Origin of the sequence: Pseudomonas sp. 21 (genome assembly GCF_000955805.1) — a bacterium.
GTDB lineage: Bacteria > Pseudomonadota > Gammaproteobacteria > Pseudomonadales > Pseudomonadaceae > Pseudomonas.
In genome coordinates this window covers 936,382-992,114 of sequence record NZ_JYOA01000001.1, presented here as the reverse complement: position 1 = coordinate 992,114, position 55,733 = coordinate 936,382, and the positions used below count along the sequence as shown (strand labels likewise).

At 66.9% G+C, this 55,733-nt stretch carries 53 protein-coding genes (1 of these 53 running past the window's edge); 30 read left to right on the top strand and 23 right to left on the bottom strand.

What is annotated here, in order from left to right; genetic code table 11:
• From fabB to UB43_RS04385, 5 genes are all read right to left on the bottom strand, one after another.
• A protein-coding gene (fabB, locus tag UB43_RS04405; protein WP_045208787.1) for a beta-ketoacyl-ACP synthase I crosses the window boundary here: on the bottom strand, positions 1-1,057 show its 5' portion. 161 nt of this gene lie to the left of the window's left edge; 1,057 of the gene's 1,218 nt are visible here — the first part of the coding sequence; the start codon lies at positions 1,055-1,057; its stop codon lies off the left edge, out of view.
• A gap of 10 nt (positions 1,058-1,067) precedes the next feature.
• On the bottom strand, positions 1,068-1,583 hold the full coding sequence (fabA, locus tag UB43_RS04400; RefSeq protein ID WP_017517389.1) for a 3-hydroxyacyl-[acyl-carrier-protein] dehydratase FabA: 516 nt from the start codon (positions 1,581-1,583) through the stop codon (positions 1,068-1,070).
• 231 nt (positions 1,584-1,814) lie between these two features.
• Positions 1,815-3,731 carry an ATP-binding protein gene (locus UB43_RS04395; RefSeq protein ID WP_045208784.1) on the bottom strand — a complete coding sequence of 639 codons (1,917 nt, stop codon included), beginning with the start codon at positions 3,729-3,731 and terminating at the stop codon, positions 1,815-1,817.
• On the bottom strand, positions 3,728-4,648 hold the full coding sequence (locus UB43_RS04390; RefSeq protein ID WP_045208781.1) for an ABC transporter substrate-binding protein: 921 nt from the start codon (positions 4,646-4,648) through the stop codon (positions 3,728-3,730). The genes UB43_RS04395 and UB43_RS04390 overlap by 4 nt, the downstream gene beginning before the upstream one ends.
• A 1-nt stretch (position 4,649) precedes the next feature.
• Positions 4,650-6,758, bottom strand: coding sequence for a TonB-dependent siderophore receptor (locus UB43_RS04385; protein ID WP_045208779.1), 2,109 nt, complete (start codon positions 6,756-6,758; stop codon positions 4,650-4,652).
• 182 nt (positions 6,759-6,940) lie between these two features.
• On the opposite strand from UB43_RS04385, the gene UB43_RS04380 reads away from it, so the two are divergent.
• The 11 genes from UB43_RS04380 (at position 6,941) to UB43_RS04330 (ending at position 16,959) form a co-directional block, all read left to right on the top strand.
• On the top strand, positions 6,941-7,963 hold the full coding sequence (locus tag UB43_RS04380; RefSeq protein ID WP_045208776.1) for an NAD(P)H-dependent glycerol-3-phosphate dehydrogenase: 1,023 nt from the start codon (positions 6,941-6,943) through the stop codon (positions 7,961-7,963).
• Positions 7,964-7,975: 12 nt separating this feature from the next.
• On the top strand, positions 7,976-8,317 hold the full coding sequence (locus UB43_RS04375) for a DUF4389 domain-containing protein (RefSeq protein WP_045208774.1): 342 nt from the start codon (positions 7,976-7,978) through the stop codon (positions 8,315-8,317).
• Positions 8,314-8,778: a phosphohistidine phosphatase SixA gene (gene sixA / locus UB43_RS04370; protein WP_045208772.1), complete on the top strand. Its 465-nt coding sequence runs from the start codon at positions 8,314-8,316 to the stop codon at positions 8,776-8,778. Before UB43_RS04375 ends, sixA begins: the two co-directional genes overlap by 4 nt.
• A 259-nt stretch (positions 8,779-9,037) precedes the next feature.
• A complete protein-coding gene (locus UB43_RS04365) occupies positions 9,038-10,705 on the top strand; it encodes an AMP-binding protein (protein WP_045208770.1) in 1,668 nt (555 codons plus the stop codon).
• 16 nt (positions 10,706-10,721) lie between these two features.
• The gene (locus tag UB43_RS04360; protein ID WP_045208768.1) at positions 10,722-11,147 is read left to right on the top strand and encodes a hotdog fold thioesterase; all 426 of its coding nucleotides are present in this window, start codon (positions 10,722-10,724) and stop codon (positions 11,145-11,147) included.
• Between the two features lie 321 nt (positions 11,148-11,468).
• Positions 11,469-12,272: an AraC family transcriptional regulator gene (locus tag UB43_RS04355; RefSeq protein WP_045208766.1), complete on the top strand. Its 804-nt coding sequence runs from the start codon at positions 11,469-11,471 to the stop codon at positions 12,270-12,272.
• A 44-nt stretch (positions 12,273-12,316) separates the two neighbouring features.
• Complete coding sequence (locus UB43_RS04350; protein WP_045208763.1) at positions 12,317-12,964, top strand: LysE family translocator; 648 nt, start codon at positions 12,317-12,319, stop codon at positions 12,962-12,964.
• A gap of 238 nt (positions 12,965-13,202) precedes the next feature.
• Positions 13,203-14,003: an alpha/beta fold hydrolase gene (locus UB43_RS04345; RefSeq protein WP_045208760.1), complete on the top strand. Its 801-nt coding sequence runs from the start codon at positions 13,203-13,205 to the stop codon at positions 14,001-14,003.
• Between the two features lie 9 nt (positions 14,004-14,012).
• Complete coding sequence (locus tag UB43_RS04340) at positions 14,013-14,873, top strand: alpha/beta fold hydrolase (RefSeq protein WP_045208758.1); 861 nt, start codon at positions 14,013-14,015, stop codon at positions 14,871-14,873.
• Positions 14,874-14,956: 83 nt separating this feature from the next.
• Entirely contained in the window at positions 14,957-15,841 is an 885-nt protein-coding gene (locus UB43_RS04335; protein WP_256204882.1) for a DUF4892 domain-containing protein, read from the top strand.
• Between the two features lie 62 nt (positions 15,842-15,903).
• A complete protein-coding gene (locus tag UB43_RS04330; protein ID WP_045208755.1) occupies positions 15,904-16,959 on the top strand; it encodes an AI-2E family transporter in 1,056 nt (351 codons plus the stop codon).
• Positions 16,960-17,150: 191 nt separating this feature from the next.
• Here the strand turns inward: UB43_RS04330 and UB43_RS04325 are convergent, their stop codons facing one another.
• The 5 genes from UB43_RS04325 to UB43_RS04305 all read right to left on the bottom strand — a co-directional run bounded on the left by UB43_RS04325 (position 17,151) and on the right by UB43_RS04305 (position 22,008).
• Positions 17,151-18,428, bottom strand: a complete 1,278-nt coding sequence (locus tag UB43_RS04325) for an MFS transporter (protein ID WP_045208752.1) — start codon at positions 18,426-18,428, stop codon at positions 17,151-17,153.
• Positions 18,429-18,471: 43 nt separating this feature from the next.
• A complete protein-coding gene (locus UB43_RS04320) occupies positions 18,472-19,119 on the bottom strand; it encodes a FadR/GntR family transcriptional regulator (protein WP_045208749.1) in 648 nt (215 codons plus the stop codon).
• Positions 19,120-19,247: 128 nt separating this feature from the next.
• Positions 19,248-20,033: a XopAW family type III secretion system calcium-binding effector gene (gene xopAW, locus UB43_RS04315; RefSeq protein ID WP_045208747.1), complete on the bottom strand. Its 786-nt coding sequence runs from the start codon at positions 20,031-20,033 to the stop codon at positions 19,248-19,250.
• A 108-nt stretch (positions 20,034-20,141) separates the two neighbouring features.
• Positions 20,142-21,272 carry a HAMP domain-containing sensor histidine kinase gene (locus tag UB43_RS04310; protein WP_045208745.1) on the bottom strand — a complete coding sequence of 377 codons (1,131 nt, stop codon included), beginning with the start codon at positions 21,270-21,272 and terminating at the stop codon, positions 20,142-20,144.
• A complete protein-coding gene (locus UB43_RS04305; RefSeq protein WP_045208743.1) occupies positions 21,253-22,008 on the bottom strand; it encodes a response regulator in 756 nt (251 codons plus the stop codon). Before UB43_RS04305 ends, UB43_RS04310 begins: the two co-directional genes overlap by 20 nt.
• A gap of 321 nt (positions 22,009-22,329) precedes the next feature.
• Here UB43_RS04305 and kdpF point away from each other — a divergent pair, with 321 nt between their 5' ends.
• The 6 genes from kdpF (at position 22,330) to UB43_RS04275 (ending at position 30,517) form a co-directional block, all read left to right on the top strand.
• The gene (kdpF, locus tag UB43_RS04300) at positions 22,330-22,419 is read left to right on the top strand and encodes a K(+)-transporting ATPase subunit F (protein ID WP_009618573.1); all 90 of its coding nucleotides are present in this window, start codon (positions 22,330-22,332) and stop codon (positions 22,417-22,419) included.
• 8 nt (positions 22,420-22,427) lie between these two features.
• Complete coding sequence (kdpA, locus tag UB43_RS04295) at positions 22,428-24,122, top strand: potassium-transporting ATPase subunit KdpA (protein ID WP_045208735.1); 1,695 nt, start codon at positions 22,428-22,430, stop codon at positions 24,120-24,122.
• A gap of 10 nt (positions 24,123-24,132) precedes the next feature.
• Complete coding sequence (kdpB, locus tag UB43_RS04290) at positions 24,133-26,193, top strand: potassium-transporting ATPase subunit KdpB (RefSeq protein ID WP_045208734.1); 2,061 nt, start codon at positions 24,133-24,135, stop codon at positions 26,191-26,193.
• Positions 26,194-26,409: 216 nt separating this feature from the next.
• Positions 26,410-26,958: a potassium-transporting ATPase subunit KdpC gene (kdpC, locus tag UB43_RS04285; RefSeq protein ID WP_045208733.1), complete on the top strand. Its 549-nt coding sequence runs from the start codon at positions 26,410-26,412 to the stop codon at positions 26,956-26,958.
• A gap of 165 nt (positions 26,959-27,123) precedes the next feature.
• Positions 27,124-29,781, top strand: a complete 2,658-nt coding sequence (locus UB43_RS04280; RefSeq protein ID WP_045208732.1) for a sensor histidine kinase KdpD — start codon at positions 27,124-27,126, stop codon at positions 29,779-29,781.
• A 43-nt stretch (positions 29,782-29,824) separates the two neighbouring features.
• Positions 29,825-30,517 (top strand): response regulator, encoded by a 693-nt coding sequence (locus tag UB43_RS04275; RefSeq protein ID WP_045208940.1) that lies wholly within the window; start codon positions 29,825-29,827, stop codon positions 30,515-30,517.
• Positions 30,518-30,957: 440 nt separating this feature from the next.
• On the opposite strand, the gene UB43_RS04270 is transcribed toward UB43_RS04275, so the two are convergent.
• Positions 30,958-31,995 (bottom strand): patatin-like phospholipase family protein, encoded by a 1,038-nt coding sequence (locus UB43_RS04270; RefSeq protein WP_045208730.1) that lies wholly within the window; start codon positions 31,993-31,995, stop codon positions 30,958-30,960.
• Between the two features lie 108 nt (positions 31,996-32,103).
• On the opposite strand from UB43_RS04270, the gene selD reads away from it, so the two are divergent.
• Together selD and mnmH are read left to right on the top strand one after the other, a co-directional pair.
• Positions 32,104-33,138, top strand: a complete 1,035-nt coding sequence (gene selD, locus UB43_RS04265; protein WP_045208728.1) for a selenide, water dikinase SelD — start codon at positions 32,104-32,106, stop codon at positions 33,136-33,138.
• Complete coding sequence (mnmH, locus tag UB43_RS04260; RefSeq protein WP_045208726.1) at positions 33,138-34,238, top strand: tRNA 2-selenouridine(34) synthase MnmH; 1,101 nt, start codon at positions 33,138-33,140, stop codon at positions 34,236-34,238. Before selD ends, mnmH begins: the two co-directional genes overlap by 1 nt.
• A gap of 166 nt (positions 34,239-34,404) precedes the next feature.
• On the opposite strand, the gene UB43_RS04255 is transcribed toward mnmH, so the two are convergent.
• Positions 34,405-34,752 (bottom strand): GFA family protein, encoded by a 348-nt coding sequence (locus tag UB43_RS04255; RefSeq protein ID WP_045208724.1) that lies wholly within the window; start codon positions 34,750-34,752, stop codon positions 34,405-34,407.
• A 151-nt stretch (positions 34,753-34,903) separates the two neighbouring features.
• Here UB43_RS04255 and UB43_RS04250 point away from each other — a divergent pair, with 151 nt between their 5' ends.
• Together UB43_RS04250 and UB43_RS04245 are read left to right on the top strand one after the other, a co-directional pair.
• Positions 34,904-35,182, top strand: coding sequence for a hypothetical protein (locus tag UB43_RS04250; RefSeq protein ID WP_024767322.1), 279 nt, complete (start codon positions 34,904-34,906; stop codon positions 35,180-35,182).
• Positions 35,183-35,259: 77 nt separating this feature from the next.
• The gene (locus UB43_RS04245) at positions 35,260-35,868 is read left to right on the top strand and encodes a flavin reductase family protein (protein WP_045208713.1); all 609 of its coding nucleotides are present in this window, start codon (positions 35,260-35,262) and stop codon (positions 35,866-35,868) included.
• A 24-nt stretch (positions 35,869-35,892) separates the two neighbouring features.
• On the opposite strand, the gene UB43_RS04240 is transcribed toward UB43_RS04245, so the two are convergent.
• Positions 35,893-36,267 carry a hypothetical protein gene (locus UB43_RS04240; protein WP_045208712.1) on the bottom strand — a complete coding sequence of 125 codons (375 nt, stop codon included), beginning with the start codon at positions 36,265-36,267 and terminating at the stop codon, positions 35,893-35,895.
• 273 nt (positions 36,268-36,540) lie between these two features.
• On the opposite strand from UB43_RS04240, the gene UB43_RS04235 reads away from it, so the two are divergent.
• Positions 36,541-38,496, top strand: a complete 1,956-nt coding sequence (locus UB43_RS04235; RefSeq protein WP_045208709.1) for a methyl-accepting chemotaxis protein — start codon at positions 36,541-36,543, stop codon at positions 38,494-38,496.
• Here the strand turns inward: UB43_RS04235 and UB43_RS04230 are convergent.
• Positions 38,464-40,212, bottom strand: coding sequence for a SulP family inorganic anion transporter (locus UB43_RS04230; RefSeq protein ID WP_045208707.1), 1,749 nt, complete (start codon positions 40,210-40,212; stop codon positions 38,464-38,466). The genes UB43_RS04235 and UB43_RS04230 overlap by 33 nt on opposite strands.
• A 508-nt stretch (positions 40,213-40,720) precedes the next feature.
• Complete coding sequence (locus tag UB43_RS04225; RefSeq protein ID WP_045208704.1) at positions 40,721-41,725, bottom strand: NADP-dependent oxidoreductase; 1,005 nt, start codon at positions 41,723-41,725, stop codon at positions 40,721-40,723.
• 227 nt (positions 41,726-41,952) lie between these two features.
• Between UB43_RS04225 and UB43_RS04220 the strand changes: the two genes are divergently transcribed.
• Both UB43_RS04220 and UB43_RS04215 read left to right on the top strand, forming a co-directional pair.
• Entirely contained in the window at positions 41,953-42,714 is a 762-nt protein-coding gene (locus UB43_RS04220; protein WP_045208701.1) for an SDR family oxidoreductase, read from the top strand.
• A gap of 287 nt (positions 42,715-43,001) precedes the next feature.
• Positions 43,002-43,892 carry a bile acid:sodium symporter family protein gene (locus tag UB43_RS04215; protein ID WP_045208697.1) on the top strand — a complete coding sequence of 297 codons (891 nt, stop codon included), beginning with the start codon at positions 43,002-43,004 and terminating at the stop codon, positions 43,890-43,892.
• A gap of 148 nt (positions 43,893-44,040) precedes the next feature.
• On the opposite strand, the gene UB43_RS04210 is transcribed toward UB43_RS04215, so the two are convergent.
• Genes UB43_RS04210 through UB43_RS04200 form a run of 3 tightly spaced genes read right to left on the bottom strand, consistent with a single transcriptional unit; the run spans position 44,041 to position 47,068 of the window.
• Positions 44,041-45,204 (bottom strand): AAA family ATPase, encoded by a 1,164-nt coding sequence (locus tag UB43_RS04210; RefSeq protein WP_045208695.1) that lies wholly within the window; start codon positions 45,202-45,204, stop codon positions 44,041-44,043.
• 48 nt (positions 45,205-45,252) lie between these two features.
• Entirely contained in the window at positions 45,253-46,452 is a 1,200-nt protein-coding gene (locus tag UB43_RS04205; RefSeq protein WP_045208693.1) for a benzoate/H(+) symporter BenE family transporter, read from the bottom strand.
• A gap of 13 nt (positions 46,453-46,465) precedes the next feature.
• Positions 46,466-47,068 (bottom strand): LysE family translocator, encoded by a 603-nt coding sequence (locus tag UB43_RS04200; protein WP_045208690.1) that lies wholly within the window; start codon positions 47,066-47,068, stop codon positions 46,466-46,468.
• 344 nt (positions 47,069-47,412) lie between these two features.
• On the opposite strand from UB43_RS04200, the gene UB43_RS04195 reads away from it, so the two are divergent.
• Complete coding sequence (locus UB43_RS04195; RefSeq protein WP_045208688.1) at positions 47,413-48,054, top strand: hypothetical protein; 642 nt, start codon at positions 47,413-47,415, stop codon at positions 48,052-48,054.
• Here the strand turns inward: UB43_RS04195 and UB43_RS04190 are convergent.
• Positions 48,051-48,494, bottom strand: a complete 444-nt coding sequence (locus UB43_RS04190; RefSeq protein WP_045208686.1) for a MarR family transcriptional regulator — start codon at positions 48,492-48,494, stop codon at positions 48,051-48,053. The genes UB43_RS04195 and UB43_RS04190 overlap by 4 nt on opposite strands.
• Positions 48,495-48,575: 81 nt before the next feature.
• Between UB43_RS04190 and UB43_RS04185 the strand changes: the two genes are divergently transcribed.
• The 4 genes from UB43_RS04185 (at position 48,576) to UB43_RS04170 (ending at position 52,136) form a co-directional block, all read left to right on the top strand.
• The gene (locus UB43_RS04185) at positions 48,576-49,733 is read left to right on the top strand and encodes a PLP-dependent aminotransferase family protein (protein WP_045208684.1); all 1,158 of its coding nucleotides are present in this window, start codon (positions 48,576-48,578) and stop codon (positions 49,731-49,733) included.
• Between the two features lie 10 nt (positions 49,734-49,743).
• A complete protein-coding gene (locus tag UB43_RS04180; protein ID WP_045208681.1) occupies positions 49,744-50,346 on the top strand; it encodes a glutathione S-transferase family protein in 603 nt (200 codons plus the stop codon).
• 382 nt (positions 50,347-50,728) lie between these two features.
• The gene (locus UB43_RS04175; RefSeq protein WP_045208678.1) at positions 50,729-51,190 is read left to right on the top strand and encodes a bacteriohemerythrin; all 462 of its coding nucleotides are present in this window, start codon (positions 50,729-50,731) and stop codon (positions 51,188-51,190) included.
• A gap of 97 nt (positions 51,191-51,287) precedes the next feature.
• Entirely contained in the window at positions 51,288-52,136 is an 849-nt protein-coding gene (locus UB43_RS04170; protein WP_082085766.1) for a cache domain-containing protein, read from the top strand.
• 63 nt (positions 52,137-52,199) lie between these two features.
• On the opposite strand, the gene folE is transcribed toward UB43_RS04170, so the two are convergent.
• The 4 genes from folE to UB43_RS04150 form a co-directional block, all read right to left on the bottom strand.
• Positions 52,200-52,745: a GTP cyclohydrolase I FolE gene (gene folE / locus UB43_RS04165; RefSeq protein ID WP_045208675.1), complete on the bottom strand. Its 546-nt coding sequence runs from the start codon at positions 52,743-52,745 to the stop codon at positions 52,200-52,202.
• Positions 52,746-52,888: 143 nt separating this feature from the next.
• Entirely contained in the window at positions 52,889-53,446 is a 558-nt protein-coding gene (locus UB43_RS04160) for a Smr/MutS family protein (RefSeq protein WP_045208672.1), read from the bottom strand.
• Between the two features lie 70 nt (positions 53,447-53,516).
• The gene (locus UB43_RS04155) at positions 53,517-53,837 is read right to left on the bottom strand and encodes a hypothetical protein (RefSeq protein ID WP_045208670.1); all 321 of its coding nucleotides are present in this window, start codon (positions 53,835-53,837) and stop codon (positions 53,517-53,519) included.
• A 173-nt stretch (positions 53,838-54,010) separates the two neighbouring features.
• Positions 54,011-54,607 (bottom strand): cysteine hydrolase family protein, encoded by a 597-nt coding sequence (locus UB43_RS04150; protein WP_045208668.1) that lies wholly within the window; start codon positions 54,605-54,607, stop codon positions 54,011-54,013.
• Between the two features lie 180 nt (positions 54,608-54,787).
• Here UB43_RS04150 and prmB point away from each other — a divergent pair, with 180 nt between their 5' ends.
• Positions 54,788-55,702 carry a 50S ribosomal protein L3 N(5)-glutamine methyltransferase gene (gene prmB / locus UB43_RS04145; RefSeq protein ID WP_045208665.1) on the top strand — a complete coding sequence of 305 codons (915 nt, stop codon included), beginning with the start codon at positions 54,788-54,790 and terminating at the stop codon, positions 55,700-55,702.
• Positions 55,703-55,733: the final 31 nt, after the last annotated feature.

Genomic DNA, 55,733 nt, shown 5'->3' with positions numbered 1-55,733 from the left:
TGAAGTTGCCTTCCATCATCAGAAGGCAGTAGATAGCCTCGTGCACGCCGGCAGCGCCCAGGGAGTGGCCGGACAGGCTCTTGGTGGAGCTGATGGCCGGGGCCTTGTCGCCGAACACTGCACGTACGCCACGGATTTCAGCGACGTCGCCGACCGGGGTGGAGGTGCCGTGGGTGTTCAGGTAGTCGATCGGGGTGTCGACGGTCGACAGGGCCTGCTGCATGCAGCGGATGGCGCCTTCGCCGCTCGGGGCGACCATGTCGTAGCCATCGGACGTTGCACCGTAGCCGACGATCTCGGCATAGATCTTGGCGCCACGCTTGAGGGCGTGTTCCAGCTCTTCGACCACGACCATGCCGCCGCCGCCGGCGATGACGAAGCCGTCACGCTTGGCGTCATAGGCGCGGGAAGCTTTTTCCGGGGTGTCGTTGTACTGGGTGGAGAGGGCGCCCATGGCGTCGAACAGGCAGCTCTGGCTCCAGTGTTCTTCCTCGCCGCCGCCAGCGAAGACGACGTCTTGCTTGCCCAGCTGGATCTGTTCCATGGCCTGGCCGATGCAATGCGCGCTGGTGGCGCAGGCCGAGGAGATGGAGTAGTTCACGCCCTTGATCTGGAAGGGAGTGGCCAGGCACGCGGATACGGTGCTGCCCATGGTGCGGGTCACGCGGTATGGGCCGATGCGCTTGACGCCCTTCTCGCGCAGGGTGTCGATGGCTTCCATCTGGTTCAGGGTGGAGGCACCGCCGGAGCCGGCGATCAGGCCGGTGCGCGGGTTGGAGATCTGCTCGGGGGTGAGGCCGGAGTCCTTGATCGCCTGTTCCATTGCCAGGTAGGCATAAGCGGCGGCGTCACCCATGAAGCGGAAGACCTTGCGGTCGATCAGCTCTTCCAGGTTCAGGTTGACCGAACCGGACACGTGGCTGCGCAGGCCCATCTCGGCGTAGCTGGGGTTGTGGCGGATGCCAGCACGGCCTGCGCGAAGGTTGGCGGAGACGGTGTCTTTGTCATTGCCCAGGCAGGAAACGATGCCCAGACCGGTGATCACGACGCGACGCATGCGGATACCCTTAGAAGCTGTCAGTGGAAGTGAACAGGCCGACGCGGAGGCCTTCGGCGCTGTAGATTTCGCGGCCATCGACGCTGACGGTGCCGTCGGCGATGGCCAGGATCAGCGAACGATTGATCGTACGCTTGATGTGAATGTTGTAGGTGACTTTCTTGGCGGTCGGCAGGACCTGGCCGAAGAACTTCACTTCGCCCGAACCCAGGGCGCGGCCGCGGCCGGGGTTGCCCTGCCAGCCGAGGTGGAAGCCTACCAGCTGCCACATGGCATCGAGGCCCAGGCAGCCCGGCATGACCGGGTCGCCTTCGAAGTGGCAGGCGAAGAACCACAGGTCCGGGTTGATATCCAGCTCGGCGACCAGTTCGCCCTTGCCGTACTTGCCGCCGACATCACTGATGTGGGTGATGCGGTCGATCATCAGCATGTTCGGGGCGGGCAGTTGCGCATTACCCGGGCCGAAGAGCTCGCCGCGGCTGCAGCGCAGCAGGTCTTCTCGGGTGAAGGCGTTTTGTTTGGTCATGCGAGCTCCTCAAAAATCCTGGATAGCAGGCGTTGTTTGGCTTGTGCCTGCGGTGCCGCGTACCGTCGTTCTTGTCACGGTGTCATGCGGCAGCCTAGTCATAGACTATTGCCTTTAAGTGAAAGTCACAGCAATCGGCGAACGCTTGTTCACTTTTCGCCGACGCCAGGTTTCCCTGTCGGGACGCAGGCCCCGGGCCGGTCCGCAGTTTGCGGGTAAGCGCTCCATCGATCAACGACCTGGAGCAACCCAGCGCTGCAGAATCCGCTGCAGCTCCGCGCGTTTGAACGGCTTGGCGAGGTAGTCGTTCATTCCTGCTTCAAGGCAGGCCTCGCGGTCGCCCTGCAGTGCGTTGGCGGTCAGGGCGATGATCGGTACCTGTTCGCCGCCCGGTTTCGCACGAATCTGCCGGGTGGCTTCGTAGCCGTTGAGCACCGGCAGGCGGCAATCCATCAGGATCGCCGCGAACTCGCCGCGCTCCGAGGTGCGCACTGCCTGGGCGCCGTCACCCACCAGCGTGACGCGATAACCCAGGCTGCGCAACATAGCTTCTATGACCGTTTGATTCACCGGGTTGTCCTCCACCAGCAGTACGGACTGACCAGTGGCAAGCGCGTCGCCGCCGTTGGTCCCGTCGTCTGCGGCACTCTGACGCTCCCGGAAGGGCAGGGGTATCTCCAGGGTGAAGGTCGAACCGCAGCCTTCCTCGCTGACCGCGCCCAGGGTGCCGCCCATCCGTTCAGCCAGGGTGCGCGCGATGGACAGCCCCAGCCCGGTGCCGCCGTAGCGCCGCGAGGTAGAGGAGTCGGCCTGCTGGAAGGCCTCGAACATGTGTTCCAGGCGCTCGCGGGAGATACCGATGCCGCTGTCCTGTACCGAGCAGCTGAGCCACAGCACCTCTGCATCCAGTGCCTGCCAGGTGGCTTCCAGGCGCACGCCGCCTTCTTCGGTGAACTTCAGGGCATTGCCCAGCAGGTTGACGAGGATCTGCCGGATGCGCGTCGGGTCGCCCTGCACCTCGAGATTGTCGAGGCCGTCCTGCACATTCATTTCCAGTGCCAGGCCGCGCTGCTGGGCGCTGTGCTGGAAGACCTGGATGGAGCTCTGGATCAGCTCCAGCAGGTTGAACGGGATGCGCTCCAGTTCCAGCGCGCCGCGCTCGACGCGGGAGAAGTCGAGGATGTCGTTGATCACCTTGAGCAGGTGTTCGGTGGATTCGGTGGCCAGCGCGCTGTATTCGGCCTGCTCCTGGTTCAGTTCGGTGGTTTCCAGCAGCTGCAGCATGCCCAGCACGCCGTTCATCGGAGTGCGCAGCTCGTGGCTCATCATCGCCAGGAAGTCGGACTTGGCGCGGTTGGCCTCTTCGGCTTCCTCCCGCGCTGCCACCAGCTGGGCGATGCTGCGTTCCTGCTCCAGGCTGGCCTGCTGCAGGCCGCGGGCGAGGTTGTTGATGTGGCGGGCGAGGTCGCCGACTTCGCCGTCATCCGGCACTGGCAGGGTGGTGTGGTAGTCGCCGGTCTGGATCGCCTGCACGGCACGGCCCATGGTGCGGATCGGCGCGGCCAGGCGGCGGGCGAGGCGGCGGGCCAGCAGGTAGGTGAGGATCAGGGCGAACAGCGCGAGCAGGCTGGCCTTGAGGAGGATCTCCTGCTGCCGTTCGCTGAACGCATCACTGGCCATCCCGACTACCACGCGGCCGAGGTAATCGCCGCTGGGCGGTGCAGCCGTCGGCAGCATGTCGTTGGAGCTGGCCAGGTCGCTGCCATTCAAGGCGATGTTCTCGCGCTGGATCGAGGCGTGGAAGATTTCCACCTTGCTGGTCGCCTGCGCGGGATCGGCGGCGTGCTCGACATAGACGAGGATGTTGTCGCCGCGATCGCGCACTTCGATGAAGCGCACGTGGGCGGTGCTCAAGGTCGCCCGCAGCAGGCTCTGCAGCACCGGCAGGTTGCCGGAGATCACCCCGTATTCCGCTGCCGGGGCGAGCTGGTTGGCGATCAGCTGGCCGGTGTGGTTGGACTCCTGGCGCAGGTCCTGCAGGCGCGAATACGTGAAGTAGCCGGTCAGCAGCACGGTGAGCAGCAGCGCCGGGCCGAGACTGATGGCCAGCATGCGCGTCTGGATGTTCCAGCTCTTGCGGGAACTCATGGTTTTTCTCCTTCGGCCAGGCGCTGCGCGAGTTCTGCGTCGCCTTGCAGGTCGATGCCGAGCGAGCGCGCCACCTGGCGGTTGCTCTGCACCTTGAAGCGTTCGGGGTAGAGGCCACGGGGCCATTGCTCCGCTGGCTCGTCGAGCAGCTTGTCGAGGGTCTCCAGCCAGTCGCTCTGGTCGCTGTAAGTGCTGGCCAGGCTGCCGGCCTTGACGAAGGCGGCGGTGGGGCCGATCAGCGCCCGGTTCTGCGCGTAGGCGCTGAGGAGGATGCCCTTGATGGTCTGCGCGTTATAAAGCTGTTTGTCGTCCAGCCCGAGCAGCAGGTCACTGCGACCGAGCAGTTCTCGCAGCGGGCGGCTGTCTTCGGCGCGGGTCTGCAGCTCGCTGACCAGTTCGACGCCGAGCTGTTTGGCGCCGTGCTGAAGCTCTTCCAGGAGGAACTCGCTGCTGGGGCCGACCAGTACGCCGATGCGTTGCGGGCGCGGGCTGAGTTGCAGGGCCAGTTGCAGCTGGCGGGTCGGTGGTGGGTCGCTCCACAGCAGGCTGAGGTGCGACGGTTCGCGTTCGCCCAGCACCTGCCGGGCCTCGACGCGACTGACCAGCAGGGTCAGTGCCGGCGGTGCGTCCTGGCTGGCCAGGCGCCAGTTCAGCGCGCCGCTGCCGAGCAGCAGCAGGCGGGTTTCGCCATCAAGCTCGGCAGCGGGCGAGAGGTTATCCGGGGTTTCCAGACGCACCTGGTCATGTGGGCGGCGATGCGCCAAGGCCTCGGCGAAATCTTGCAGTGCTGGGCTCTGTTCGGTGCTGACCAGCAGGATGTCGCGGGCCTGGGCCGGCAGCGCGAACAGGCAGGCCAGCCAGAGGAGCAGGGCGGTGAGGAGGGTTCCGGGGCTCGTCCTTGAGCGGCGGGCAGGCATGCTAGAACTCCACCTCGGCGCTGAAGTAGAGCAGGTGGCGGCTGTCGTAGCGGTTTTCCGGCCAGGTCAGCGGCTCGTCGTCCAGCCGCTGCTGCAGAACGCCGGCCAGTTCCAGCGCAGCGCGACCGAGGGGAATGCGCTTGGCCACGCGCAGGTCGACGCGTTCGAAGCGGTGTTCGTTCAGCGCATCGTCGCCATAGTAGAAGACCGAGCTTGACCAGCCGCGTCCCCAGTCACGCATCCAGCCGGCCGAGCCGCTGTTGCGCGCGGTAAGGCGTTGGTCGTAGCGGCTGCTGGCGTCGTAGTCGACATAGGCGTAGGTCAGGCGCACGCGGTCCTGCCGCGTCAGGCGCCAGTCGAGCTGGGACTCGGCGCCGCTGAAGCGGATCTCGTTGTCGTTGGTCGGTTCGAAGTCGGAGACCTTCAAGGGATCGCTGATCAGCCCGTGGATTTCGTCGTAGTAGGCTTTGATGTCGACAGCGAGCCCGAGTTCGTCGAACTGGCCGTTGTAGCCGATTTCCCGCGAGCGCATGCGCTCCTGGTCGAGGTCACCGGGGCCGTGGGCGCGGGCAAAGTAGTAGGCGGTGGACTGACCGTAGACCGGCGCCGAGAGATTGCGCACCCGGTAGCTCCAGTTCACGTCGTTTTCGTACATGTCTGGCGAGCGTACCGCCTCGGAGTACACCGCGCGCAGGCTGTGGCGCGGGGTGATCAGGTAGTTGAGGGCGATGCGCGGGCTGACCGAGCTGCCGGCGAGCTGGTCGTCCTCCACCATCGCGCCGCCCTGCAGCAGCCAGTGCGGCGTCAGGTGCCACTCCAGTTGGCCGAACAGGCGCCAGATGTCGTTGTTCACCGTGCCGTCGAAGTAGGTTTCCGAGGTGGCCTGGTCGTGGCGGTAGCTCATGCCGCTGACCAGGCGTACGCCGTCGGTGAGACTCAAGGTGTCCTGGACTTCGAGGTCGTAGCGGGTTTCGCGGATGTTCTGGTTCACCTGCCCGCAGACGGGCAGGTAGGCGCCGGCCGCCAATTGCTGGACCACCTGCCTTGCCAGCGCCTGCTCCTGCGCAGTGCCACGGGGAATGCGCGGCAGCGTGTCGGCGAAGCTCTGCACGTACTTCGGGTCCAGATCCCAAAGCTGCGCGAGCTGCGGGCTGAAAGCGATCTGCGCCTCGCACGCGCCGAAGTCCTGCAGGCGCTCCCAGTGTTCGGCATAGCCCTGCACATAGAGGCTGTGCTCCGGGTTGATGTCGAAGGTCCAGCGCATGGAGCCGGCGTAGTCGCGGGCGGTCAGGTCGGAGTTGTCGTCGCCGGCGGCGATGTTGCCGAAGATCGGCTCGTAGTCGTAAGGGCGCTGGTTGCTGCCTTCCTTCGCCGCGAGCTGCCAGTCCAGGCTGTTGCGCAGGTCGAGATTGTGGCTGGCGACCAGGTTGAAGCGGCTCAGGCGGCGGCCGTCGCGGTAGGCACGGTCGAACTGGTCGTGGTCGAAGCCGTCGTCTTCCTGGCCGGAGAGTGACAGCCGGTAGTCGCCGGAGCGGTCATGGATGCCCTGGCTGGCGTACCAGTCGCGCACGCCGTTCTGCCCGGCGGTGTACTTCAGCCGCGTGCCCTGGCTGTCGGCGGGGTGGCGGGTGAGGATGTTGATCACGCCCATCAGCGCGTTGGCGCCGTAGCTGACGGCGTTGGGGCCGCGGAAGACCTCGATGCGATCGATGTCCTCGATGGCCACCGGGATGTCGCTCCAGTCCACCGTGGCCAGGCCCGGGCGGTACACCGAGCGGCCGTCCACCAGCACCTGCAGGCGTCGCGCCTCGGTAACGTTGGTGCCGTGGTAGTTCACCGTCGCCTGGTTGCCCGACAGGTAGCCGACCATCATGCCCGGCACCAGGCGCATCAGTTCGGGAATGTCGCGGGCACCGGAGGCCTTGATCAGGTCGCGATCGAGCACCGTCATGCTGCCGGGGACTTCGGCGGCGGACTGTTTCAATCGCGTCGCGGTCAGAACTTGCGGAACGTCGAGGCTGTCCACGAACAGATCGCCGGCGACGGCCTCGCCAGCCAGCAGCGCGGCAAGCAGGGAGAGCGGCAGGGGAGCGCGGACGGGACGATACACGGAACGGCCTTGTTCTCGGTTCTTATGGGGGCGGTCAATGTCTACGGCTAGACATTCTCCACAGGACGGATGTTAAACGAGGCAGCGCTGATTGCCAGTCCCGCGATCCGGACTGGCCGGTCGCCGATGCGGCCTTATAATGCCCCAATCGCCGCCCTTAAGCGGTCACCAATGGAACAGACATGACACAGCAGCAACCGATCGCCGTCCTCGGTGGTGGCAGTTTCGGCACCGCCTTCGCCAACCTGCTGGCAGAAAACGGACAGCGCGTTCGCCAGTGGATGCGCGACGAGGAACAGGCCGAGGCGATCCGCACCCGCCGCGAGAACCCCAACTACCTCAAGGGCGTGCGCATCCATGACGGCGTGGAGCCGACCACGGACCTCGCAGCGACCCTGGCCGAGTGCGCGATGATCTTCGTCGCGGTGCCTTCCAGCGCCCTGCGCAAGGTGCTCGACGGCCGCAGCGAAGAGTTGGCGGGCAAGATGCTGGTCAGCCTGACCAAGGGCATCGAGGCGCAGAGCTTCAAGCTGATGAGCCAGGTACTCGAAGAGATCGCGCCGAAATCGCGCATCGCGGTGATCTCCGGCCCGAACCTGGCGCGCGAGATTGCCGAGCACGAGCTGACCGCCACCGTGGTCGCCAGCGAGGACGAAGACCTCTGCGCCCAGGTGCAGCAGGCCCTGCACGGCCGCACCTTCCGCGTCTACGCCAGTGGCGACCGCTTCGGCGTCGAGCTGGGCGGCGCGCTGAAGAACGTCTACGCCATTATTGCCGGCATGGCTGCCGCGCTGGGCATGGGCGAGAATACCAAGGGCATGCTGATCACCCGCGCCCTCGCGGAGATGACCCGCTTCGCGGTCCAGCTCGGCGCCAACCCCATGACCTTCCTCGGCCTGGCCGGCGTGGGCGATTTGATCGTCACCTGTTCGTCACCCAAGAGCCGCAACTATCAGGTGGGCTTCGCCCTGGGCGAGGGCCTTACCCTGGAAGACGCCGTGGCGCGCATGGGCGAGACCGCCGAGGGCGTGAATACCCTCAAGGTGCTCAAGGCCAAGGCCGACGAACTGCAGGTCTACATGCCGCTGGTGGCCGGCCTCAACGCCATCCTGTTCGGCGGCCGCACCCTGGAGCAGGTCATCGGGGCGCTGATGAGCGGCGAGCCCAAGACCGACGTCGACTTCATTCCCACCACCGGTTTCTGAGGAGGTTTCGCCATGTCCGCTGAACGTCTAGAGAAGGAGTCCCTGGTCCTGCGCGTCGTCTGGATGCTGGTCTTCGCGCTGGTCTGGTTCGTCGCCGAGATGATCCTCGGCGCCGTGGTGATCATCCAGCTGATCTACCGCATCATCTACGGCGCGCCCAGCGGCAGCCTGATGGGCTTTGGCGACAGCCTGAGCCAGTACTTCGCGCAGATCGGCCGCTTCGGCACCTTCCAGACCGAAGAGAAGCCCTGGCCGTTCGCCGACTGGCCGACCGCCCATGCCCCGGGAGGCGAGGCCCCGCACGACGTGCCGCCAGCGCCGCACCCGGTGCGTGACGAGGAGCCGAAGCTTTGAAGCTCTGGCTGCTGCGCCATGGCGAGGCCGAGCCCCAGGCCCGCCGTGATGCCGAACGCCGGCTGACGGCACACGGCGTCAAGGAAGTGCTGAAAAGCGCCGCCCAGCTCGCCGGCCAGCCGCTGGATGGCATCCTCGCCAGCCCGTACGTGCGTGCCCAGGAGACTGCAGAACTGGTCCGCGAGGCGCTGGGGTTCGAGGGTTCGGTCGGCACCGCGCCCTGGCTGACGCCGGACGACGATCCGAAGGACGTGCTGCGCTTCCTCGACGGTCGCAACGAGCAGAACCTGCTGCTGGTCACCCACCAGCCGCTGGTGGGCGCGCTGGCCGGCCTGCTGGTGCATGGCAGCCGCAGCGACGCCGTGCCCTTCAGCACTGCCACCTTGGCGGAACTGGAAGGCGAGGTGCCGGTGGCGGGGCTGATGGAACTGGTGTCGCTGCACCATCCGCGGCACTCCTGAGCCGGAGGAGTCCCCGCGAAAAGGCCCCGAAAGGGGCCTTTTTCCGTTCCAGCGCCGGCAAATCGTGCCCGGATGTTTCCACGCAGGGCCCGTCGCAGAGCGTTCCGAGCCCATCCTTCGGCTAAATCCTACAAAAGTTCACACGACCAGCCTTGTCTGCCGCTGCGCTGCATGGAATATTCAACCAAGCAAGTGCTTGGTTGATCCATCGCTATATCCCTGAGCTACACCTCTGACAAAAAAAACAAAGGAGGGGCACGTGGTTAAAGCAGTCCGATTACCACTCGACCTGTTCTATCAGCGCGAGAAGAGCCACCCGAACAAGCGCTACCTGGTGCAGCCGCTGACCGGCGGCGAAGTGCAGACCCTGACCTGGGGCGAAGTGGGCGAGCAGGCCCGCCGTGCTGCTGCCTGGCTGCGCAGCCTGGACCTCCCCGAAGGCAGTCGGGTGGCGATCATTTCGAAGAACTGTGCGCACTGGATAGTCGCCGACATCGCCATCTGGATGGCCGGCCACGTCTCGGTGCCGCTGTATCCCAACCTCACCGCCGACTCCGTGCGCCAGGTGATGATCCACTCCGAAGCGCGGGTGGCCTTCATCGGCAAGCTGGACGACTGGCCGGCGATGGAGAGCGGCATTCCCGAGGGTGTGCCCACGGTGGCTTTGCCGCTACATCCGGAAGGGCGATTCGACCAGCAGTGGAGCGACCTGCAGCAGCAGGCGCCGATCAGCGACGATCCGCGCCCGGACGCCGCGACCCTGGCGACCCTGATCTACACCTCCGGCACCACCGGTACGCCCAAGGGTGTGATGCACACCTTCGGCAACTTCGCCTTCGCCGCCAGCCATGCCATCGACCTGTTCGGCGTCGGCGAGGAAGACCGCCTGCTGTCGTACCTGCCGCTGTGCCACGTGGCCGAGCGCATGTTCGTGCAGATGGCGTCGATTTACGCCGGGCAGACGATCTTCTTCGCCGAGAGCCTGGACACCTTCGTTGCCGACATGCGCCGGGCGCGGCCCACGGTGTTCTTCGGCGTGCCGCGCATCTGGACCAAGTTCCAGATGGGCGTCTACGCGCAGATGCCGGCGAAAAAGCTCGACCGCCTGCTGCGCCTGCCCATCGTCGGCCGCCTGGTTGGTCGCAAGGTACTCGCCGGCCTCGGCCTGGATGCCGTGCGCTACGCCCTGTGCGGCGCCGCGCCGGTGCCCGAGGCGCTGCTGAACTGGTACCAGCGCCTGGGCCTGAACGTGCTCGAGGTCTACGGCATGACCGAGAACTGCGGCTACTCCCACGTCTGCCGACCGGGCGAGCAGAAGACCGGCTGGATCGGCCGCAACAGTCCCGGCGTGGAAGTGCGCATCAGCGACGAGGGCGAGGTGCAGGTACGCAGCGGCGCAACCATGGTCGGCTACTTCAAGGACCCGGAGCGCACTGCCGAAACCATCACCGAGGACGGCTTCCTGCGCACCGGCGACAAGGGCGAGCAGGACGCCGAGGGCCACCTGCGCCTGACCGGGCGGATCAAGGAAATCTTCAAGACCGCCAAGGGCAAATATGTGGCCCCGGCGCCTATCGAGAACCGCCTCGCCGTGCATTCGCGGATCGAGCAGATCTGCGTGGTCGGCGACGGCCTGATCGCTCCGCTGGGCCTTTGCGTGCTCTCCGAAGTCGGCCGCCAGGAAGCCGCCAACGGCTCGCGCATCGAGCTCGAACAGAGCCTGCAGGCGCTGCTGACGGAGGTGAACGAGGCGCTGGACAAGCACGAACGCCTGGCCGGGCTGGTGCTGGTCAAGGACGTCTGGACCGTGGACAACGGCTTCCTCACGCCGACCCTGAAGATCAAGCGCAACGTGGTGGAAGGCACCTACGGTCAGCGCTTCAATGAATGGGCGGAGCGCCGCGAGGCGGTGCAATGGCATGAATGACGACAAGGACTCCCGAATGACCTGGCGCACTACGCCCGACCTGGAAAAGCTCAACGCGAACCTGAAGAACACCATCGGTGAAGTGCTCGACATCCGCTTCGAGGCGTTCGACGACGACTCGCTGACCGCCAGCATGGTGGTGGATTCGCGTACCCACCAGCCCTACGGCCTGCTGCACGGCGGCGCCTCGGTGGTGCTGGCGGAGACCGTTGGTTCCACCGCCAGCTACCTGTGCCTGGATACGTCCAGGTACTACTGCGTCGGCCTGGAAGTGAACGCCAACCACCTGCGCGGCCTGCGCAGCGGGCGGGTGACGGCAGTGGCGAAGGCGGTGCACATCGGCCGCTCGACCCATGTCTGGGAAATCCGCCTGCACGGGGATGATGGCAAGCCGAGCTGCATCTCGCGGCTGACCATGGCGGTGGTGCCGCTCGAGCGCTGAGGAGGCCGGGGATATACCGGTGGTATGGGGCGTGCTAGGACTTGGCGCGGGGCTCGGCCGATCGCGGACGGAGTCCGCTCCTACGCTCTCTGGCAGTCTGCGCCGATGCAGGGTTTGGTGTAGGAGCGGACTTTGTCCGCGATGTCTTTGCCCAACGCCTTGGCGCGATGCAAACGCCCCAATTGGGCGTAGGAGCGAGCTTGCTCGCGAACCCGCCGAGAGCCGTGGCATCAGGTGGTTCGCGAGCAAGCTCGCTCCTACAGAAAAGCGGTTCGCAATTTTGTCCAAGACCTGCTGTTCCCGCGCCGGTAAAGTAGGCCCATGGAACGCATCGAACACCACAGCAGCGGCCTGCCCGGCGTCCGTTTCATCGACGCCGAGTACCGCCGTTTCGCCTTTCCGCGGCATTTTCACCTCGACTACCACGTCGGGTTGATGCTCGACGGTCGCCAGCGCTACACCCATCGCGGTGAGCGCTCGCTGGCCGGGAATGGCGACATCCTGCTGATGAGTCCCGAGAGTATCCATGACGGCTCCAGCGACGGTGAGGACGGCTATCGCATCCGCGTGCTGTCCATCGACCCTGACTGGCTGGACGACGCCTGCCGCGCCTTCAGCGATGGCCGCCAGGGCGCACCGCGGCTGACCGCCGCGCAACTGCGCGACCCGCGCCTGCAGGCTGAGCTGCAACAAGCCCATGCCCTGCTGCTGGGCGGGGAGCGGCTGGCACAGGAAGGCCAGCTGTGGCAGGCGCTGGCCGCGTTGCTGGAGCGTGCCTCCAGCCTGCGCATCCGCGAGCCGGGGCAGGGCTTCGACGCGCCGACCTGGGCGCGTATCCGTGAATGGCTGGAATCGCGCCTGGAAACCCCACCGACCCTGGAGGAGATCGCCGAATTCTGCGACCTCAGCCCCTGGCAGGTACTGCGCCGTTTCAACCATCAGTGCGGGTTGCCGCCGCACCAGTGGCTCACCCAGCTGCGGCTGGAGCGCGCGCTGCCACGGGTGATCAAGGGCCAGCCGCTGTCGGAAATTGCCCTGAGCCTGGGCTTCTACGACCAGGCTCACTTCAGCCGTCTGTTCCGCCGGACCTACGGACTACCGCCCGCGCGACTACGCCAGCGCTGATCCACCCACCGATCCCGTTTCCTTTCCCACTGGAGAATCCCGCCATGCAGGAGGTTCACGTCTTGCTCATGCTCACCGCCGTGTTCGCCGTCGCCCTGGTCAGCCCCGGCCCGGACGTCGCGTTGGTGGTGCGCACCTCGCTGCACCAGGGGCGCCGCGCCGGCGTGCTCAGCGCCCTGGGGCTGGCCTGCGGCATCCTGGTCCACGGCACGCTGGTGCTGACCGGCGTGTCGCTGCTGCTCAGCCGCTCGCCGCTGCTGTTCAGTGCGTTGCAGCTGGTGGGCGCGGTCTACCTCGGCTGGCTGGGCATCGGTGCACTGCGCGCCCTGCGCAAGCCGGGCGGAGCAGGGCGGATCGACGGCGAGCTGGCTGAATCCAGGCTCGGCCCCTGGTTGCGCGGATTGGCGACCAACCTGTTCAACCCCAAGGCGCTGGTGTTTTTCCTCGCCCTGCTGACCAGCCTGATTCCGGCCGACATGTCAGCGCCAGGCAAGGTGTCGGTGGCGGTGATGCTGTTCGGCACCGGCTTCCTCTGGTTCAGCCTGCTCAGCGTGATGCTGACCCGACCGGTCTGGCAGAAGCGCCTGCTGCGGGCAGTGCCGGTCATCGATGGCGCCTGCGGGCTGGTGTTCCTGCTGGTGGCGGGCGGCATCCTGTTCAGCGTGGTGAACCACGCGACGCATTGGGTTTGAGGTGCGCTGGCGGATAACTTGTTCCAAGTTATGCGCCCTACGGCGGAGTTCATGCAGGGCGGACAACCGTTCGCGGTTATCCGCCGATGTCGCGCCGCAAGAAGGGTGAAGCAGGGCAAATCCGCCGGAGCGCCATGGAGTTTGGCCGTAGTGCCGTCATTCGCGGGAGCGCGGGTCATTGCCGCGCCCCCGGTGCTGTCGGAAAATTCAGGCTGTCATTCCCCTGAGTTCACCCAGCATGTCGCAAGCGGTCTTCTTCGCCCACGCCAACGGTTTCCCCTCGGGTACCTACGGCAAGTTGTTCGATGCCCTGGAGCCGGATTACCGGGTCCATCGGCTGGACATGCACGGCCATGACCCACGCTTCCCGGTGAACGCCAACTGGGAAAACCTGGTGGAGGAACTGCTGCATCACCTCGAGGCGCTGGACGAGCCCGTGTGGGGCGTCGGCCATTCCCTCGGCGGCGTGCTGCATTACCACGCGGCGCTGCGCAAGCCCGAGCTGTACCGCGGTGTGGTGATGCTCGATTCGCCCTTGCTGACCTTGGCCGATCAACTGGTGATCCGTGTCGCCAAGCGCTTCGGCTTCATCGACCGGCTGACGCCCGCCGGCCGGACCCTCGGCCGGCGCGAGGACTTCGACGATTTTGCCGAGGCGCTGGAATACTTCGCCGGCAAGCCGCTGTTCAAGCGCTTCGACCGCGACTGCCTGGAAGCCTACGTACGCCACGGGCTGGCGCCAGCCGCCGCACGCGGCTTGCGGCTGAAGTTCGACCCGGCCACGGAAATCTCCATCTACCGCAATGTGCCGCACACCAGTCCCGGCCGCGCGAAGCAACTCGCGGTGCCGCTGACCATGGTGCGCGGCCGCCACAGTCGGGTGGTGCTGCCGCACCACGCCCGTATGATCGGTCGCATCCCCATGGGGGAAAGCCTGTCATTGCCGGGCGGGCACATGTTCCCGCTGGAGCGCCCGCAGGACACCGCCGCGCTGCTCAAGACCGTCTTTGCCCGCTGGCAACAGCGCGCCACTGCCTAAGGAATCGCCATGACCGCCAAAGTCCAGGAAATCCGCCTGAACCTGCCGCACATCGAACTGGCCGCCCACCTCTTCGGCCCGGAAGACGGTCGCCCGGTGATCGCCCTGCATGGCTGGCTGGACAACGCCATGAGCTTTGCCCGCCTGGCGCCGAAGCTCGAAGGCGTGCGCATCCTCGCCCTGGACTTCGCCGGCCATGGCCATTCCGGCCACCGCGCGCCGGGGGCCAGCTACCTGCTGTGGGATTACGCGCTGGATGTGCTGATGGTCGCCGACCAGATGGGTTGGGAACGCTTCACGCTGCTGGGCCACTCCATGGGCGCGATCGTTTCGGTGCTGCTGGCCGGCGCGATGCCCGAGCGCGTCGAGCGCCTGGCGCTGATCGATGGTCTCGTGCCCTACACCGGGGAGCCGGAAACGTCGCCGCAGAAGCTCGGCGAAGCCCTGCGTGCGCAACTGGCGCTGCCGAACAAGCGCAAGCCGGTCTACGAAGCCATCGACCGCGCGGTGGAAGCCCGCATGAAGGGGGTGGGTGCAGTGAGCCGCGAGGCGGCCGAGCTGCTGGCTTCCCGTGGTCTGGTGCCGGTGCCCGGTGGCTACACCTGGCGCACCGATGCGCGCCTGACCCTGCCGTCGCCGCTGCGCCTGACCCGCGCCCATGCGCGACAATTCGTCCAGTCCGTGCAGTGCCCGACCAGCCTGGTGCTGGCGCAGCAAGGCCTGATGCTGGTCGAGCCGGCCACCCGCGAACTGCTGAAAGACCGGCCTTTCGAGGTCCACGAGCTGCCTGGCCAGCACCATCTGCACCTGGACGACGAGGCGGGTGCCGAAGCCGTTGCGGCGCTCTTCCGACCCTTCCTGCAGGCCTGAGGGAAACACCCGGTAGCGCCCCGCGGCTTGACTAAAGCGGGGCTGGCCGCGACGCTGCACGGATCGCTTCAGGGAGATAGTGCATGCTCGACATCCAGACCACCGCGCGCCAGGACGGTAGAACCCCATCGACGGACGCGCAGAAGGCCCGGATTTCACGGCTCCTTCATTCCCTGATTTTCACCGGCCTGCTCGGCGCCAGTGCCAGCGCCATCGCCGCCGACCTGCCCGACAGCCACGACCTGGAGATCCTCCCGCGCTTCCCGCGTTCGGAGATCGTCGACTTCAACCAGGCCGCCAGCCAGGAGCGTATCTACCCGCAAGGCTCGATCAGCCGCATCAGCGGACGCCTGCGCATGGAAGGGGAGGTGCGCGCCATTGGCGATCTGACCGCCGTGACCTACCGCCTGCCCGACGAGGATTCCAGCCAGAGTGCCTTCGCCGCCGCGCGCAAGGACCTGCTCAAGGCCGACGCCACGCCGCTGTTCTGGTGCGAGAGCCGTGACTGCGGCTCCAGCAACCTGCTGGCCAACTCGGTGTTCGGCAATTCCAAGCTGTTCGGCCCGGATGACCAGCAGGCCTACCTGCTGGTGCGCCTCGCCGCGCCCCACGAGAACAGCCTGCTGGCGGTCTACACCATCACCCGTGGCAACCGCCGCGCCTATCTGCACGCCGAACAGCTGGACAGCACCGCCCTGGGCGAACTGCTGCCGAGCCCGGCGACCCTGATGCGCCTGCTCAAGGCCAACGGCGAGCTGACCCTCAGCCACGTGCCGCAGGAACCGGGCGGTGCCTGGCTCGACCTGTTGGTGCGCACCTTGCGCCTGGACACCGGCGTACGCGTCGAACTGGCCGGCCAGCACGCTGGCGACTGGCGCGCCGCACTCACGGCACAAGGCGTGCGCGACGCGCGCCTGGAACAGGGCAAGGATGATGGCGACGGATTGCATCTGACCTGGCTGCGCTGATTCCCCTACGCTGAAGGCTGAAACGCCCTACACTGGGGCTTTCGAGCCAATCGGGGTTTCCAATGTTCGACAACGATCGCCTGTTGCTGCGCCTGCTGTTGCTCGGCCTGCTGGGCGCGAGTATCTGGGTGCTGCTGCCATTCTGGTCGGCGCTGGTGTGGGCCGCCGTGCTGGCTTTCGCCAGCTGGCCGCTGATGCGTTTGCTGACCCAGTTGCTGAGAGGTCGAGAGGCCGCGGCAGCCGGCCTGCTCACCCTCTGCTGGATCGTGCTGGTGGCGTTGCCGCTGGTGTGGCTGGGCTTCGGCCTGGTGGATCGGGTGCGCGAGGGCGTCGAGTTGGTGAAGAACCTGCAGGTCTCCGGATTGCCGCCGCCGCCGGAATGGATGGCACGGGTGCCGCTGGTCGGCGACCGCCTGATCGGCTGGTGGTACCAGGCCGACCAGCAGGGCGTGGCGATGTTCTCCGCGCTCAAACCGTACATGGGGGAGGTGGGCAACTGGGCCCTGGCGCGCAGCGCCAAGCTGGGTGCGGGCATCTTCGAGCTGGTGCTCAGCCTGGTGCTGATCTTCTTCTTCTACCGCGACGGACTGCGCCTGCAAGCCTTCGCCCACGGGATGCTGGAGCGCCTGATCGGCGACACTGCGCAGCAGTACATGGACATTATCGCCGGCACCGTGCAGCGGGTGGTCAACGGGGTGATCGGCACTGCTGCCGCACAAGCGGTGCTGGCCACCATCGGCTTCCTCATCGCCGGTGTGCCGGGCCCGCTGGTGCTGGGCCTGCTGACCTTCGTCTGCAGCCTGTTGATGGTGCCACCGCTGATCTGGGGGCCGGCGGTGATCTGGCTGTTCTACCAGGAGAGCTATGGGTACGCCGTGTTCATGGCGATCTGGGGCTTCTTCGTGATCAGCGGCGTGGACAACATCCTCAAGCCCTACCTGATCAGCCGCGGCGGCAACCTGCCGCTGGTGGTGGTGCTGCTGGGCGTGCTCGGCGGCCTGCTCAGCTTCGGCTTCATCGGCCTGTTCCTCGGGCCGGTGCTGCTGGCGGTGGTCTACAACCTGATCAGCGCCTGGGTCGATGGCTCGCACCGGCCACCGCCGCCGCCGGTGGTTTGAGGCATGCAGAAAGCGCCTACGGCCCTGTGGTGAGGGTGACCGCGCCACGTTAGCCGTCGCACATTGCAGGAGTGAGCTTGCTCGCGAACGGGTTGTCTGGCGGCTCAGGTGCTGGGCGGGTTCGCGAGCGAGCTCGCTCCTACCGGCAGGGCGCAATCCCGAACGGGTTATGCGCCCTGCGGCTCCAGGCGTCAGACGTGCTCGCTCTGCACATGCACCAGCTTGTCCCGCCCGGCGCCCAGGCCGAACACGATTCCCGCTACCGTCACTACCACGAAGATCACCCCGGTCGCCGCCCAGCCGCCGGTGACGTCGTGCACCACGCCGACCAGGAACGGCCCGCAGGCGGCCAGGGTGTAGCCCACGCCCTGGGCCATGCCGGAAAGGTTGGAGGCGACGTGGGAGTCCGGCGAGCGCAGCACGATCAGCGCCAGGGCGATGCTGAAGGTGCCGCCCTGGCCCAGGCCGAGCACCACCGCCCAGCCCCAGATGCCCGAGAGCGGGGCGAACAGCAGGCCGAGCAGGCCGGCCAGGGTCAGGCCCATGACGATCACCACGGCGAGGCGCTGGTCCTTGCCACGGGTCGCCAGCCAGGGCGCGGCCAGGGCGCTGAACAACTGCACCATCACCGAGCCGGAGAGCACCAGCCCGGCTTCCACGGCGCTCAGGCCGCGGTCGATGAGGATCGACGGCACCCAGCCGAAGACGATGTAGGCCAGCGACGATTGCAGGCCCATGTACAGCGTCACCTGCCAGGCCAGTGGGTCGCGCCACAGGCCCTTCACCTTGTACACCGCGCGATGGGCGTGGTGGTTCTGGCGGGTTTGCGGCAGCCAGATCGCCGCGGCGACCACGGCGGGGATCGCCCAGAACGCCAGGGCCAGTTGCCAGCTGTTGTCCATCAGCGTCGCCAGCGGCACGGTCGAGCCGGCGGCGGTGGCGGCGCCCAGGCACAGGGCCATGGTATAGACGCCGGTCATGGTCCCGGCGATGTGCGGGAAGTCGCGCTTGACGATGCCCGGCAGCAGCACGCCGATGATGCCGATGCTGGCGCCGGCCACCAGGCTGCCGAGGAACAGCCCGGCGACCGGGAACAGGCTGCGCAGGACAATGCCGCCGGCCAGGGTGAAGAGGATCAGCAGCACGGTGCGTTCGGCGCCCAGGCGCCGCGCGAGCATCGGTGCCAGCGGCGCGAACAGGCCCAGGCAGAGCACCGGCAGGGTGGTCAGCAGGCCGGCGGCGGCGGCGGAAAGGCCGGTGTCGTCACGCACCGTGTTGAGCAGCGGCGACAGGCTGGACAGCGCCGGGCGCAGGTTGATCGCCACCAGCACCAGGCCCAGCAGCAACAGCCATGTGCGTGGCGGACGCGGATCGGCTTGCGTGCCGTCGTCCTCGGCGTCGATCAGCAGCTCTTCGGGTGGGCAGGACACCTTGTGTTCGGCGTCTTTCGGGTCATTGGGCAAGGACATGGTGGGCATTCCAGGGCAGCAAGGCAGAAGAAAGCATTCAGAGTCAGATCAGCAGCGCGCGGTTCGCTTTTGCGGCGGCGTCGGCGTCGCCACGGGCGATGGCATCCACCAGTTCGCGGTGCAGTTCGAAGCCCGGTTGCGGCCGGGTCGGGTCGCCGATGGTGCGCTCCAGGCCGGCACGGATCACCTGGGAGAAGTAGCGGTACAGCTCGCTGAGCACCGGGTTGTGGGCACTGTCCACCACGCGCTGGTGAAAGGCCAGGTCGTGGGCGATGTACTCATCCAGCGCGCCACCGTGATGAACGGCGGAGAGCTCCAGCGCTTCACGCAGGGCCGCAAGGTCGGCTTCGGTGCGGCGCTCGGCGGCCAGCCGGCTGGCTTCCACTTCGATGACGCCGCGCGCTTCGAGGGCCTGTTCCACCGAGCTGCGGGCCAGTACCAGCATGGTGTCCAGCGGGTTGGCGCGGGCGCGCACGTAGGTGCCGTCGCCCTGGCGCACTTCCAGCACGCCGGAGAAGGTCAGCACGCGTACCGCTTCGCGCACGGTATTGCGGCTGATACCGAGGGACTCGGCCAGTTCCGGCTCCGGAGGCAGGCGCTGGCCCAGCGGCCAGGTGCCGTCGTTGATACGCAGGTGGATCTGCTCGAGGGCGATGTCCACCAGCGAGCGCTTCTGAATGGGGCTTGGCATTGAAACATCCAATCATCGGATGAATTTGAAGAGGCCAAGATTAGGACAGTTCCACGATGGCTGGCAATGCGGGAAGAAGAGGAGGCCGCCGGAGCGGGGGGCGCTCCGGCGGTGGGCATCGACGTGGATCAGGCGGCGATGTTCACCAGGCTGCCACTGGTGGCCTGGAGGGCGGTGACTTCGCTGCTCTGGTACTGCTTGAGCAGGTTGGCCACCAGCTTCTGGTAGGCGGCGCCGGTGTTGGCGCTGGTCGATGAGGTGCTGGAGGCCGTGGTCGTCGAGCTGTCCGACGAGCTGCCGGCGGAATCGTCGGACGAGCCGCTGGAGGCCGAAGCCGGCGGGGGCGGCGGCGGGCCGTCGGGGCGTTGGGCCTGCAGCGCGCTGGAAAGCTCGTCGCTGCTGATGGAACCGCTGCCGTCGGCGTCGAGCTGGCTGAACAGTTCGCTCAGGCGCTCGCTGTCGTCGTCGCTGCTGCTCAGGGCGGAGAGTTCGTCGCTGCTGATGCTGCCGTCACCGTCGCTGTCCAGGGCGCTGATCAGGTCTTCGGCGGAATCGCCCATGCCCATGCCGCCCATGTCGCCGGGTGGAGGGGGAGGAGGGGGCATGGCTGCTGCCAGTTCGTCCTGGGAGATGCCGCCGCTGGCATCGCTGTCCAGCTCGCTGAGCAGGGCGTCGATGTCGATGTCGCTGCTGTCCGAGTCGTCGCCGGACGACAGCGCGCTGGTCAGTTCGTCCTTGCTGATGCTGCCGTCGCCATCGCTGTCGATGGATTTGAACAGGTCTTCCTGGAATTTCGCCGCGCCCTGGGATGCGCCAGTGCTACCGCTCTGCGTGGCGGTGGTGCTGGCGGTCTGGGTCCGGGCGAGCGAGCTGGTGTAGTAGCTCGCATAGCTGCTGCTCACGCCGCTGATCATGGGAGAGTCTCCGTGGTTGCCAACGCGGAGGGTTCTCCGCTGATGACAGCCTCGGCCCCGCCTGTGTCGCGGGTTTGTGCGCTTTGTTTGCTGGCGGCTACAACGGCGTCAGGCCGTTGTACTTCTGGGCAGGCGCAGCACGGCAGTGGCGCCGCCGCCGGGGGTTTCCTCGAAGTACAGGTCGCCGCCCTGGCGCCGCGCGGCATCGCGGGCGATGGCAAGGCCCAGGCCGACGCCGCCGGAGTTGCGGTTGCGCGAACCTTCCAGGCGGAAGAAGGGTTCGAACACCTGCTCGCGCAGCTCGGCGGGAATGCCGGGACCATGGTCGCGTACGCGGATTTCCAGTTCGCGAGTGCCGTCGCGCAGCTCGATGCTGACGTCACCGGCGTAGCGCAGGGCGTTGTCCAGCAGGTTGTTCAGGCACGAGCGCAGCGCCATCGGCTGGACCTTGAGCGGCGCGCAGAAGCCTTCCACGCCGACGTCGGCGCCACGTTCGCAGGCGTCCTCGGCGAGGGAGTCGGCCAGCGCCTTCACGTCGAACCACTGCAGCGGCTCGGTGGCGCGCTCCTGCTGCAGGTAGTGCAGGGTGGAATCGAGCATGCCGATCATCTCGGCGAGGTCCTGGCCGATGCGGGTGCGCAGCTGCGGGTTGTCGATTTCCTCGACGCGCAGGCGCAGCCGCGACAGCGGGGTGCGCAGGTCATGGGACACCGCTACCAGCATGCGGCTGCGCTGCTGCACCTGTTCGCGGATACGTTCGCGCATGCGATTGAAGGCGTGGGCGGCCTGACGTGCTTCGCGCGGGCCGGTTTCCGGCAGCGGCGGGCTGTCCAGGTCCTCGGAGAGGCGTAGTGCGGCATCGCCCATGTGTTGTACCGGGCGGGCCAGCAGGCGTGCGCCGACATAGGCGGCGAGGATCAGCGTCAGCAGCTGGAACGCGAACGGAACGCTCCAGAACGGCAGGCGCGGGCCGGGCGGTGGGGGCGGCGGACGCATGCCCTCGCGGCCTGCCGGGAAACCTTCCGGCGGCGGGCCGCGCTCGAATCCCTGTTCCGAAGGCGGCGGGGGCGGCGGCTCGTGACGTGGGCCGTAGTGATGGAACCAGGCGAAGGCCAGCAGGTGCGCGACCACGATGGCCAGCAGGAATACCCCGAACAACCGGGCGAACAGGCTGTCGGCGCGCTCCAGGGGCTTTTCCTTCGCGCGCTCGGGCGCGGACTCAGGCGATATCGCGGACATCGAACAAGTACCCTTCGCCGCGCACGGTCTTGATCAGCCGGGGCGAGCGCGGATCGTCGCCGAGCTTCTGCCGCAGGCGCGAGACCAGCAGGTCGATGCTGCGGTCGAAGGCTTCGATGGCACGGCCACGGGCGGCGTCCAGCAGCAGTTCGCGGTTGAGCACCCGCCGTGGGCGTTCGAGGAACACCCAGAGCAGGCGGAATTCGGCGTTGGACAGCGGCACCACCAGGCCATCCGGTGCATGCAGCTGGCGCAGCACGCTATCCAGGCGCCACTGGTCGAAGCGCACCTGGGCGCGCGGTTCGCCGCGGGCGCCTTCCTCGCTGGTGAGGCTGGTGTCGCGCACGCGGCGCAGGATGGTCTGGATACGCGCTACCAGTTCGCGTGGCTCGAAGGGCTTGGCCATGTAGTCGTCGGCGCCCAGTTCCAGGCCGATGATGCGGTCCGCCGGCTCGCAGCGTGCGGTCAGCATGAGGATCGGGATGTCCGACTCGGCACGCAGGTAGCGGCACAGGGACAGGCCGTCTTCGCCGGGCAGCATCAGGTCCAGCACCACCACGTCGAAGCTTTCGTTCTCCAGCGCGCGACGCATTTCGACGCCGTCGGCGACGCCGTGGGTCTCGATGTTGAAGCGCGCGAGGTAGCCGCAGAGCAGCTCGCGGATTGGCTCGTCGTCATCCACCAGCAGGGCACGGGTAGTCCAGCGGCGTGGGTCGTCGGTAGTGGTCGGGTACATGAAGAAACCTGTCGCGGGAAAACGTGGGGCAGGATGGCCAGGGGCCGCCAGGGGCATGCGACGTTCGCATGCTAACCCGTCATCGCGTGCGCGGGCCATGGTCGGCGAGGCTGCGGTGCGTGGGTGTCGCCAGCGTGTCCGCTCTGTATCGGGATCGATACAAAGTCTTCCGATCACCGCGCCAGAGCGGTTTTTTACGCTTTCTTTATGCCGCCGGCCGGGGCCGGGAATCGCTCCTTTACGCGCAGCTTGCGGAAAATTTCCGTCAGGCGGCAACGGCCGCCCAAGCGATGGAGTCGCCCGCGTGAGGAGAAAGCAATCATGAGCGTGCTCGACGGTGTGTCACTGGTCCTGGCCACGGGACTGTTCATCTACCTGCTGGTGGCGCTGCTGCGCGCCGACCGTTCCTAGGAGTGGCCATGAACAGCCATGACGTATTGCTGATCGTTGCCTTCCTGGCGCTGGTGCTGGTGCCGGCGCCTTTCCTCGGGCGCTTCTACTACAAGGTGATGGAGGGGCAGCGCACCTTCCTCAGCCCCCTGTTGCTGCCGGTGGAACGGGCCATTTATCGCGCGTGCGGCATCCACTCCGAAGACGAGCAGGACTGGAAGCGCTACACCCTGGCCCTGCTGGCGTTCAACCTGGTGGGGCTGGTGCTGCTGTTCGCCATCCTCATGCTGCAGGGCGGCCTGCCGCTCAACCCGCAGCACCTGCCGGGCCTGGAGTGGACGCTGGCGTTCAACACCGCGGTGAGTTTCGTCACCAACACCAACTGGCAGGCCTACAGCGGCGAAGCTTCGCTCAGCTACCTGAGCCAGATGCTCGGCCTGACCGTGCAGAACTTCGTCAGCGCCGCCGTCGGCCTGGCCGTGCTGGTGGCCTTGGCCCGTGGCATCTCGCGCAAGTCGACGAACAACCTGGGCAACTTCTGGGTCGACCTGACCCGCGCCACTCTCTACGGACTGATCCCGCTGTGCCTGCTGCTGGCGCTGCTGCTGGTCTGGCAGGGCGTGCCGCAGACCTTCCTCGACTATGCCCACGCGCTGACCGTGCAGGGCGCCGACCAGTCCATCCCGCTGGGCCCGGCGGCCAGCCAGATCGCCATCAAGCAACTGGGCACCAACGGCGGCGGCTTCTTCGGCGTGAACTCGGCGCACCCGTTCGAGAACCCGACCATCTGGAGCAACCTGTTCGAGGTCGTGTCGATCATCCTGATCCCGGCCGCGCTGGTGTTCACCTTCGGCCACTACGTGAAGGACCTGCGCCAGAGCCGCGCCATCCTCGGCTGCATGCTGGTTCTGTTCGCCCTCGGCCTGGGCGTATCGCTGTGGGCCGAGTACCAGCCGAACCCGGCGCTCAGTGCGCTGCCGGTGGAGCAGGTCGCGCCGCTGGAAGGCAAGGAAAGCCGCTTCGGCACCACCGCCAGCGTGCTCTGGGCGGTGACCACCACGGCGGCTTCCAACGGCTCGGTGAACGCCATGCATGACAGCCTCAACCCGCTGTCGGGCATGGTCGCGATGCTCAACATGATGGTCGGCGAAGTGATCTTCGGCGGCGTCGGCGCGGGGCTCTACGGCATGCTGCTGTTTGTCCTGATCGCCGTGTTCCTCGCCGGGCTGATGGTCGGACGCACCCCGGAATACCTCGGCAAGAAACTCGAAGCCCGCGAAGTCCGCCTGCTGGTCGCGACCCTGCTGGTGATGCCGGTCGGCGTACTGGTGCTCGGCGCCATTGCCGCCAGCCTGCCCGGCCCGGCCTCGGCGGTCAGCAACCCCGGCGCCCACGGCTTCAGCCAGCTGCTCTACGCCTACACCTCGGGCACCGCGAACAACGGCTCGGCCTTCGGTGGCTTCGGCGCCAACACGCCGTTCCACAACCTGATGATCGCCCTGGCCATGCTGATCGGCCGCTTCGGCTACATCCTCCCGGTACTGGCGATCGCCGGCAGCCTGGCGGCGAAGAAGGCCACGCCCGTCGGCCCCAACAGCTTCCCGACCCACGGCCTGCTGTTCGTCAGCCTGCTGACCGCGACCATCCTGCTGGTCGGCGGCCTGAACTTCCTGCCGACGCTGGTGCTGGGCCCGGTGGCCGATCACCTGACGCTCGGTTTCTGAGGAACCTGCAATGAACGCTAAAACCCAGGAACTGGCCCTGAACAAGGCCATCGAGAAACGCCCGACCACCGCGCTGTCCGCCCTGTGGAAGCCGGCGCTGCTGCAGGCCTTCGTCAAGCTCGACCCACGCCAGCTGCAACGCTCGCCGGTGATGCTGGTGGTGGCCCTGACCGCCGTGCTGACCACCGTACTCTGCGTGGTCGGCGGTGAAGCCGTGCCGACCTTCGTCGCCGTGCAGATCGCCGTGTGGCTGTGGTTCACCGTGCTCTTCGCCAACTTCGCCGAAGCCCTCGCCGAAGGCCGCGGCAAGGCCCGCGCCGACAGCCTCAAGGCCGGCACCCAGGGCCTGCAGGCCATGCGCATGGCGGTGAACGGCAAGTTCGAGAAAGTCGCCGCCAGCAGCCTGCGCAAGGGCGACGTGGTGCGCGTCGAAGCCGGCGAGCTGATCCCCGGCGACGGCGAGGTGATCGAGGGCGTGGCGGCGGTCAACGAGGCCGCCATCACCGGCGAATCCGCGCCGGTGATCCGCGAGTCCGGCGGCGACCGCTCGGCCGTGACCGGCAACACCCGGCTGGTGTCCGACTGGCTGCTGGTGAAGATCACCGCCAACCCCGGCGAGTCCACCCTCGACCGCATGATTGCGCTGGTGGAAGGCGCCAAGCGGCAGAAGACCCCCAACGAGGTGGCGCTGGACATCCTGCTGATCGGCCTGACGCTGATCTTCCTGCTGGTGGTCGTGACCCTCAAGCCCTTCGCCCTGTTCGCCGGCGGCAACCTGCCGCTGGTGTTCCTGGTGGCGCTGCTGGTGACCCTGATCCCCACCACCATCGGCGGCCTGCTCTCGGCCATCGGCATCGCCGGGATGGACCGCCTGGTGCGCCTGAACGTCATCGCCAAGTCCGGCCGCGCCGTGGAAGCGGCGGGGGACGTGCACGTGCTGATGCTCGACAAGACCGGCACCATCACCTTCGGCAACCGCCGCTGCAGTGCACTGCATACCGCTCCCGGCGTGCAGCCGCTGGAACTGGCCGAAGGTGCGTTCCTTGCCTCGCTGGCGGACGATACGCCGGAAGGCAAATCCATCGTGGAGTTCCTGCGGGCGCAGATCATCCTGCCGGAGCCCGAGCGCAACCGTGTGACGCCGATTGCCTTCAGCGCCGAGACGCGCCTGTCGGGCATCGACATGGACGGCCACGTCTACCGCAAGGGCGCGGTGGACGCCGCGCTGGCCTTCGTTGGCCTGGACCGCGCGCAGATGCCGGAAAGCCTGGCCAAGGACATCGAGCGCATCGCCCAGAGCGGCGGTACGCCGCTGCTGGTGGTGGCCGACGGCAAGCTGTTGGGCGTCATCCACCTCAAGGACGTGGTCAAGCCGGGCATCCGCGAGCGCTTCGCCGAACTGCGCCGCATGGGCATCCGCACCGTGATGGTGACCGGCGACAACCCGCTGACCGCCGCCGCCATCGCCGCCGAAGCGGGGGTGGACGACGTGATCGCCGAAGCCACCCCGGAGAAGAAGCTGGCGCGCATACGCCAGGAGCAGGGCGAGGGGCGCATGGTCGCCATGTGCGGCGACGGCGCCAACGATGCCCCGGCCCTTGCCCAGGCGGACGTCGGCATGGCCATGAACGACGGCACCCAGGCCGCCCGCGAGGCCGCCAACCTGGTGGACCTGGACAGCGACCCGACCAAGCTGCTGGACGTGGTGCAGGTGGGCAAAGAGCTGCTGGTGACCCGTGGCGCGCTGACCACCTTCTCGGTGGCCAACGACGTGGCCAAGTACTTCGCCATCCTTCCCGCGCTGTTCGCCGGCATCTACCCGCAACTGGGCGTGCTTAACGTGATGAAGCTGGCCAGCCCGCAGAGCGCCATCCTTTCGGCCATCGTGTTCAACGCGCTGATCATCGTCGCGCTGATCCCCCTGGCCCTGCGCGGCGTGCGCGTGCAGGCCAGCGATGCCTCGCAGCTGTTGCGACGCAACCTGCTGATTTATGGCGTGGGCGGGCTGGTCGCGCCGTTCGTGGGGATCAAGGTGATCGACATGCTGCTCGTCGCCATCGGCCTCGCCTGACGGCTCTTCGTAGGAGCGAGCTTGCTCGCGAACCGCCCGAGCGCCGGAGCAGCCGGATGACTGTTCGCGAGCAAGCTCGCTCCTACAGGCCACGCCCGGCGCTGAACTGGCCGGATGCACCGAACAACGCCCTCTCCCTTCAGGGGGGGACGCCTAGTCAGAGGGCGGAGGAGAGGGTAACCAGCCCCGCTCCGAACCCAACAGAGGAACACCAACATGCTCAACCAACTCCGCCCCGCCATCGCTTCGCTGGTCCTGCTCAGCGCGATCACCGGTGTTGCCTACCCGCTGGCCGTCACCGGCATCGCCCAGGTGGCCTTCCACGACCAGGCCAATGGCAGCCTGGTGCGCGACGAGAACGGCAACGTGCGCGGCTCGGCGCTGATCGCGCAGAAATTCGACGGCGCCCAGTGGTTCCATCCGCGCCCCTCGGCCGGCGACTTCGCCAGCGTCTCCAGCAGTGCCAGCAACCTCGCGCCCGGCAACCCGGCGCTGGCCGAACGTATCGCCAAGGATGCCGCCGCCCAGCAGATCGGCGCGCAGCCGGTGCCGCTGGCGCTGGTCACCACCTCCGGCAGCGGTCTCGACCCGCAACTGCCGCCCGCCGCCGCGCTGTACCAGGTGCCGCGCATCGCCCTGGAGCGCGGCGTACCGGCGGCGAGCCTGGAGAAGCTGGTGGAGGCGAACACCGAGCGCCCGCTGATCGGCCCCGCCGTGGTCAACGTGCTGGCGCTGAACATGGCCCTGGCCAGCCTGCCTCGCTAGACTCCAGCGCCAAGTGCCGAGCTCTGCCACGGCATGTAGAGGAACGCAGTACCGTCCAGCGGCAGAGGACGGCTCCCTCTCCCGCTGGGAGGGGGCTGGGGTGAGGGGCTTTCCAGCTCCCATCCTCTCAGCAGTGGGCGCCATGAGCGCCCCGAGGATAGCCACATGACCGACCCCAACCGCGCCGACGCCCTGCTGGCCGACCTGCCCGCCATGGGCCGTGGCCGCCTCAAGGTTTTCCTCGGCGCCGCGCCGGGCGTCGGCAAGACCTACGCCATGCTCCTGGCTGCCCAGAGCCAGCTGCGCCAGGGCGTCAAGCTGCGCGTCGGCATCGTCGAAACCCACGGCCGCGCCGAAACCGAAGCACTGCTCGCCGGCTTGCCGCAGCAGGCGCTCAAGCGCTCCGTCTACCGTGGCATCACCCTCGAAGAAATGGACCTCGACGGCCTGCTCGCCGACCCGCCGACGCTGGCGCTGGTGGACGAGCTGGCCCACAGCAACGCCCCCGGCAGCCGCCACGCCAAGCGCTGGCAGGACATCCAGGAACTGCTCTCCGCCGGCATCGACGTCTACACCACGGTCAACGTCCAGCACCTGGAAAGCCTCAACGACCAGGTGCGCGATATCACCGGCGTGCAGGTGCGCGAAACCCTGCCCGACTGGGTGCTGCAGGAGGCCTTCGAACTGCTGCTGGTGGACCTGCCGCCGCGCGAACTGCTGGAGCGCCTGCGCGAGGGCAAGGTCTACGTGCCCGAACAGGCCCGCGCCGCCATCGACGCCTTCTTCAGCCAGACCAACCTCACCGCGCTGCGCGAGCTGGCCATGCAGACGGCCGCCGCGCGGGTCGATGCCGACCTTGCCCATCGCTACCGCCAGCAGGGCGGCGAGGCGCCGGCCGTGCGCGGGCGCCTGCTGGTCGGCGTGGATGGCGAACACAACGCCGAACGTCTGGTGCGCCACGCCAGCCGAGTCGCCGAGCGCCGCCACCTGCCCTGGTCGCTGGTGCATGTGGATACCGGCGAGGCGCGCAGCGAAGAGTCGCGCATGCAATTGCAGAGCGCCCAGCAACTGGCCGAGCGCCTGGGCGGCGACGTGGTGGAGCTGCGCGGTGGCGAAGTCGCGCGCACCCTGGTCGAACACGCCAAGGAGCGTCGCGCCACGCTGTTGCTGGTCGGCCGTTCACGACAACGCTGGTATCGCCAGCTGTTCGGCGGTGGCCTGGCGGCACGCCTGCTGCGCCTGGGCGACGGGCTGGAGATCAGCGTGCTCGACAGCGAGGCCGACCTCGCGCCGCCCAAGGCCCGTCCGCAAACCCCCTGGCCCTGGGGCAACTACCTGCTCGCCGCGCTGGCTGCCGCTGGCGCCAGTGCCCTGGCCTGGGGCGTGGCCAGCGTGCTGGAGCTGCCGAACATCTCCCTGGTGTTCCTCGCCGCCGTGCTGCTGGTGGCGGTGCGCAGCAGCCTCGGCCCGGCGCTGGCCTGCGCGGTGCTGTCGTTCCTGGCTTACGACTTCCTGTTCATCCCGCCGCATTTCTCCTTCTCCATCCAGCGCGAAGAAGACGTGCTGACGCTGCTGTTCTTCCTGCTCATGGCCGGCCTCACCGGCAACCTTGCCGCCCGCCAGCGCCGGCAATTGCAGGCCCTGCGCGAGACGCAGGAAGAGACCAGCCAGCTGCTCGACCTGTCGCGCAAGCTCACCGCTGCCACCGACCGCCAGGCGGTGATGGCCGCCGCCGTGCAGCAACTGGGCGGCTGGGCGGAGCTGGACATCTGCCTGCTTGGCCGGATCAATGGCGAGTGGAAACTGGAGGGTGGTCTCAACCGTGCGCTGGAAGACCAGGAGCGCGCCGCCGCCGACTGGGCCTGGCAGCATGGCCAGCCCGCCGGCCTGGGCACCGGCACGCTGCCGGGCGGGCGCTGGTGGTGGTGGCCGCTGTCCGGCGAGGATGGTCCGCTGGCGCTGCTGGGCGTCAGCCCGCGCGATTCGCAACCGTTGTCCGGGTCGCGCCGTCGCTTGCTGGCGGCTCTTGGTCAACCGCTGGCGCAGGCATTGGCCCGTGCGCGTCTGGCCGAAGACCTCGAAGCCGCGCGCCTGCACGGCGAAACCGAACAACTGCGCAGCGCGCTGCTGGCCTCGGTCAGCCATGACCTGCGTACTCCGCTGACCTCCATGCGTGGCGCCATCGACAGCCTGCTGGCATTGGGCGACGCGATCCCGCCGCCGGATCGCCGTGAGCTGCTGGAAAGCACCCGCGACGAGGCTGAGCGCCTGGACCGCTACATCCAGAACCTGCTGGACATGACTCGCCTGGGCCACGGCGGCCTGAAGCTGTCGCGCGACTGGGTGTCGCCCGGCGACATCGTCGGCAGCGCGCTCAACCGCCTGCGTGCCGTGGTTGCCCCGTATCGCGTGGAAACCCGTGTACCGCCGGAATTGCCGTTGCTCTATGTGCATGCCGCGCTGATCGAACAGGCGCTGGTCAACGTGCTGGAAAACGCCGCGCGCTTCTCACCGCCGCAAGGCCGCCTGCGGGTGGCGGTGGAGCAGGGCGAAGAGGAATTGCGCTTCCTGGTCAGCGACGAGGGGCCGGGCATTCCACCGGCCGAGCGCGAGAAGATCTTCGACATGTTCTATACCGCCGCGCGCGGCGACCGTGGCGGGCAGGGCACCGGGCTGGGCCTGGCGATCTGCCAGGGCATGGTCGGCGCCCATGGTGGGCGGATTACCGTGGAAGACGGCATCGACGGCCGCGGCACGACCCTCGTGCTGCACCTGCCACTGCAGCAGCAGCCGGATATGGAGGCGCTTGATGCTGCTGTCTGAAAGGCTCAAGCTGGACGCTTCCGCCAGCCAGCCCAACGCCCCGATGAACGCCAGCGCCGCCACGATTCTGGTCGTCGACGACGAACCGCAGATCCGCAAGTTCCTTCGCATCAGCCTCAGCGCTGGCGGCTACAAGGTGCTGGAAGCCGGTACCGGCGAGGAGGGCCTGGCCCAGGCCGCGCTGGGCCGCCCGGACCTGGTGGTGCTCGACCTCGGCCTGCCGGACAAGGACGGCCAGGACGTGCTGCGTGAACTGCGCGAGTGGTCGCAGGTGCCGGTGCTGGTGCTCTCGGTGCGCGCCAGCGAAAGCGAGAAGGTGCTGGCGCTGGACAGCGGCGCCAACGACTACGTGACCAAGCCCTTCGGCATCCAGGAGTTCCTCGCGCGCATCCGTGTGCTGCTGCGCCAGGGGGCGAGCGGCGAGACGCAGGAAGCGGTGGTGGCGGTCGGCCCGCTGAGCGTGGATTTCTCCTATCGTCGTGTACTGCTCGAGGGCGAGGAAGTCTCGCTGACCCGCAAGGAGTACGCGGTGCTTTCGACCCTGGCCCGGCACGTTGGCCGCGTGGTGACCCAGCAGCAATTGCTCAAGGATATCTGGGGGCCGACGCATACCGAGGACACGCACTACCTGCGGGTGGTGGTCGGTCACCTGCGGCAGAAGCTCGCCGATGATCCGGCGACGCCGCGATTCATTGTCACCGAAGCCGGTGTTGGCTACCGCTTGCGCGAGGCCTGATTGCGCGACGTAAGTTCCCGCGTAGGAGCGGACTTCGTCCGCGATGTGTCTGCCTCGCGCCGTTGTTTCCCGCGTCGCGCCGGAGTGCGCGGAGGTAGCAGGTTTCGCCCCCTCGGGCGAGTTACTTTCTCAAACGCCAGAAAGTAACCAAAGGGCTTGCCCCTCCATCCGGTTTTTCGCTTAGGCGAAAAATTCCCTCGTTGAATCGAAGTTTCAGGGGCACGCGGCGAAGGGCCATCCCTGGCCCATCGCCGCTCTCGCGACATCCATGTCGCTCAACCCCTGAAACTTCAATTCAACGAGGCCTCCTGAAAGGGGCAGTTCGGTGCGTTCGGGTACTTCTCTGGAAGTCCTTTAGAGCCAAAGCAAAAGCTTGACGGGGTGGCGCTCTTCGTAGGAGCGAGCTTGCTCGCGAACCCGCACGGCACCGGATCAACCGGTCAATACGGATTCTCCGCCTCATACCGATCCAGCGTATCGCTGGCGATCTGCCGGCCGAGGGCGATGAGTTCCGGGGCCTTGTAGAACTCGAAGAAACGGCACACGCGCTTGGGCACGTTGATCAGGATGTCCGGCGGGTAGCCGGCGATCTTGTACTGCGCCAGCGACGTCTGCATCACCTCGAAGCTCTGGTTCACCAGTTCCAGCAGGGAGGCCGGGCTGCTGCTGTCGATCACGTGGCTGCCGGTGGCCGAGCGCGGCGAGCCCTTGGCCTGCGGTGCGGCGGCGGGTTGCTGCATCTCCGGTTCGGCCGGTTCCTCGGAGGCGGCCGGGACGGGGTGGAGCAGGGCGTCGGCGATCAGTTCCGGCGGCGATTCGGTGTCGCCGCGGCGCAGGAAGCTGAGCTTGCTGGACAGCCCGGAGAGCACCGCATCGAAGCGGCCTTTCAGGGCGGCGGGACGCTCGATCACCGGCAGCGAATACTGCCGCTGGTTGGTGGCGTTGAGGTTGACCGCGACGATCAGGTCGGCGTGGGTCGAAACCACCGGGACGATCGGCAGCGGGTTGAGCAGGCCGCCGTCCACCAGCATGCGGGTGCCTTGCATGACTGGGGTGAACAGGCTGGGAATTGCCGCCGAGGCACGCATGGCCTGGTGCAGGCAGCCTTCCTGGAACCAGATTTCCTGCTGGTTGGTGAGGTCGGTGGCCACTGCGGTGTAGGGGATCGGCAACTGTTCGATGTCGATCTCGCCGAGAATTTCGTGGATCTTGCCGAATACCCGCTCGCCGCGGATGGCGCCGAGGCGGAAGCTGACGTCGAGCAGGCGCAGCACGTCGAGGTAGTCCAGGCTTTCCACCCAGTCGCGGTACTCGCCCAGCTTGCCGGCGGCGTAGATGCCGCCGATCACCGCGCCCATGGAGCAGCCGGCGATGCACACCACTTCATAGCCGCGCCGTTCGATCTCCTCGATCACTCCGATATGCGCATAACCGCGCGCGCCGCCGGAACCGAGTACCAGCGCGATCTGTTTTGACATAGGGCAACTCCGCGTTACGAACTGCCCGACGATACGCCGGGGGCACCGGCCGCGCCAAGCCGGGCTTTGCTAGAATCGCCGTTTGATTTCCCTGCCCGGAGCTTCCCGATGAGCGAACCGATCCGCCTGACCCAGTACAGCCACGGTGCTGGCTGTGGCTGCAAGATTTCCCCCAAGGTCCTGGAGGTCATCCTCGCGGGCAGCGGCGCGCAGAACCTCGACCCGAAGCTGTGGGTCGGCAACGCCTCGCGCGATGACGCCGCCGTCTACGAAATCGACGCCGAGCGCGGCGTGGTGTCCACCACCGACTTCTTCATGCCGATCGTCGACGATCCCTTCGACTTCGGCCGTATCGCCGCCACCAACGCCATCAGCGACATCTACGCCATGGGCGGCGACCCGCTGATGGCCATCGCCATCCTCGGCTGGCCGGTCAACGTGCTGGCGCCGGAAATCGCCCGCGAAGTGATCGCCGGTGGCCGCAAGGTCTGCGACGAAGCCGGCATCCCGCTGGCCGGCGGGCACTCCATCGACGCGCCCGAGCCGATCTTCGGCCTGGCCGTCACCGGGCTGGTGGAGAAGCGCTTCATGAAGCGCAACGACACCGCCACCGCCGGCTGCAAGCTGTACCTGACCAAGCCGCTGGGCATCGGCATCCTCACCACCGCCGAGAAGAAGGCCAAGCTGCGCGCCGAGGACGTGGGCGTCGCCCGTGACTGGATGTGCACCCTGAACAAACCCGGCGCGCGCTTCGGCAAGCTCGACGGGGTGAAGGCGATGACCGACGTCACCGGCTTCGGCCTGCTCGGCCACCTGGTGGAAATGGCCGACGGCAGCGGCCTGACTGCCCGCGTTCGCTACGACGCCGTGCCACGCCTGGCCAGCGTCGAGTACTACCTGGAGGCCGGCTGCGTGCCCGGCGGCACCCTGCGCAACTTTGACAGCTACGGCGAGCGCATCGCGCCGTTGCCCGAGCTGCACAAGCTGCTGCTGTGCGACCCGCAGACCAGCGGCGGCCTGCTGGTGGCGGTGGAGCCTGCGGGCGAGGCGCAGTTCCTCGCCACGGCGAAGGAGCTGGGCATGGACCTGGCGCCCATCGGCGAACTGGTGGGCCGACAGAGCCACGCGGTCGAGGTGGAGTGATGCGCGACAACACCCGCCACTACCGCGAGCTGTTCCTCGGTGATGTGAAGATGATGGACGTCCGCGCCCCGGTCGAATTCGGCAAAGGCGCGTTCCCCAACGTGATCAACCTGCCGCTGATGAATGACAGCGAGCGGCAGAAGGTCGGTACTAGCTACAAGCAGCACGGCCAGCAGGCGGCCATCGCCCTGGGCCAAGAGCTGGTCTGCGGCAAGCTCAAGGCAGAGCGGATCGAAGCCTGGGCGAACTTCGCCAGGGCCAACCCCGAGGGCTACCTGTACTGCTTCCGCGGTGGCCTGCGCTCGCAGATCACCCAGCAGTGGCTGAAGACCGAGGCCGGCATCGACTACCCGCGGGTAGTGGGTGGCTACAAGGCGATGCGCGGCTTCCTCTTCGACACCACCCGCGCCGCCGTCGAGGAATGCCAGTTCGTGCTGGTGGGCGGCCTGACCGGCACCGGCAAGACCGAAGTCATCGCCCAGCTGGCCAACAGCCTGGACCTCGAAGGCCACGCCAACCATCGCGGTTCCGCCTTCGGCCGCCGCGCCACGCCGCAGCCGGCGCAGATCGATTTCGAGAATCGCCTGGCCATCGACATCCTGAAGAAGCGCCACGCCGGCATGGAGCAGTTCGTGCTGGAAGACGAGGGACGCATAGTCGGCAGCTGCTCGGTGCCGCTGGAGCTGTACCAGGGCATGCAGCACTACCCGCTGGTATGGCTGGAAGACAGCTTCGAGCAGCGCGTCGAGCGCATCCTCAAGGACTACGTGGTGAACCTGTGTGCCGACCACGTGCGGGTGGTCGGCGAGGAGGGCGGCTTCGACTCCTTCGCCGCGTACCTGCGCAAGAGCCTGTCCGGCATCGTCAAGCGCCTGGGTGGCGAGCGCTACCAGCGCCTGGCGGCGATCATGGATGAAGCCCTGGAAGAGCAGAAGCGCAGCGGTGCGGTGGACCTGCACCGCAGCTGGATCGAAGGGCTGCTGGGCGAGTATTACGACCCGATGTATGCCTTCCAGCGCGAAAGCAAGGGCGAGCGCGTGGAGTTCCGCGGGACGCAGGACGAAGTGGTCGAGTACCTGCGCTTCCGCGCGGAGCGCTAGCTTCTTGCAGGAGCGAGCTTGCTCGCGAAGCCGTTTGAGCCGGTGCGGCGGGGGGGGGGCCGATCGCGGACGGAGTCCGCTCCCACCCAAGGTCTCGCATCGGCGCGGGCTGCCAGGGAGCGTGGGAGCGGACTCCGTCCGCGATCGCTTCAACCCCGCAGCGGAATCACCGGCTCTTGCCGTCGTACTCCTTCACTGTCAGCCCCGACAATTCCACCCCTGGCAGGCAGCGCACATTGATCGCCGCCATCGGCGTGCCGTCCGGCGCGCTGGCGTAGGCCAGCGGAGCACAGCCGCAGGTGGGGCAGAAACGGTGCTCGATGCGGTGGGTGTTGAACGTATAGGTGCTCATCGCACTCTCAGGAGTGGTCAGCTTCAGCTTGCCGCGCGGCACGAACCACAGCAGCGAACCCTTGCGCCGGCAGATCGAGCAGTTGCATGACACGACTTCACTGACATCCCCTTCCACTTCGAACGCGATCTGCCCGCAATGGCAACTGCCCTGGTGCACCATGATCCTTCTCCTGTCGGGATAGCCCGTGGTCAAACAGTGTAGTAGTCGCTTGAACGCCATCCGTCCGATGGCATACTGCGGCGCCGTCCGGCAGGCCCCGGCGCCGCGTTCTAAGCTGGATTCACCCACGACTATCTCCAGGAGTTCCGTCATGCCGCGCATTCCCCTGATCATCGCCCTGGCGCTGGCCGTCGCTGGCTGCTCGGGCAAGACCGTCAACCGCGACAGCTGCGCCTCGCAACTGGACGCCGCCTGGCACGAGCTGGACCTGGCCAAGGCCGAAGGTTTTGCCGGCACCGTCAGCTATTCCAAAGCCCTCGGCCTGCTGACCGCAGCCAAGACCCAGCAACAGGTCGAGGCCTACACCGGCTGTTCCGACAAGGCCAGCCGTGCGCGCTTCTACATCAAGGAGTCCCGCGCCGGTCGCTGAGCCTTCGCGCAGTCGGGCCGCGAGCGGCGGCCCGCGTCTTCCCTCCGAATCGCCCACCGTTTTGTCCGGATCAGCCCATGCAACTCGACTTCACCCAACTCTCCAAGGCAGAGGCCTACCGCTGGCTGGCCTCCACCGTCACGCCACGGCCGATCGCCTGGGTCACCACGCTTTCCGCGGACGGTAAAAGCAACCTTGCGCCGTTCAGCTTCTTCCAGGTCATCAGCGATTCGCCGCCGACCCTGCTGGTCAACACCAGCGTGCGTGAAGACGGCAGCGTCAAGGACACCCTGCGCAACGTGCGCGAGACCGGCGAGTTGGTGATCCACCTGGTCAGCGCCGACCAGGCCGAGAACATGAACGCCACCGCCGCCTGGTTGCCCCACGGAGTCAGCGAGATCGAGCACGCCGGCATCGCCACCGTGCCAAGCGAACGCGTGGCACCGCCGCGGGTGGTCGGAGCGCCGGTGGCATTCGAATGCCAGCTGGCGGAAATCCTGCCGTACCCGGCGGAAAACCCCTCCAGCATGCTGATCTTCGCCCGCGTGCTGCTGGCGCACATCGATGAGTCGGTGATGCAGGACGAGCGCCACGTCGATCCGGCGAAGCTGGACCTGGTCGGTCGCCTGGGCGGCACGCAGTACAGCTACACCCGCGACACCTTCAGCATGATTCGTCCGAAGTAGGACTCCGTGCCTGGCGCGGCGGCGTCAGGCGAACTCCAGTTCAAGACCCAACTGCCAGTGGATGCCGCCCATGCGCGCCACGTCGAGCCGTTCGCCGAGGGCGAAGAGTTCCGAGAGCAGCGGGTCGCGGCGGGTGAAGTCCAGCGTGCTGCCGTGAATCAGGCTGACGATGTCGTGCACCAGGCTCCAGCCGGTCTGGGCATCGAACCAGCAGTCGAGCCACTCGCCCTTGACCTCGTCGCAGGCCAGCGGACAGACGAAGCGGCGGATCGGCCATTGCCCACGAGCCAGCAGCAGCGGATCGAGGCGGCGTTGCTCGCGGTACAGCTCCGGCAGTTGGAGGGCGTGGGCGAATCCCGCCAGCGGGCGCTGCAGGACCAGTTGGTAGTAGGCGTTCATCCGAGCACCTGGAGTGGAAAGTCAGGTGTCGGAATCTGAACGGTCAGGCCGGCAGGCCGCTGTCGGCGATTTCCGTATCTGATCCAGGAAAGTCCTGTTCAGTGTTCTGGATACGACCTCCACGTATCTCTATGCAGCATCACCGTGCCATCACCGTCGTGCCCTCTATCCAGTCAGTGGGCGGCGCTCCTAATGTTTCGCGCAAAAGCAGCGATAACGATCAGGAGACCTTCGGGGATTTCCTGCAACGCCATTGCGGATGGGGGAGAAGCCATGGTTGCCTTCGTGCAGCGTCGTCTGGCCGATATGGGAACGGCGAAGAAACTGGCCATCGGATTCGGTCTGGTGCTGTTGCTGACCGCCCTGGTCGCGGTGATCGGCGTGACCTCGCTAGGGGCGATTTCCCAGCGCTTCGACCTGCTCGGCGATATGTCGACCATCAATCGAGAGTTGCTGGAGATGCGCCAGAGCGAGAAGGACTTCGTCATCGACGCCAGCGATGCCTCCGCCAAGCGCCTGCGCGAACACGCCGGCAACCTCGGCGAAGCGGTGGCGCGTCTCAAGGCGCAGCCGGATCAGGCAGCGGCCATGGCCCGCGTCGAGCAGGGGGTCGCCGATTACCTCGCGGCCTTCGCCAGCTTCGAGAAGTCCAGCAAGAGCCGGCGCCTGTCGCTGGACGCCGCCACCTGGTCGGTGAACGGCGCGTCCAACAGCCTGGACATCCTGCAATCCAGCCTGGCCGATGACGGCGCCTATGAACTCAAGGATTCCCAGGGCCAGAAGGGCGAGGAACTGCTGCAGCAGGCCGCCCAGGTCAGCCAGCTCTATCGCCTGGTGCTGCAGGGCCTGAACGAGGCCCGCTCGCGCATGGAGGCCGGCAGCGACGAGAAGGCCGAAGAAGGCCGCATCAAGTCTGCTGCCGAGGCACTGGAGCTGTCCGCCAGGCTGCAGGAGGCCATCACCGATCCGACCTACGTCTCGGTACTCAAGGACGTCATCACCAACATCAACGCCTTCGTCGAGAAGCTCGACGAGTACACCGCCAGCCTCGGGCAGGAAAAGCAGGTCCACGCACAGATGAACGACCGCGCGGCCCAGGTCATGCAGCAGGTCGACGACGCCTATGCGGCGCAGCGGGCGGCCATGCAGACCCAGCTGCGCACCAATACGTTGCTGATCGTCGCTTCGGCGGCGCTGGCGCTGCTGGTCGGCGCGCTGGCTTCGCTGCTGATCACCTGGATGATCGTGCGCCCGCTGCGCCAGGTGATCGGCATGGCCAGCCGCATTGCCGAGGGTGACTTGAGCGTGAGCATCGAGGTGCGGCGCAAGGACGAAGTCGGCCAGTTGATGGGGGCGGTGGGCAGCATGGCCGACAGCCTGCGCGGCATCGTCAGCCGGCTCAGCGATGGCGTTGGGCAGATCACCGCGTCGGCGCAGGCGCTTTCCAGCGTCACCGAGCGCACCCAGCACGGGGTGAACTCGCAGAAGGCCGAGACCGACCAGGTCGCCACGGCGATGAACCAGATGGCGGCGACTGTCCACGACGTGGCGCGCAACGCCGAGGAAGCCGCCAGCTCCGCCGAACAGGCCGATGGCAAGGTCGCCAGCGGGCAGGATGTGGTGCGCCAGACGCTGGGCCGCATCGAGCAACTGGCCGACGCCGTGCGCGCGGCCACCGAAAGCATCGAGCAGCTGGGCCGCGAGAGCCAGAGCATCGGCAGCGTGCTGGACGTGATCAAGAACGTCGCCGAGCAGACCAACCTGCTGGCGCTCAACGCCGCCATCGAGGCGGCGCGGGCCGGCGAGCAGGGCCGGGGCTTTGCCGTGGTGGCCGACGAAGTGCGGGCGCTGGCACGGCGGACCCAGCAGTCCACCGCGGAGATCGAGACGCTGATCGCCGCCCTGCAAAGCGGCGCGAATACATCGGTGCAGCGTATGCAACGCAGTCACGCGCTGGTGGAAATGACCGTGGGTGACGCGGTGCAGACCGAGGCCGCGCTGGGCACCATCGCCTCGGCGGTGGCGGTGATCCACCAGATGAACCAGCAGATCGCCGCCGCTTCCGAGCAGCAGAGCGCGGTCGCCGAGGAGATCAGCCGTAGCGTCAGCAGCATCCGTGGCATCGCCGACGAATCGGCGCAGGCCATGGAGTCCACTGCGTCTTCCAGCGTCGAGCTGGCGCAGCTCAGCCGCGAGCTACAGGGGCTGGTCGGGCAGTTCCGCCTGTGACGCCGCCACGGCGCGCTCGGCCGCTTCCTGCTCGCGCTTGCGCTGCTGATGCCAGCGCCGGTAAGCGTTGACGCCCGCGCGCACCGAACTGAACACCAGCGGCGGCTTCACTTCGCCCAGCAGCTGCGAGCGCTTGAGCAGGGCCAGCGTTTCGCCGGTGACCCGCGCCAGCGACAGGTAAACGCCCTGGGCCTCCAAGGTCTGCTGCACTTCGCGCAGCGTGGTCAGGCCGCTGATGTCCAGGTTGAGGATGCCTTCGGCGTTGAGCAGCACGGCGCGGGCGTTCGGTGTCTGGGCCACGACCTCGAGAATGCGTTGCTTGAAGTAGTCGGCATTGAAGAACAGGATCGGCGCGTCGAAGCGGTAGATCACCAACCCCGGCAAGGTGCGCGCGTTGGGGTATTGCTCGATTTCCACCTGGCCGTCGATGCCGTGCACCCAGCCCATCACCGCGTCGTGCGGGCGATAGGTGAGGTAGAGCAGGCGCAGCAGGGCCAGCATGATGGCGACGAAGATGCCCGGCAGTACGCCGACGCTGAGCACGCCGACCGTGGTCAGCACGCACAGGCCGAACTCGAACCGGCTCAGCGCCCAGAAACCGCGCAGTGCGCGGAAGTCGATCAGGCCCCAGCCGGCCATCAGCAGCACCGCGCCCAGCGCCGGCATCGGCACCCAGCCCAGCGGCTTGCTGAACAGCAGCAGGACCAGGCCGATCACCAGGGCGGCGACCACGCCGACCATCTGGCTCTTGCCGCCGACCATGTCGTTCACCGCGGTACGCGAGTCGGCGCCGCTGATGACGAAGCCCTGGGAAATCCCCGCGCCGATGTTGGCCATGCCCAGCGCCATGAACTCGTGGTTGGCGTCGATGGCGTAGCCGTGGCGGGCGGCGAAGCTGCGCGCGGTGAGCATCGCGCTGCAGAAGCTGACGATGGTGATGCCCATGGCATCGCGGAACAGGCTGCCGGCCTCCTCGACGCTGGTCTTCGGCCAGGACAGGTGCGGCAGGCCTTGCGGCACCTCGCCCAGCAGCTTGATGCCGTAGTGGTCCAGGCCGAACAGGGCGGCGATGACCGAGGCGAACAGTACGCCGACCAGCGCGCCGGGAATCTTCGGGTAGCGGCGCGGCAGCAGGATCATCAGCGCCAGGGTGCCGACGCCCAGCGCCAGGGTCGGCAGGTGTGTATCGGCAAGATTGCGCACCAGGGCGATCAGGCCACGGACGAAGCCGCTGGTCTCGCTGTGGTAGCCGAGGATCTTGCCCAACTGACCGGCGATCAGGCTCAGGCCGATACCGTTCAGATAACCCACCAGCGTGGGCCGCGAGAGGAAGCTGGCAACGAAGCCGGCGCGGGCGAAACCGGCAGCGATGGACATGACGCCTACCAGCACCGCGACGATCATCGACAATTGCAGCAGGCGCTCCGGGTTGCCGGCCGCCAGTGGCGTGATGGCCGCCGCGACCATGGCGGCGGTGGCGGCATCCGGGCCGACCATCAACTGCCGCGAACTGCCGACGACGGCGTAGATCAGCATCGGCAGGATGCAGGCGTACAGCCCGACCTGCGGCGGAAAGCCGATGATCTGCGAATAGGCGATGGCGGTGGGAATCTGCACCGCGGCCACCGACAGACCGGCCTGCACATCGCGCGGCAGCCAGTCGAAACGGTAGTGCAGCAGGCTGTCCAGACCAGGCAGCCAACGGGCGAGGGACATCGGGGGGATCTTCCTTGGAGTCGACCAAGGGAAATCCTAGCTGGAAAGCCCGTTCAGAGCTTGTCGGAAATCATCGAGATAGAGCGCAGAAGCCAGGCCAGCCTCTGCAGGCAACTTCAGTGCTGGGTTTACCCCTCACCCCAACCCTCGGCTTTGGCATCCTGCGTCGCCCTACCTCCTGCATCCATGCAGTCGTCTCCCAGAGGGCGAGGGGGCCGAGTGTGCCGGCTGATGCGGCGGTTTCATCCGGCACCGATCAATCCCTTCTCCCTGTGCGGGAGGCCAGGGCGGCGCTGTTGATCCTGTAGGACCGAGGGGGACGCTTAGTCCTTGCTCGCGAACGCTCTTGCCGGCGACATCGGTGCCGGGCGGGTTCGCGAGCAAGCTCGCTCCTACAAGGTTGCCGGCTACCCGCCGATGATCGGCTTCGGGTAGGAGCGGACTCCGTCCGCGATTGGCCCGCGTCGCGCCGGAGACCATCGCGGACGAAGTCCGCTCCTGCGGCGCCTCAGACCTTGAGCACCAGCTTGCCGAAGTTCTCGCCGCTGAACAGCTTGGCCAGGGTCTCGGGGAAGGTTTCCAGGCCTTCGACGATGTCTTCCTTCGACTTCAGCTTGCCTTCGCCGATCCAGGTCGCCAAGTCCTTGAAGCCTTCCTGGAAGCGGTGGGCGTAATCCATCACCACCATGCCTTCCATGCGCGCGCGGTTGACCAGCAGCGACAGGTAGTTGGCCGGGCCGCGTACGGCTTCCTTGTTGTTGTACTGGCTGATCGCGCCGCAGATCACTACCCGCGCCTTGGGCGCCAGGCGGGCCAGCACGGCATCGAGGATGTCGCCGCCGACGTTGTCGAAGAACACGTTCACGCCCTTGGGGCACTCGCGCTTGAGGCCGGCGTTGACGTCCTCGGCCTTGTAGTCGATGGCGCCGTCGAAGCCCAGTTCATCCACCAGGTAGCGGCTCTTGTCGGCGCCGCCGGCAATGCCGACCACGCGGCAGCCTTTGATTTTCGCAATCTGCCCGACCACGCTGCCCACCGCGCCGGCGGCGCCGGAGACGACCACGGTGTCACCGGCCTGGGGCAGGCCGACGTCGAGGAAGCCGAAGTAGGCGGTCATGCCGGTCATGCCCAGCGCCGAGAGGTACAGCGGCAGCGGCGCGCGCTGGCTGTCGACCTTGTAGAAGCCCTTGGGCTCGCCGAGGAAATAGTCCTGCACGCCAAGGGCGCCGTTCACTTCGTCGCCGACCTTGAAGTCCGGGTGCTGCGAGGCGATCACCTTGCCCACGCCGAGGGCGCGCATTACGTCGCCGATGGCCACGGGGGCGATGTAGGACTTGGCGTCGTTCATCCAGCCGCGCATGGCCGGGTCCAGCGACAGGTACTGGTTCTTCACCAGGATCTGCCCCGGACCGGGTTCGCCGACCGGGGTTTCCACATAGGCGAAGGTGTCGCGGGTGGCGGCGCCGACCGGGCGCTGGGCGAGCTGGAACTGGCGGTTGATCTGGGCAGACATGGCAGTGGACTCAGTCAGGGGAAAGCCTAGGTGATAGTCCGCCTGTCGCGCCGGGGCAAGTTCCGTCCGCCGGAGGAATGTTCGCCCATCGGTTCCAGTGATCCGGATTTACAGGAATCATCATCGCCATGGATGCAGGAACGTCGCCCCGCCTGATAGTGCTTCGCGCCGCTGGAGCGCTGGCTAGACTGCGACGGTTATTTCCCAAACCGCTTCGAGGTTCGCTCATGAGTCAGCTGCTTTCCGGCCAGGTTGCCCTGGTCACTGGCGCCGGTAACGGTATCGGCCGCGCCACCGCCCAGGCCTTTGCCCAGCAGGGTGTGAAGGTCGTGGTTTCCGACGTCGACGCCAAGGGCGGCGAAGCCACTGTCGAGCTGATCCGCGCGGCGGGTGGCGAGGCGACCTTCATCCGTTGCGACGTGACCCGCGACGCCGAGGTCAAGGCGCTGGTGGAGGGCACCGTGGCTGCCTACGGCCGCCTGGACTACGCCTTCAACAACGCCGGTATCGAGATCGAGAAGGGCAAGCTGGCCGACGGCGAGGAGAGCGAGTTCGACGCGATCATGGGCGTCAACGTCAAGGGTGTCTGGCTGTGCATGAAGCACCAGATCCCGGTGATGCTGGCGCAGGGCGGCGGCGCCATCGTCAACACCGCTTCCGTGGCTGGCCTGGGCGCGGCGCCGAAGATGAGCATCTACGCGGCTTCCAAGCACGCGGTGATCGGCCTGACCAAGTCCGCCGCCATCGAGTACGCGAAGAAGAAAATCCGCGTCAACGCCGTCTGCCCGGCGGTGATCGACACCGACATGTTCCGTCGCGCCTACGAGGCCGATCCGAAGAAGGCCGAGTTCGCCGCCGCCATGCACCCGGTGGGCCGCGTCGGCCGCGTCGAGGAAATCGCCAGCGCGGTGCTGTACCTGTGCAGCGACCACGCCGGCTTCACCACCGGCATCGCGCTGCCGGTGGATGGCGGGGCGACGGCGATCTGATCGTTGCGGGGCAACCCCGAGCGCAGATCATCCCGTAGGAGCGGACTCCGTCCGCGATCGGTTGCCGCCCAGCTCGGCGCGGCTGGGAATCGATCGCGGATAAAACCGCTCCTACACAGCCGTTGATCGCGGCATCAACGTGTAGGAGCCCGTCTGCAAGATCCCGCCCCGTTCGCTACAAACTTTTGCATTCTGTTACAGGATGAAGCGGTTTTGGCCTGCAAGGCCAGTTACAAGCGCCCAAGAGGCCGAAACAATCGGCCCATTCCAGTTGGAGAATAATGACAATGACCAACGATCCCTTGCTGACGCTTTTCATGCCCATCGCCCTGGGCATCATCATGCTGGGCCTCGGCCTGTCCCTGACCGTCGCCGACTTCGCCCGCGTGGTGCGCTATCCCAAGCCTGTGCTCATCGGCCTGGTCTGCCAGATCATCCTGCTGCCCCTGGCGTGCTTCCTCATTACCGTCGGCTTTGCCCTCGAAGCGGCGCTGGCCGTGGGCATGATGCTGCTCGCCGCATCCCCTGGCGGCACCACCGCCAACCTCTACAGCCACCTGGCCCACGGCGACGTGGCGCTGAACATCACGCTGACCGCGGTGAATTCGGTGATCGCCATTCTCACCATGCCGCTGATCGTGAACATGTCGCTGCTGTACTTCATGAACGACGGCCAGACCATCCCGCTGCAATTCGGCAAGGTGCTGCAGGTGTTCGTCATCGTCCTGGGACCGGTAGCCATCGGCATGATCGTGCGGCGCCTGCTGCCGAGCGTGGCGGCTGCGCTGCAGAAGCCGGTGAAGATCCTCTCGGCGCTGCTGCTGGCGGTGATCATCGGCGTGGCCGTGACCAAGGACTGGCAGACCTTCCTGACCTACGCGCCCATCGTCGGTGCCGCGGCCCTGAGCTTCAACCTGCTGAGCCTCGCCGTGGGCTACTGGGTGCCACGCCTGCTCAAGCTGTCCAAGCCCCAATCCATCGCCATCGGCATGGAGATCGGCATCCACAACGGTACGCTTGCCATCGCGCTGGCGCTCAGTCCGATGCTGCTGAACAACAGCACCATGGCGATTCCGGCGGCGATCTATGGCGTGCTGATGTTCTTCACTGCCGGCCTGTTCGGCTGGTGGGTCAGCCGAGGCGTGGCCAAGACCGTGCCGGAGCAGGCGCACGCCTGATCCGCTAGGGCACCCGCCATGCGCATGATTCGCGCATGGCGCGTTCCCGCCATCGGGTATCCATTGTTTTCATGGGGGGGTAGGAGCGGACTCCGTCCGCGATTGTTTTCCCGTCGCTCCTACGCCATACCGTTGCCTGATCCCGGGCTCAATCCGCCCAATGCCACGCCGGCGCATCGAACATGCCCTGGTCGCGGATGCGTGTCTGGCCCAGTTCCTTGTCCAGGTGCAGGCAGTTGCACTCGGGGTGTTCCTCCAGCGTGGCGATCAGCCGGCTGGCGTGGGACACGACCCAGACCTGGGTGTGCTTCGAGGCGGCGATGATCAGGCGCCCCAGCGCCGGCAGCAGGTCCGGGTGCAGGCTGGTTTCCGGTTCGTTGAGCACCATCAGCGACGGCGGGCGCGGCGTGAGCAGGGCGGCCACCAGCAGCAGGTAGCGCAACGTGCCGTCGGAGAGCTCCGCCGCGCTCAGTGGGCGCAGCAGGCCGTATTGCTTCAACGCCACGGCGAAGCGTCCACCGGGCTGGCAGTCGATCTGCAGTTCGGCGCCGGGGAAAGCGTCGCCGATGGCGGTTTCCAGGGCATTGGCATCGCCGATTTCCCGAATCGTCTGCAGCGCGGCGGCCAGGTCGCGGCCGTCGTGGTGCAGCACCGGGGTGCGGGTGCCCAGTTGCGGCTGGCGCGCGGGGGCGTCGGCGTCGGTGCGGAAGTGGTCGTAGAAGCGCCAGCCACGAATCTGCTCGCGTAGCAGCAGGGCTTCGGGGCAGTCCGAGCCGCTGCCGATCTGGGTGAACAGGCTGTCGAAAGTCGGGATGTGCTGCTCCAGCACCTGCCAGCTGCGGCCTTCGCGGGCGCGCAGCATCGGACCGTTGCGTTCCACCAACTGTGAGGCGGGGCGATACCAGGGGCCGGCCCAGATGCTTTCGTGCTTGATCTCCGGGTCCAGGCCGAAGGCGCTGACCACCGGCGGTGGCGGCAGGCCGAGGGCGATGGCGTAGCCGAAATCCTCGCCGGCAAAGCCCAGGCGCAGGCGCTTCACTTCGTTGCGCGGGCCGCCCTGGACTTCCACCTCGCCTGTGCGCATGCGCCGCGAGTGGCTTTCCGGCCCGGCCCAGAAGGTGGACTCCAGCCCGCCCTCGCGCGCCAGTGCATTCACCACGCCGCCCTGGGCGGTCTCGGCGAGCAGGCGCAGGGCGCGGTAGAGGTTGGACTTGCCACTGCCGTTGGCGCCGGTGATCAGGTTCAGCCGGCCCAGCGGCAGTACCAGCGAGTTGATCGAGCGGTAATTGGCGACGGCCAGGGTGTGCAGCATGCGGGGCGATCCGGTTCAGGCAATCGCCCGCATGCTAGCAGAAGGGTCTTACGGCGCGCGGCGCCAGTTCAGCACCAGCTGTGTCAGCAGGCCTGCAACCAATCCCCAGAAGGCGGAACCCACGGAGAACAGGGTGAAGCCCGAGGCGGTGACCAGGAAGGTGACCATCGCCGCCTCGCGTTGGCGGGCGTCGGCCATGGCGTTGGTCAGGCCATTGGTGATCGAGCCGAGCAGGGCCAGGGCGGCGATCGACAGTACCAGCGCCTTGGGCAGCGCGGCGAACAGCGCCGCCAGGGTGGCGCCGAAGATGCCGGCGATGCCGTAGAACAGCCCGCACCAGAGCGCGGCGGTGTAGCGCTTGTGCGGGTTCTCGTGGGCTTCCGGGCCGGTGCAGATGGCCGCGCTGATGGCCGCCAGGTTGATGCCGTGGGAACCGAAGGGCGCCAGCAACAGCGAGGCGATGCCGGTCGTGGAGATCAGCGGCGAGGCGGGCACCTGGTAGCCGTCGGCGCGCAGTACGGCGAGGCCCGGCATGTTCTGCGAGGCCATGGCGACGATGAACAGCGGGATGGCGATGCTGATGGTGGCCGCCAGCGAGAAGCTGGGCGTGGTCCACACCGGGCGGGCGATCTCCAGCTGGAAATGGCTGAAGTTGAGCAGGCCGAGGAAGCCGGCCAGGGCGACGCCCACCAGCAGCGCGGCGAACACCGCGTAGCGCGGCGACAGGCGCTTGGCAATGAGGTAGCTGACGAACATCGCCACCACCAGCGCCGTCTGCTGCTGCGCGGCGTTGCAGATCTCGATGCAGATGCGGAACAGCACGCCGGCTAGCAGCGCCGAGGCCAGCGAGCCGGGCACCTGGCGCATCAGGCGTTCGAAGCTGCCGGTGACGCCGCAGAGGGTGATCAGCGCGGCGCACACGATGAACGCGCCAATGGCCTCGCCGTAAGGTACGCCGGGCAGGCTGCTGATCAGCAGCGCGGCGCCGGGGGTGGACCAGGCGATGACGATGGGCGTGCGGTAGCGCAGGGTCAGGCCGATGGTGGCCAGCGCCATGCCGATGGACAGCGCCCAGATCCACGAGGAAATCTGCGCGGTGGAGAGCCCCGCCGCCTGGCCGGCCTGGAACATCAGCACCAGTGAACTGGTGTAGCCAGTGAGCATGGCGACGAACCCGGCGACGATGGCGGCGGGGGAGGAGTCTGCCAGCGGGCGCATGGGCGCGGAGGCGGGGGTGGTGTCAGTCATGCACGAACTTCCATCAGGTGCGAGTGAGCAAGGGGTAGAGCGAAGCGACCAGCAGCGCCGCCATGCCGAAGTTGAACAGGCGCAGCCGCAGCGGGTCTTCCAGCCAGCGCCGCAACAGGCTGCCCAGTATGGTCCAGACGCCGACGCTGGGCAGGTTGACCACGGCGAACAGGGTGGCGATCAGCACCACGTTGCCGATCCAGCTGTTGGCCGGCAGGTAGGTGGCGATGGCGCCCACGGCCATCACCCAGGCCTTGGGGTTGACCCATTGGAACGCGGCGGCCTGGAGGAAGGTCATGGGTTTGGCGGCGTTCTCGCCTTTCGCCTCGGGTGCACCGGAGCGGGCGATCTTCCACGCCAGATACAGAAGATAGGCGCCGCCGGCGTAGCGCAGCGCCGTATAGCTGGCCGGGAAGCGTTCGAACAACTGGTGCAGGCCCAGGCCCACGGCGACCACCAGCAACAGGAAGCCGATGCTGATGCCGAGCATGTGCGGGAGGGTGCGGCGGATGCCGAAGTTCACGCCCGAGGCCAGCAGCATCATGTTGTTGGGGCCGGGGGTGATGGAGGTGACGAAGGCGAACAGCACGAAGGCGCCGAGGAGTTCGAGGGGCATGGCGGGGTACCGGTTTTGTTCTGGGAGCTACTTTTTCTGGAGCTTTGCGCCGGGGGTATCCCTCTCCCTAACCCTCTCCCTGAAGGGAGAGGGGACCGTGTGGTGCAGGTTGAAGCCAAAGTGTCAGCCGGCACGGACAGCGCCCTCTCCCTTCAGGGAGAGGGCGGGGGAGAGGGCTCGCCCCACGCAGGATCTCAATTGGAACCAGACTAATCCTGCCACCGCGAAGCTGTCCCATAACAGCCAGCGGCCGAGTGGCCCGTACAGTGCGAGCGGCAGTGGCGTGCGTGGGTGTGCGCCGGTATGGTGCGGGAGAGCCGCACAACTGATGGAAGATCGCCACCATGGAACAGAATCCCTACGCCGCCCCCAAGGTCGAGCTGGTGGATCAGAGCGCTCCGGGGGCATTCCTCGCCGGGCGCTGGAACCCCGGCCACCTGCGTCTGCTCGGCTGCCTGAGCCTGGCGTTGCTGTTGTGCAATGTGGTGCTGTTCGCCCTGTCCTTCACGGCCGCGCTGCAGGAGTCGAGCACCTGGCAGCGCTACGAACTCTGGGTCGGCGTGCTCAGCACGGTGCTCGGTTGCTTCCTGCTGTGGCGCACCCGCAGCTTTCTCGAGGATCGCTTCAACGCCCGTGGGCTGGCCTGGCCGGTCGGGCTTTCGATTGCAGTCGCGCTGGTGATGCAGGTCTACAGCCTGATCTTCGACGAGCAGCTCAGCGGCGAATTCAACGGCGCGCTGATGGGCTTCATGGGGCTGTTCGTGCCCACCGGCATCGTTACTCTGTGGTACGGCATCCGCCTGCTGAAGATCGAGTTGCCTTACCCGTCGGTAAAGGTCATGGGCTGGCTGGAGGTCACCTCCGGTGTGTGCCTGCTCAGCGTCCTGCTGTTCCTGCCCGGTACTGCGTTGGCGATGGCCAGCCTGCTGCCGCTGGCGCTGATGTTCCTGCGCGCCGCCCGCGAGCTGCAGGCTGCTGCCCGCTAGTCTTCGTCCTGTGACCAGGCGATGGCCTGATTGACTGCCAGCCAGCCGCGCACGGCGTCCTCTCCGGCTTCGTCGAAGGCGCGTTGCAGCAGGCGCCCCTGTTCCTGGCGCAGGGCCTTTTCCAGTTTGCCGCCTTCGGCCGTCAACTCCAGCAGGCGCCGGCGCTTGTCGTTGTCACAGGCTTCGCTGCGGATCAGGTCGCGCTCGAGCAACTGGCGCAGCGGCACGTTCAGCGCCTGCTTGGTCACGCCGAGGGCGGACAGCAGCTGGCTGACGCTCAGGCCCGGGTTGCGTGCGATGAAGAACAGGATGCGGTGGTGCACCCGGCTCAGGCCGCGGCGCGCCAGCATCTCGTCGGGTTTCGCGGTGAAGGCCCGGTAGCTGTAGAAGAAGGCTTCCATGGCCTGGAGTTGCAGGGCACTTTTTATTAGGTCAGGCATATTGACGTATCCGTCTCGGGCGTCGTAGCTTCGGTCAAGCAGTTTGACTCATTCTTCCGTGCTCCCGCTACCGGTGACCCCATGGCCTTCTCCGAACGCATCGCCCGACTGAAAAGCTCTCTGATCCGTGAAATCCTCGCCGCGGCGCAGCGCCCGGAGGTGATGTCCTTCGCCGGCGGCCTGCCCGCCGAGCCGATGTTGCCAAAGGTGAACTGGGATGACATGCCGGCGAGCATGGGCCAGTACGGGATGAGTGAGGGGGAGCCGGCACTGCGCGAAGCCATCGCGGCCGAAGCGCGCGCGCTGGGCGTGCCCTGCGAGGCGAGCCAGGTGCTGATCGTCAGTGGCTCGCAGCAGACGCTCGACCTGGCCAGCAAGCTGTTCATCGATCCGGGCACCGAAGTGCTGCTCGAAGCGCCGACCTATCTTGCCGCGCTGCAGGCCTTCCAGCTGTTCGGCGCGAACTGCCTGACCGTGCCGCTGGGCGCCGAAGGCCCGGACGTGGCCGCACTACGCCAGCGTCTGGAAACCAGCAAGCCGGCCTTCGCTTACCTGATCCCGACTTTCCAGAACCCGTCCGGCGTGCGCTACAGCGAACAGCGCCGCGATGAGGTGGCCGCCGTGCTCGACGAGTTCGGCGTGACCCTGATCGAGGACGAACCCTACCGCGAGCTGGTGTTCGATGAGGGCGCCGCGACGCCGTTGGTCAGCCGCCTGAAGCGATCCAGCTGGATCTACACCGGCACCGTGTCGAAGACGCTGCTGCCGGGCCTGCGCGTGGGCTTCCTGATCGCCACGCCGGACCTGTTCCCGCACCTGCTGCGCCTGAAGCAGTCGGCCGACCTGCACACCAACCGCGTCGGCCAGTGGCAGGCGTTGCAGTGGTTCGGCACCGAGGCCTACCGTGGCCATCTGGCCGAGCTGCGCGATTTCTACCGCCTCCGCCGCGATGCCATGCAGGCGCAGCTGGAGGATCACTTCGGCGAGCTGGCCGAGTGGAACGTGCCCCAGGGCGGCTTGTTCTTCTGGCTCAGGCTCAAGCAGCCGCTGGACACCCGTACACTGCTGGACGCGGCGCTGGCACAGAATGTGGCCTTCATGCCCGGTGAGCCTTTCTTCACCGAACCGGATGCCAATCCCGGCTATTTGCGGCTTAACTTCAGCCACGTGGCACCCGAACGCGCCGGCGAGGGGCTCCGTCGCCTGGCGGCGGTGATCCGTGAAGCGCAGACCCAGTGAGGAGATGAGCATGTACACCGTCTACGGCGATCGACTGTCCGGCAACTGCTACAAGGTCAAGCTGGCCCTGCACCTGCTCGGCCTGCCTTACCAGTGGCGCGAGATCGACATCCTCAAGGGCGAAACGCAGACCGCCGAGTTCCTGGCGATGAACCCCAACGGCAAGGTGCCGGTGCTGAAGCTCGAGGACGGCACCTGCCTTTGGGAATCCAACGCCATCCTCAACTTCCTCGCCGATGGCAGCGAGTTGCTGCCCAGCGAACCGCGCCTGCGCACCCAGGTGCTGCAGTGGCAGTTCTTCGAGCAGTACAGCCATGAGCCCTACGTGGCCGTGGCGCGCTTCATCGAGTTCTACCTCGGCCTGCCCGAAGAGCGCCGCGAGGAGTACGCGCGCTGCCACAAGGGCGGCTACAAGGCGCTGAAGGTGATGGAGAAGCAGCTGGAGCAGACGCCTTATCTGGTGGGCGACACGTACTCCATCGCCGATATCACCCTGTACGCCTACACCCATGTGGCTCACCAGGGCGGCTTCGACCTGTCGAACTTCCCGGCGATCAATGCCTGGCTGGCGCGGGTGGCGGACCATCCGCGGCACGTGGGGATGCAGGACTGAGCATCGCGCCCGGCCATTGAAAACGCCGCTTCCCTGGGAGCGGCGTTTTTCGTTGTGCATACCCAATGACGCAGGGGAGCGTAGGAGCGGACTCCGTCCGCGATGTGCCACCGGCCAGCTCGAAGCAGCCGGAAAGCGATCGCGGACGGAGTCCGCTCCTACACATGGGTTTGCCTTGTGCGAAGCGAAAACAGGCAATTTGCTATCAGACGAATCCGAAATAACCGCTCTAAACCGCGGATTCCGGCGCCTGGGGGTTGACCGGCATCATGGCGGCGTTTTGTCGCCCTCCCTAATCTGGACGCGCTGCCATGCGGGATGTACCGATGTGGCCGGGCGCGAGCGGCAGGCAGTGTCGTCGCCTGGCATGGGGAGGGGAAAGATGGCCTATCTGGTCTGGCAGGCGGATCTCGACACCGGGATCGGAGTGATCGACGCACAGCACAAGCGCATCGTCGAAATGATCAACCAGCTGCACGAGGCCCAGGCCCATCACGACCGAGCGATGCTCGGCGGCGTGATCGAGGAACTGGTCGACTACACCATCTCGCACTTCGCCTTCGAGGAGACCCTGCTGGAGGACTCCGGCTACCAGTTCACCCGCGCGCACAAGAAGGTCCACGAACTCTTCATCAAGCGCGTTTCCGATTACCGCACGCGTTTCGAGGCCGGCGAGGACGTCGCCGAGGAGCTCAAGGGGCTGCTCGGCCGCTGGCTGTTCAACCATATCCGCAACGACGACGCCAACTACGTGGACGCGGTGAAGGCGACCATGCACGAGCTGACCCGCGACCAGGGCCACGGTGGCTGGCTGTCGCGTTCGATGAAGCGATTCTTCGGCTGAATCGCCCCCTGTTTCGGCAGTGAATGCCGACGCGAACCGCCCCTGGCTGGCTATGCTCTGTGCACAACTACAAGCTATGCCACGGGGGTATTCGCGCATGAAGACGCTGTTGAAGTCACTGCTGCTGCTTTCTTTCCTGTCGTCCTTCCCATTGTTCGCCGCCCAGTCGACCACGTCGCCGACGGACGACCAGCGCGCCAAGGCGTTGCTGTCCAAGGCGGTGGCCGCCTACAAGCAGGAGGGCGACAAGGCCTTCGCCGCGTTCAGCCGCCAGGGCGAATTCGTCGATGGCGACCTCTATGTGTTCGTGGTGGACAGCAAGGGCACCATGCTCGCCAGCGGCGGGCCGTCGGTGGTGCTGATCGACCGCGACGTTTCCTCGACTCTCGATCCTTCGCTCCAGGAGCAGTTCGCCAAGGCCTTGAAGTCGCCGGAAACCGGCAAGGTGCAGCAGGCCGACTACCGCTGGAAGAACTGGGCGGACGGCAAGGTGGAACGCAAGCACGTCTATTACCAGCGCGTCGGCGAACGCTTCCTCGCGGTGGGCTACTACATCCCGCGAGCCTCGGCGCAGCAGGCGGCAGCCATGCTGGACAAGGCGGTGAAGGCCGTCGAGGCCGACCCGGAAGGGACCTTCAGGAAGATCACCGCGAGGGACAAGGCTTTCATCGAGGATGATCTCTACGTCTTCGTGGTTGACCTGGACACCTCGAAGTTCGTCGCCCATGGCTTCAACACGCGGATGGTCGGCACCGACTTCGACTCGCTGAAGGACCCGGGCGGCAACCCGATCGGCCATGCCATGCTGGAACTGGTGAAGGCCAAGGGCGAGGCGGAGTTCGAGTACCAGTGGCGCAACCCGGTGACCAGCAAGGTGGAGAACAAGCACGCCTTCCTGCGCAAGGCCGGGCACTACCTGGTGGCGGTGGGTTACTACACCCGCTGATTGCAGCGATTCACAGGCACAAAAAAACCGGCCCTGGGGCCGGTTTTTTCATGGCAGCGGCTGTCAGCGGATCAGGCTGAGGAACTCGCTGCGGGTGGCGGCATTCTCGCGGAACTCGCCAAGCATCACCGAGGTGACCATGGAGGAGTTCTGCTTCTCCACGCCGCGCATCATCATGCACATGTGCTTGGCCTCGATCACCACGGCCACGCCCAGCGCGCCGGTGACCTGCTGCACGGCCTCGGCGATCTGCCGCGACATGTTTTCCTGGATCTGCAGGCGGCGCGCGTACATGTCGACAATGCGCGCGACCTTGGACAGGCCCAGTACCTTGCCGTTGGGGATGTAGGCGACGTGGGCCTTGCCAATGAACGGCAGCAGGTGGTGTTCGCACAGCGAGTAGAGCTCGATGTCCTTGACCAGCACCATCTCGCTGTTGTCGGAGCTGAACAGGGCGCCGTTGACGATCTCCTCCAGCGTCTGCTGGTAGCCGCGGCAAAGGTACTGCATGGCTTTGGCGGCACGCTTGGGCGTGTCGAGCAGACCTTCGCGGGTGACGTCCTCACCGAGCTGGCTGAGGATCGCGGAGTAGTTTTGTTCCAGGGACATGATCTACCTGTGGCAATGACAAAAATAAAAACCGTGGCGCAGGGTAGGGCGCTCAGCCTTGGCTGGCAAGGCCCGCGCGCCGGTTGGCGCGTTATGGCAGGCGGATTGTCGCCGGGCGCGAGCGCAAGCCGGATGCAGGGCTTTTACTCGTCACGACCCTCGAGCATGGTGCGCCGCAGCATCACGTAGATCGCCCCGGTGCCGCCGTGGCGCGGCAGGCAGGAGGTGAAGCCGAGCACCTGCGGGTGCTGGCGCAGCCAGGTGTTCACGTGGCTCTTCACCATCGGGCTGCGGCCGTCGACGCGCGCGGCTTTGCCATGGGTGACGCGGACGCAGCGGATCTCGAATTTGGTGGCTTCGGCAATGAAGTCCCAGAGGGTTTCGCGGGCGGTCTCGATCTTCATGCCGTGCAGGTCGAGGCTGCCCTCGAAGGCGATCTGGCCGGCCTTGAGCTTGCGGATCTGGCCTTCCTGGACACCGTCGCGGGCCCAGTAGAGTTCGTCCTCGGGGCCGACGTCGATGACGAACTGGTCGGACAGGCCGTCGACCCGGATGTTCTCGGTGCGCACGGTCGCGTTCTGCCGCAGCTCCTTGAGCTGCTTGCGGTCGGCCTTGGGTTTGCCGGTGTCGGCCTGGTCCACGGTGATCCGCCTGACGCCGCGCATTTCGCTGGCGAATTGGGAAAAATCGTCGTCTTGCATGCGCACCTCCTCAAACAGCCGCGCAGTCTAACGGATCGCGCCGGTCCTGCGGAAATGCGCCGTACGGGGATCAGTCGCGGCGCTTCATCAGCCGGGGCGACAGGCTCAGGCCTTCGCGGCCTCGGGCGCGGCGGCGCGCGGCGCGCCAGAAAGTGACGCCCAGCCAAAGGCAGAACAGCCCGATTACCAGCAACACAGCGCCGGCGCCCGGTTCGATGTGCAGCACACCCACCGCGGGCTGGCGGCGGAGCAGGGCGGCGACGCCGGCCATGGCGGACAGGATGCCGAAGGTGGCGATTACCGCGGCGATCGCAGCGGCGAAGCGCCAGCGCCAGCGGCCCGGACGCTTCGGGCGCAGGCTGGGTGGATCGAATTTATCGGTCATCTTCATCCCGACTTCCTCATCTGTTGAACGAGGCTATGACCGGTGGGGCGGGGTGGGGTTCCAACCCCAGGGTCGGGAAGCGCGGTGAACCCGCTGGGTGAGCGGGTTCGCGGGCTTTCGCGCCTAAGCTGAGCCTAACCCCGGGCGCTTGTCGTTGCCGCCCGTCGGGACGAATGGCTTCAGACCAGCGCCTGGGCTTGGGCGACCACGGCGGCGAAGTTGTCGCCCAGGGCGGCGATTTCGGCGCGGTGCAGGTCGCGCGCGGCGAGCACGCCGCCTTCGGGGGTGGGAATGTCGCGGGTGGCGCAGGCGGCATCCACCAGGGTGCAGCGATAGCCGTAGTCCTTGGCGGCGCGGACGGTGGTGCTGATGCTGGAGTGGGTCATGAACCCGCAGACGATCAGGTCCAGGCGGCCGCTGGCCTGCAGGCGGTCATGCAGGTCGGTGCCGGCGAAGGCGTTGGGCAGGCGCTTGTCCACCACCACCTCGCCCGGCAGCGGGGCCAGCTCCGGCAGGAAGCGGCCGCGCGGACCCTGCGGGTCGAGCAGGCCACCGACCACGCCCAGGTGGTGCACGTGGACGACGGGAGTGCCCATGTTCCGGGCCGTCTCCAGCAGCAGGCGAATCTGCGCCACCGCCGCGTCCAGGTCAGGCAGGGCGAGCACGCCGCTGCGATATTCCTCCTGGGCGTCGATGATCAACAGAGTGCTCTGGCGCAGGGTGGCCGGCGGATATCCGCGCCCACTGATCTGCAGCATGCTGAGCGGATGGGACATGTCTGGACTCCTGTAAATGCATGTTCACTCATTGTGGGCCGTAACGCGTCCGCTGTGAATCTTTGCGAACTCGCGCCAAAGTGGTAATGGCATTCTTCGACGGAACCGCCCGGAGGCGCCCCAGAGCCCCCGCGTTCCGCTAGAATGCGCCCCTTTTTGCGAGCTGCGAGGACTGCTGCCGTGACCGAATCCCGTTTGCTGACCCTGCGTGACCACATCCGCTGGGCCGTCAGCCGCTTCCACGCCGAGGAACTGTTCTTTGGCCACGGTACCGACAACGCCTGGGACGAAGCCCGCCAGCTGGTGCTGGGCGCGTTGCACCTGCCCTGGGAAATGGCTGATGCCTACCTGGACTGCCGCCTCGAGGACGAGGAACGCGACTACCTGATGCACCTGCTGCGCCGGCGCATCGAGGAGCGCGTGCCCACCGCCTACCTGTTGGGCGAGGCCTGGTTCTGCGGCATGCCGTTCGTGGTGGACGAGCGCGTGCTGGTGCCGCGCTCGCCCATCGCCGAGCTGATCGAGCGCCGCTTCGAGCCCTGGCTGGCGGCCGACCCTGCACGAATCCTCGACCTGTGCACCGGTTCGGGCTGCATCGGCATCGCCTGTGCCAGCGCCTTCCCGGATTCCGAGGTAGTGCTGGGCGACCTGTCGTTCGATGCCCTGGAAGTGGCCAACATCAACATCGAGCGCCACGAGTTGGGCGAGCGCGTCTACACCGTGCAGGGTGATGGTTTCGAAGGCCTGCCGGGCCAGCGTTTCGACCTGATCGTGTCGAACCCGCCCTATGTCGACGCCGAAGACTTCGCCGACATGCCGGCCGAATACCACCACGAGCCCGAGCTGGGCCTGGCTTGCGGCAACGACGGCCTGGACCTGGTGCGGCGCATGCTGGCCGAGGCTGGGGACCACCTGACCGAGCGCGGCACGCTGGTGGTGGAAGTGGGCAATAGCCAGGTGCACGTGGCGGCACTCTACCCGGAAGTGGACTTCACCTGGCTCGACTTCGAGTACGGCGGCCACGGAGTGTTCCTGCTCTCGGCACAGCAGTGCCGGGAGCATCAGGAGCTGTTCAAGTCGCGGATCAACGCCTGAGTCGACCTGTAGGAGCGCCCCATGGGCGCGA

Coding starts and splice junctions, on each gene's coding strand:
- fabA (WP_017517389.1), bottom strand. CDS start 1,583: ATGACCAAACAAAACGCCTTCACCCGAGAAGACCTGCTGCGCTGCAGC.
- UB43_RS04395 (WP_045208784.1), bottom strand. CDS start 3,731: ATGAGTTCCCGCAAGAGCTGGAACATCCAGACGCGCATGCTGGCCATC.
- UB43_RS04390 (WP_045208781.1), bottom strand. CDS start 4,648: ATGCCTGCCCGCCGCTCAAGGACGAGCCCCGGAACCCTCCTCACCGCC.
- UB43_RS04380 (WP_045208776.1), top strand. CDS start 6,941: ATGACACAGCAGCAACCGATCGCCGTCCTCGGTGGTGGCAGTTTCGGC.
- UB43_RS04375 (WP_045208774.1), top strand. CDS start 7,976: ATGTCCGCTGAACGTCTAGAGAAGGAGTCCCTGGTCCTGCGCGTCGTC.
- UB43_RS04360 (WP_045208768.1), top strand. CDS start 10,722: ATGACCTGGCGCACTACGCCCGACCTGGAAAAGCTCAACGCGAACCTG.
- UB43_RS04355 (WP_045208766.1), top strand. CDS start 11,469: ATGGAACGCATCGAACACCACAGCAGCGGCCTGCCCGGCGTCCGTTTC.
- UB43_RS04350 (WP_045208763.1), top strand. CDS start 12,317: ATGCAGGAGGTTCACGTCTTGCTCATGCTCACCGCCGTGTTCGCCGTC.
- UB43_RS04345 (WP_045208760.1), top strand. CDS start 13,203: ATGTCGCAAGCGGTCTTCTTCGCCCACGCCAACGGTTTCCCCTCGGGT.
- UB43_RS04340 (WP_045208758.1), top strand. CDS start 14,013: ATGACCGCCAAAGTCCAGGAAATCCGCCTGAACCTGCCGCACATCGAA.
- UB43_RS04335 (WP_256204882.1), top strand. CDS start 14,957: ATGCTCGACATCCAGACCACCGCGCGCCAGGACGGTAGAACCCCATCG.
- UB43_RS04330 (WP_045208755.1), top strand. CDS start 15,904: ATGTTCGACAACGATCGCCTGTTGCTGCGCCTGCTGTTGCTCGGCCTG.
- UB43_RS04325 (WP_045208752.1), bottom strand. CDS start 18,428: ATGTCCTTGCCCAATGACCCGAAAGACGCCGAACACAAGGTGTCCTGC.
- UB43_RS04320 (WP_045208749.1), bottom strand. CDS start 19,119: ATGCCAAGCCCCATTCAGAAGCGCTCGCTGGTGGACATCGCCCTCGAG.
- xopAW (WP_045208747.1), bottom strand. CDS start 20,033: ATGATCAGCGGCGTGAGCAGCAGCTATGCGAGCTACTACACCAGCTCG.
- UB43_RS04310 (WP_045208745.1), bottom strand. CDS start 21,272: ATGTCCGCGATATCGCCTGAGTCCGCGCCCGAGCGCGCGAAGGAAAAG.
- UB43_RS04305 (WP_045208743.1), bottom strand. CDS start 22,008: ATGTACCCGACCACTACCGACGACCCACGCCGCTGGACTACCCGTGCC.
- kdpF (WP_009618573.1), top strand. CDS start 22,330: ATGAGCGTGCTCGACGGTGTGTCACTGGTCCTGGCCACGGGACTGTTC.
- kdpA (WP_045208735.1), top strand. CDS start 22,428: ATGAACAGCCATGACGTATTGCTGATCGTTGCCTTCCTGGCGCTGGTG.
- kdpB (WP_045208734.1), top strand. CDS start 24,133: ATGAACGCTAAAACCCAGGAACTGGCCCTGAACAAGGCCATCGAGAAA.
- kdpC (WP_045208733.1), top strand. CDS start 26,410: ATGCTCAACCAACTCCGCCCCGCCATCGCTTCGCTGGTCCTGCTCAGC.
- UB43_RS04280 (WP_045208732.1), top strand. CDS start 27,124: ATGACCGACCCCAACCGCGCCGACGCCCTGCTGGCCGACCTGCCCGCC.
- UB43_RS04275 (WP_045208940.1), top strand. CDS start 29,825: ATGAACGCCAGCGCCGCCACGATTCTGGTCGTCGACGACGAACCGCAG.
- UB43_RS04270 (WP_045208730.1), bottom strand. CDS start 31,995: ATGTCAAAACAGATCGCGCTGGTACTCGGTTCCGGCGGCGCGCGCGGT.
- selD (WP_045208728.1), top strand. CDS start 32,104: ATGAGCGAACCGATCCGCCTGACCCAGTACAGCCACGGTGCTGGCTGT.
- mnmH (WP_045208726.1), top strand. CDS start 33,138: ATGCGCGACAACACCCGCCACTACCGCGAGCTGTTCCTCGGTGATGTG.
- UB43_RS04255 (WP_045208724.1), bottom strand. CDS start 34,752: ATGGTGCACCAGGGCAGTTGCCATTGCGGGCAGATCGCGTTCGAAGTG.
- UB43_RS04250 (WP_024767322.1), top strand. CDS start 34,904: ATGCCGCGCATTCCCCTGATCATCGCCCTGGCGCTGGCCGTCGCTGGC.
- UB43_RS04245 (WP_045208713.1), top strand. CDS start 35,260: ATGCAACTCGACTTCACCCAACTCTCCAAGGCAGAGGCCTACCGCTGG.
- UB43_RS04240 (WP_045208712.1), bottom strand. CDS start 36,267: ATGAACGCCTACTACCAACTGGTCCTGCAGCGCCCGCTGGCGGGATTC.
- UB43_RS04235 (WP_045208709.1), top strand. CDS start 36,541: ATGGTTGCCTTCGTGCAGCGTCGTCTGGCCGATATGGGAACGGCGAAG.
- UB43_RS04230 (WP_045208707.1), bottom strand. CDS start 40,212: ATGTCCCTCGCCCGTTGGCTGCCTGGTCTGGACAGCCTGCTGCACTAC.
- UB43_RS04225 (WP_045208704.1), bottom strand. CDS start 41,725: ATGTCTGCCCAGATCAACCGCCAGTTCCAGCTCGCCCAGCGCCCGGTC.
- UB43_RS04220 (WP_045208701.1), top strand. CDS start 41,953: ATGAGTCAGCTGCTTTCCGGCCAGGTTGCCCTGGTCACTGGCGCCGGT.
- UB43_RS04215 (WP_045208697.1), top strand. CDS start 43,002: ATGACCAACGATCCCTTGCTGACGCTTTTCATGCCCATCGCCCTGGGC.
- UB43_RS04210 (WP_045208695.1), bottom strand. CDS start 45,204: ATGCTGCACACCCTGGCCGTCGCCAATTACCGCTCGATCAACTCGCTG.
- UB43_RS04205 (WP_045208693.1), bottom strand. CDS start 46,452: ATGACTGACACCACCCCCGCCTCCGCGCCCATGCGCCCGCTGGCAGAC.
- UB43_RS04200 (WP_045208690.1), bottom strand. CDS start 47,068: ATGCCCCTCGAACTCCTCGGCGCCTTCGTGCTGTTCGCCTTCGTCACC.
- UB43_RS04195 (WP_045208688.1), top strand. CDS start 47,413: ATGGAACAGAATCCCTACGCCGCCCCCAAGGTCGAGCTGGTGGATCAG.
- UB43_RS04190 (WP_045208686.1), bottom strand. CDS start 48,494: ATGCCTGACCTAATAAAAAGTGCCCTGCAACTCCAGGCCATGGAAGCC.
- UB43_RS04185 (WP_045208684.1), top strand. CDS start 48,576: ATGGCCTTCTCCGAACGCATCGCCCGACTGAAAAGCTCTCTGATCCGT.
- UB43_RS04180 (WP_045208681.1), top strand. CDS start 49,744: ATGTACACCGTCTACGGCGATCGACTGTCCGGCAACTGCTACAAGGTC.
- UB43_RS04175 (WP_045208678.1), top strand. CDS start 50,729: ATGGCCTATCTGGTCTGGCAGGCGGATCTCGACACCGGGATCGGAGTG.
- UB43_RS04170 (WP_082085766.1), top strand. CDS start 51,288: ATGAAGACGCTGTTGAAGTCACTGCTGCTGCTTTCTTTCCTGTCGTCC.
- folE (WP_045208675.1), bottom strand. CDS start 52,745: ATGTCCCTGGAACAAAACTACTCCGCGATCCTCAGCCAGCTCGGTGAG.
- UB43_RS04160 (WP_045208672.1), bottom strand. CDS start 53,446: ATGCAAGACGACGATTTTTCCCAATTCGCCAGCGAAATGCGCGGCGTC.
- UB43_RS04155 (WP_045208670.1), bottom strand. CDS start 53,837: ATGAAGATGACCGATAAATTCGATCCACCCAGCCTGCGCCCGAAGCGT.
- UB43_RS04150 (WP_045208668.1), bottom strand. CDS start 54,607: ATGTCCCATCCGCTCAGCATGCTGCAGATCAGTGGGCGCGGATATCCG.